This is a genomic window from Herbaspirillum seropedicae (assembly GCF_001040945.1).
Classification (GTDB): domain Bacteria; phylum Pseudomonadota; class Gammaproteobacteria; order Burkholderiales; family Burkholderiaceae_D; genus Herbaspirillum; species Herbaspirillum seropedicae.
On record NZ_CP011930.1, the window covers coordinates 4,963,447 to 5,018,842 of the forward strand.

At 63.1% G+C, this 55,396-nt stretch carries 53 protein-coding genes and 1 tRNA gene (1 of these 54 cut by a window edge); 17 read left to right on the forward strand and 37 right to left on the reverse strand.

Annotated features, from left to right (window positions below; all coding sequences use genetic code 11):
* The 4 genes from ACP92_RS21640 to ACP92_RS21655 all read left to right on the forward strand — a co-directional run.
* Nucleotides 1-385, forward strand: partial view of a PrkA family serine protein kinase gene (locus tag ACP92_RS21640; RefSeq protein ID WP_013236263.1) — the final stretch only. Its footprint begins 1,538 nt before the window's first position; 385 of the gene's 1,923 nt are visible here — the last part of the coding sequence; the start codon falls outside the window, past its left edge; the stop codon is at nucleotides 383-385.
* A 102-nt stretch (nucleotides 386-487) separates the two neighbouring features.
* Complete coding sequence (locus ACP92_RS21645) at nucleotides 488-1,756, forward strand: YeaH/YhbH family protein (protein ID WP_013236264.1); 1,269 nt, start codon at nucleotides 488-490, stop codon at nucleotides 1,754-1,756.
* A complete protein-coding gene (locus ACP92_RS21650) occupies nucleotides 1,753-3,282 on the forward strand; it encodes a SpoVR family protein (protein WP_013236265.1) in 1,530 nt (509 codons plus the stop codon). The genes ACP92_RS21645 and ACP92_RS21650 overlap by 4 nt, the downstream gene beginning before the upstream one ends.
* A gap of 22 nt (nucleotides 3,283-3,304) precedes the next feature.
* Nucleotides 3,305-3,958 carry an LON peptidase substrate-binding domain-containing protein gene (locus tag ACP92_RS21655; RefSeq protein ID WP_013236266.1) on the forward strand — a complete coding sequence of 218 codons (654 nt, stop codon included), beginning with the start codon at nucleotides 3,305-3,307 and terminating at the stop codon, nucleotides 3,956-3,958.
* 227 nt (nucleotides 3,959-4,185) lie between these two features.
* Here the strand turns inward: ACP92_RS21655 and ACP92_RS21660 are convergent, their stop codons facing one another.
* From ACP92_RS21660 to ACP92_RS21670, 3 genes are all read right to left on the reverse strand, one after another.
* Nucleotides 4,186-4,875, reverse strand: coding sequence for a MarC family protein (locus tag ACP92_RS21660; RefSeq protein WP_013236267.1), 690 nt, complete (start codon nucleotides 4,873-4,875; stop codon nucleotides 4,186-4,188).
* Nucleotides 4,876-4,967: 92 nt separating this feature from the next.
* Nucleotides 4,968-6,218 carry an MFS transporter gene (locus tag ACP92_RS21665; protein ID WP_013236268.1) on the reverse strand — a complete coding sequence of 417 codons (1,251 nt, stop codon included), beginning with the start codon at nucleotides 6,216-6,218 and terminating at the stop codon, nucleotides 4,968-4,970.
* A gap of 116 nt (nucleotides 6,219-6,334) precedes the next feature.
* Nucleotides 6,335-7,267 carry a LysR family transcriptional regulator gene (locus ACP92_RS21670; protein ID WP_013236269.1) on the reverse strand — a complete coding sequence of 311 codons (933 nt, stop codon included), beginning with the start codon at nucleotides 7,265-7,267 and terminating at the stop codon, nucleotides 6,335-6,337.
* A 102-nt stretch (nucleotides 7,268-7,369) separates the two neighbouring features.
* Here ACP92_RS21670 and ACP92_RS21675 point away from each other — a divergent pair, with 102 nt between their 5' ends.
* The gene (locus ACP92_RS21675; protein WP_013236270.1) at nucleotides 7,370-7,696 is read left to right on the forward strand and encodes a nuclear transport factor 2 family protein; all 327 of its coding nucleotides are present in this window, start codon (nucleotides 7,370-7,372) and stop codon (nucleotides 7,694-7,696) included.
* Nucleotides 7,693-8,475 (forward strand): SDR family oxidoreductase, encoded by a 783-nt coding sequence (locus ACP92_RS21680; RefSeq protein ID WP_013236271.1) that lies wholly within the window; start codon nucleotides 7,693-7,695, stop codon nucleotides 8,473-8,475. Before ACP92_RS21675 ends, ACP92_RS21680 begins: the two co-directional genes overlap by 4 nt.
* Before the next feature lie 41 nt (nucleotides 8,476-8,516).
* Here ACP92_RS21680 and ACP92_RS21685 read toward each other — a convergent pair whose 3' ends face one another.
* Nucleotides 8,517-8,801 carry a WGR domain-containing protein gene (locus ACP92_RS21685; RefSeq protein WP_041311313.1) on the reverse strand — a complete coding sequence of 95 codons (285 nt, stop codon included), beginning with the start codon at nucleotides 8,799-8,801 and terminating at the stop codon, nucleotides 8,517-8,519.
* Nucleotides 8,802-8,935: 134 nt separating this feature from the next.
* The gene (gene metH / locus ACP92_RS21690; protein ID WP_013236272.1) at nucleotides 8,936-12,679 is read right to left on the reverse strand and encodes a methionine synthase; all 3,744 of its coding nucleotides are present in this window, start codon (nucleotides 12,677-12,679) and stop codon (nucleotides 8,936-8,938) included.
* Nucleotides 12,680-12,879: 200 nt separating this feature from the next.
* Between metH and ACP92_RS21695 the strand changes: the two genes are divergently transcribed.
* On the forward strand, nucleotides 12,880-13,464 hold the full coding sequence (locus tag ACP92_RS21695; RefSeq protein WP_013236273.1) for a phosphorylase family protein: 585 nt from the start codon (nucleotides 12,880-12,882) through the stop codon (nucleotides 13,462-13,464).
* Between the two features lie 20 nt (nucleotides 13,465-13,484).
* Here the strand turns inward: ACP92_RS21695 and fmt are convergent, their stop codons facing one another.
* The 7 genes from fmt to hemE all read right to left on the reverse strand — a co-directional run bounded on the left by fmt (nucleotide 13,485) and on the right by hemE (nucleotide 22,721).
* A complete protein-coding gene (gene fmt / locus ACP92_RS21700; RefSeq protein ID WP_013236274.1) occupies nucleotides 13,485-14,438 on the reverse strand; it encodes a methionyl-tRNA formyltransferase in 954 nt (317 codons plus the stop codon).
* A gap of 33 nt (nucleotides 14,439-14,471) precedes the next feature.
* Nucleotides 14,472-15,278 carry an SDR family oxidoreductase gene (locus ACP92_RS21705; RefSeq protein WP_013236275.1) on the reverse strand — a complete coding sequence of 269 codons (807 nt, stop codon included), beginning with the start codon at nucleotides 15,276-15,278 and terminating at the stop codon, nucleotides 14,472-14,474.
* Nucleotides 15,279-15,375: 97 nt separating this feature from the next.
* Nucleotides 15,376-16,065 (reverse strand): thiol:disulfide interchange protein DsbA/DsbL, encoded by a 690-nt coding sequence (locus ACP92_RS21710; RefSeq protein WP_013236276.1) that lies wholly within the window; start codon nucleotides 16,063-16,065, stop codon nucleotides 15,376-15,378.
* A gap of 107 nt (nucleotides 16,066-16,172) precedes the next feature.
* Complete coding sequence (locus ACP92_RS21715; RefSeq protein ID WP_013236277.1) at nucleotides 16,173-16,832, reverse strand: SPOR domain-containing protein; 660 nt, start codon at nucleotides 16,830-16,832, stop codon at nucleotides 16,173-16,175.
* A gap of 21 nt (nucleotides 16,833-16,853) precedes the next feature.
* Nucleotides 16,854-18,587, reverse strand: a complete 1,734-nt coding sequence (argS, locus tag ACP92_RS21720) for an arginine--tRNA ligase (RefSeq protein WP_013236278.1) — start codon at nucleotides 18,585-18,587, stop codon at nucleotides 16,854-16,856.
* Between the two features lie 211 nt (nucleotides 18,588-18,798).
* Nucleotides 18,799-20,925, reverse strand: coding sequence for a primosomal protein N' (locus ACP92_RS21725; protein WP_013236279.1), 2,127 nt, complete (start codon nucleotides 20,923-20,925; stop codon nucleotides 18,799-18,801).
* Between the two features lie 716 nt (nucleotides 20,926-21,641).
* Nucleotides 21,642-22,721, reverse strand: a complete 1,080-nt coding sequence (hemE, locus tag ACP92_RS21730; RefSeq protein ID WP_041311314.1) for a uroporphyrinogen decarboxylase — start codon at nucleotides 22,719-22,721, stop codon at nucleotides 21,642-21,644.
* 258 nt (nucleotides 22,722-22,979) lie between these two features.
* Between hemE and ACP92_RS21735 the strand changes: the two genes are divergently transcribed.
* Nucleotides 22,980-23,783, forward strand: coding sequence for a transporter substrate-binding domain-containing protein (locus ACP92_RS21735; protein WP_013236281.1), 804 nt, complete (start codon nucleotides 22,980-22,982; stop codon nucleotides 23,781-23,783).
* 28 nt (nucleotides 23,784-23,811) lie between these two features.
* Here the strand turns inward: ACP92_RS21735 and ACP92_RS21740 are convergent, their stop codons facing one another.
* The 12 genes from ACP92_RS21740 to ACP92_RS21795 form a co-directional block, all read right to left on the reverse strand.
* Nucleotides 23,812-24,624 carry a polyphosphate kinase 2 family protein gene (locus ACP92_RS21740; protein ID WP_013236282.1) on the reverse strand — a complete coding sequence of 271 codons (813 nt, stop codon included), beginning with the start codon at nucleotides 24,622-24,624 and terminating at the stop codon, nucleotides 23,812-23,814.
* A gap of 53 nt (nucleotides 24,625-24,677) precedes the next feature.
* Nucleotides 24,678-25,139, reverse strand: coding sequence for a CoA-binding protein (locus ACP92_RS21745; protein ID WP_013236283.1), 462 nt, complete (start codon nucleotides 25,137-25,139; stop codon nucleotides 24,678-24,680).
* A gap of 352 nt (nucleotides 25,140-25,491) precedes the next feature.
* Nucleotides 25,492-25,914, reverse strand: coding sequence for a F0F1 ATP synthase subunit epsilon (locus tag ACP92_RS21750; RefSeq protein WP_013236284.1), 423 nt, complete (start codon nucleotides 25,912-25,914; stop codon nucleotides 25,492-25,494).
* Nucleotides 25,915-26,035: 121 nt separating this feature from the next.
* Nucleotides 26,036-27,436, reverse strand: a complete 1,401-nt coding sequence (atpD, locus tag ACP92_RS21755) for a F0F1 ATP synthase subunit beta (protein ID WP_008332979.1) — start codon at nucleotides 27,434-27,436, stop codon at nucleotides 26,036-26,038.
* 57 nt (nucleotides 27,437-27,493) lie between these two features.
* On the reverse strand, nucleotides 27,494-28,366 hold the full coding sequence (atpG, locus tag ACP92_RS21760) for a F0F1 ATP synthase subunit gamma (RefSeq protein WP_013236285.1): 873 nt from the start codon (nucleotides 28,364-28,366) through the stop codon (nucleotides 27,494-27,496).
* Nucleotides 28,367-28,396: 30 nt separating this feature from the next.
* Complete coding sequence (atpA, locus tag ACP92_RS21765; protein WP_013236286.1) at nucleotides 28,397-29,938, reverse strand: F0F1 ATP synthase subunit alpha; 1,542 nt, start codon at nucleotides 29,936-29,938, stop codon at nucleotides 28,397-28,399.
* A 45-nt stretch (nucleotides 29,939-29,983) separates the two neighbouring features.
* Nucleotides 29,984-30,517 carry a F0F1 ATP synthase subunit delta gene (locus ACP92_RS21770; protein ID WP_013236287.1) on the reverse strand — a complete coding sequence of 178 codons (534 nt, stop codon included), beginning with the start codon at nucleotides 30,515-30,517 and terminating at the stop codon, nucleotides 29,984-29,986.
* A 1-nt stretch (nucleotide 30,518) separates the two neighbouring features.
* Complete coding sequence (locus ACP92_RS21775; RefSeq protein WP_013236288.1) at nucleotides 30,519-30,989, reverse strand: F0F1 ATP synthase subunit B; 471 nt, start codon at nucleotides 30,987-30,989, stop codon at nucleotides 30,519-30,521.
* 74 nt (nucleotides 30,990-31,063) lie between these two features.
* Nucleotides 31,064-31,309, reverse strand: a complete 246-nt coding sequence (atpE, locus tag ACP92_RS21780) for a F0F1 ATP synthase subunit C (RefSeq protein WP_006461334.1) — start codon at nucleotides 31,307-31,309, stop codon at nucleotides 31,064-31,066.
* A gap of 75 nt (nucleotides 31,310-31,384) precedes the next feature.
* Complete coding sequence (gene atpB / locus ACP92_RS21785) at nucleotides 31,385-32,206, reverse strand: F0F1 ATP synthase subunit A (RefSeq protein WP_013236289.1); 822 nt, start codon at nucleotides 32,204-32,206, stop codon at nucleotides 31,385-31,387.
* On the reverse strand, nucleotides 32,203-32,547 hold the full coding sequence (locus ACP92_RS21790) for an ATP synthase subunit I (protein ID WP_013236290.1): 345 nt from the start codon (nucleotides 32,545-32,547) through the stop codon (nucleotides 32,203-32,205). Before ACP92_RS21790 ends, atpB begins: the two co-directional genes overlap by 4 nt.
* 559 nt (nucleotides 32,548-33,106) lie before the next feature.
* Nucleotides 33,107-34,564, reverse strand: a complete 1,458-nt coding sequence (locus ACP92_RS21795) for an HD domain-containing phosphohydrolase (RefSeq protein ID WP_013236291.1) — start codon at nucleotides 34,562-34,564, stop codon at nucleotides 33,107-33,109.
* Nucleotides 34,565-34,782: 218 nt separating this feature from the next.
* Between ACP92_RS21795 and ACP92_RS21800 the strand changes: the two genes are divergently transcribed.
* Nucleotides 34,783-35,568 carry an alpha/beta hydrolase gene (locus tag ACP92_RS21800; RefSeq protein ID WP_013236292.1) on the forward strand — a complete coding sequence of 262 codons (786 nt, stop codon included), beginning with the start codon at nucleotides 34,783-34,785 and terminating at the stop codon, nucleotides 35,566-35,568.
* Nucleotides 35,569-35,612: 44 nt separating this feature from the next.
* Here ACP92_RS21800 and rfbD read toward each other — a convergent pair whose 3' ends face one another.
* Both rfbD and ACP92_RS21810 read right to left on the reverse strand, forming a co-directional pair.
* Nucleotides 35,613-36,551: a dTDP-4-dehydrorhamnose reductase gene (rfbD, locus tag ACP92_RS21805; RefSeq protein ID WP_013236293.1), complete on the reverse strand. Its 939-nt coding sequence runs from the start codon at nucleotides 36,549-36,551 to the stop codon at nucleotides 35,613-35,615.
* 178 nt (nucleotides 36,552-36,729) lie between these two features.
* Nucleotides 36,730-37,650 carry a LysR family transcriptional regulator gene (locus ACP92_RS21810; RefSeq protein WP_041312337.1) on the reverse strand — a complete coding sequence of 307 codons (921 nt, stop codon included), beginning with the start codon at nucleotides 37,648-37,650 and terminating at the stop codon, nucleotides 36,730-36,732.
* A gap of 185 nt (nucleotides 37,651-37,835) precedes the next feature.
* On the opposite strand from ACP92_RS21810, the gene ACP92_RS21815 reads away from it, so the two are divergent.
* From ACP92_RS21815 to ACP92_RS21830, 4 genes are all read left to right on the forward strand, one after another.
* On the forward strand, nucleotides 37,836-39,050 hold the full coding sequence (locus ACP92_RS21815; RefSeq protein WP_013236295.1) for an MFS transporter: 1,215 nt from the start codon (nucleotides 37,836-37,838) through the stop codon (nucleotides 39,048-39,050).
* A 19-nt stretch (nucleotides 39,051-39,069) separates the two neighbouring features.
* Entirely contained in the window at nucleotides 39,070-40,590 is a 1,521-nt protein-coding gene (locus ACP92_RS21820) for an amidase (protein ID WP_013236296.1), read from the forward strand.
* 70 nt (nucleotides 40,591-40,660) lie between these two features.
* Nucleotides 40,661-41,011: a RidA family protein gene (locus ACP92_RS21825; protein ID WP_013236297.1), complete on the forward strand. Its 351-nt coding sequence runs from the start codon at nucleotides 40,661-40,663 to the stop codon at nucleotides 41,009-41,011.
* 21 nt (nucleotides 41,012-41,032) lie between these two features.
* Nucleotides 41,033-42,172, forward strand: coding sequence for an NAD(P)/FAD-dependent oxidoreductase (locus tag ACP92_RS21830; RefSeq protein WP_013236298.1), 1,140 nt, complete (start codon nucleotides 41,033-41,035; stop codon nucleotides 42,170-42,172).
* 174 nt (nucleotides 42,173-42,346) lie between these two features.
* Here ACP92_RS21830 and ACP92_RS21835 read toward each other — a convergent pair whose 3' ends face one another.
* Genes ACP92_RS21835 through ACP92_RS21845 form a run of 3 tightly spaced genes read right to left on the reverse strand, consistent with a single transcriptional unit; the run spans nucleotide 42,347 to nucleotide 46,184 of the window.
* On the reverse strand, nucleotides 42,347-43,030 hold the full coding sequence (locus tag ACP92_RS21835; RefSeq protein ID WP_013236299.1) for a Fe2+-dependent dioxygenase: 684 nt from the start codon (nucleotides 43,028-43,030) through the stop codon (nucleotides 42,347-42,349).
* Nucleotides 43,027-43,779, reverse strand: a complete 753-nt coding sequence (locus tag ACP92_RS21840) for a tetratricopeptide repeat protein (RefSeq protein ID WP_041312338.1) — start codon at nucleotides 43,777-43,779, stop codon at nucleotides 43,027-43,029. The genes ACP92_RS21835 and ACP92_RS21840 overlap by 4 nt, the downstream gene beginning before the upstream one ends.
* 8 nt (nucleotides 43,780-43,787) lie before the next feature.
* A complete protein-coding gene (locus ACP92_RS21845; RefSeq protein ID WP_013236301.1) occupies nucleotides 43,788-46,184 on the reverse strand; it encodes a TonB-dependent receptor in 2,397 nt (798 codons plus the stop codon).
* Nucleotides 46,185-46,432: 248 nt separating this feature from the next.
* Here ACP92_RS21845 and ACP92_RS21850 point away from each other — a divergent pair, with 248 nt between their 5' ends.
* Both ACP92_RS21850 and ACP92_RS21855 read left to right on the forward strand, forming a co-directional pair.
* Nucleotides 46,433-47,155, forward strand: a complete 723-nt coding sequence (locus ACP92_RS21850) for a response regulator (RefSeq protein WP_013236302.1) — start codon at nucleotides 46,433-46,435, stop codon at nucleotides 47,153-47,155.
* Nucleotides 47,152-48,591, forward strand: a complete 1,440-nt coding sequence (locus ACP92_RS21855) for an ATP-binding protein (protein WP_013236303.1) — start codon at nucleotides 47,152-47,154, stop codon at nucleotides 48,589-48,591. The genes ACP92_RS21850 and ACP92_RS21855 overlap by 4 nt, the downstream gene beginning before the upstream one ends.
* Here ACP92_RS21855 and ACP92_RS21860 read toward each other — a convergent pair.
* The 3 genes from ACP92_RS21860 to ACP92_RS21870 all read right to left on the reverse strand — a co-directional run bounded on the left by ACP92_RS21860 (nucleotide 48,578) and on the right by ACP92_RS21870 (nucleotide 51,620).
* Nucleotides 48,578-49,369, reverse strand: coding sequence for an ABC transporter ATP-binding protein (locus ACP92_RS21860; protein ID WP_013236304.1), 792 nt, complete (start codon nucleotides 49,367-49,369; stop codon nucleotides 48,578-48,580). The genes ACP92_RS21855 and ACP92_RS21860 overlap by 14 nt on opposite strands.
* 80 nt (nucleotides 49,370-49,449) lie before the next feature.
* Nucleotides 49,450-50,544, reverse strand: coding sequence for a FecCD family ABC transporter permease (locus ACP92_RS21865; protein ID WP_013236305.1), 1,095 nt, complete (start codon nucleotides 50,542-50,544; stop codon nucleotides 49,450-49,452).
* Nucleotides 50,541-51,620 carry an ABC transporter substrate-binding protein gene (locus ACP92_RS21870; RefSeq protein ID WP_232284879.1) on the reverse strand — a complete coding sequence of 360 codons (1,080 nt, stop codon included), beginning with the start codon at nucleotides 51,618-51,620 and terminating at the stop codon, nucleotides 50,541-50,543. Before ACP92_RS21870 ends, ACP92_RS21865 begins: the two co-directional genes overlap by 4 nt.
* 161 nt (nucleotides 51,621-51,781) lie before the next feature.
* Here ACP92_RS21870 and ACP92_RS24995 point away from each other — a divergent pair, with 161 nt between their 5' ends.
* A complete protein-coding gene (locus tag ACP92_RS24995; RefSeq protein ID WP_156181820.1) occupies nucleotides 51,782-52,060 on the forward strand; it encodes a hypothetical protein in 279 nt (92 codons plus the stop codon).
* A gap of 78 nt (nucleotides 52,061-52,138) precedes the next feature.
* Here the strand turns inward: ACP92_RS24995 and ACP92_RS21880 are convergent.
* A tRNA-Arg gene (locus ACP92_RS21880) sits at nucleotides 52,139-52,214 on the reverse strand.
* Between the two features lie 233 nt (nucleotides 52,215-52,447).
* Here ACP92_RS21880 and ACP92_RS21885 point away from each other — a divergent pair.
* Complete coding sequence (locus tag ACP92_RS21885; RefSeq protein ID WP_013236307.1) at nucleotides 52,448-53,017, forward strand: c-type cytochrome; 570 nt, start codon at nucleotides 52,448-52,450, stop codon at nucleotides 53,015-53,017.
* Nucleotides 53,018-53,120: 103 nt separating this feature from the next.
* Here the strand turns inward: ACP92_RS21885 and ACP92_RS21890 are convergent, their stop codons facing one another.
* The 4 genes from ACP92_RS21890 to ACP92_RS21905 all read right to left on the reverse strand — a co-directional run bounded on the left by ACP92_RS21890 (nucleotide 53,121) and on the right by ACP92_RS21905 (nucleotide 55,186).
* Nucleotides 53,121-53,846 (reverse strand): YiaD family glycine zipper/OmpA-like lipoprotein, encoded by a 726-nt coding sequence (locus ACP92_RS21890; protein ID WP_013236308.1) that lies wholly within the window; start codon nucleotides 53,844-53,846, stop codon nucleotides 53,121-53,123.
* Nucleotides 53,847-54,005: 159 nt separating this feature from the next.
* Nucleotides 54,006-54,437 (reverse strand): hypothetical protein, encoded by a 432-nt coding sequence (locus ACP92_RS21895; protein ID WP_013236309.1) that lies wholly within the window; start codon nucleotides 54,435-54,437, stop codon nucleotides 54,006-54,008.
* A gap of 21 nt (nucleotides 54,438-54,458) precedes the next feature.
* Nucleotides 54,459-54,866 carry a phage holin family protein gene (locus ACP92_RS21900; RefSeq protein ID WP_013236310.1) on the reverse strand — a complete coding sequence of 136 codons (408 nt, stop codon included), beginning with the start codon at nucleotides 54,864-54,866 and terminating at the stop codon, nucleotides 54,459-54,461.
* An 11-nt stretch (nucleotides 54,867-54,877) separates the two neighbouring features.
* Nucleotides 54,878-55,186: an ElaB/YgaM/YqjD family protein gene (locus ACP92_RS21905; protein ID WP_013236311.1), complete on the reverse strand. Its 309-nt coding sequence runs from the start codon at nucleotides 55,184-55,186 to the stop codon at nucleotides 54,878-54,880.
* Nucleotides 55,187-55,396 lie beyond the last annotated feature (210 nt).

Consider the following 55,396-nt stretch of genomic DNA (forward strand, 5'->3'; position numbering starts at 1 on the left):
GGAGTATCGCGATCACGACACCGGCGAGAGCTTCGACCGCGCGGCCCTGAATGCGGAACTGGAAAAGATCGAGAAGCCGGCCGGCATCAGCAATCCCAAGGACTTCCGCAACGAGATCGTCAACTTCGTGCTGCGCGCACGGGTCAACAACGGAGGCAAGAATCCGCTGTGGACCAGCTATGAAAAACTGCGCGTGGTGATCGAGAAGAAGATGTTCTCCAACACCGAAGACCTGTTGCCGGTGATTTCCTTCAACGCCAAGGGCTCCACCGAGGAAATGCAGAAACACGAAGACTTCGTCAATCGCATGGTCAGCAAGGGATACACGCCCAAGCAGGTGCGCCTGCTGTGCGAGTGGTACCTGCGCGTGCGCAAGTCCTCGTAAGCGCCGTTGTTGCGCATCGCCCGCCGCTGGCGCGGCGATGCGTGCAGCGACCCTTCGGCGCCGTGCGCCTGGCGCACCGCCGACCACTAGCAGGAGAACCGAGTGCTGCATCAGATCATCGACCGCAGGCTGGCTGGCAAGAACAAGAGCATCGCCAATCGGGAGCGCTTCCTGCGGCGCTTCAAAGGGCATATCCAACGTTCGGTGGCGGACGCGGTGCGCGACCGCAGCATCACCGACCTGGAAAAATCGAAGAGCATCAGCATCCCGCGCAAGGATGTCTCGGAGCCCTTCTTCCATCACGGCAAGGGCGGCAAGCGCGAAGCCGTGCATCCGGGCAACCAGGACTATCTGCAGGGTGACCGCATCCCGCGCCAGAACGGCGGCAGCGGCGGGGGCGGCGGCAGCAGCGCCAGCAACGATGGTGAAGGCCAGGACGATTTCACCTTCGAACTGACCCGCGAAGAATTCATGCATTACTTCTTCGAGGACCTGGAACTGCCGCGCCTGGTGGAAACCAATCTGCTGCAGGTCCCCAACTGGAAGAACCAGCGCGCCGGTTACTCGGTCGATGGTTCGCCCAACAATATCGACGTGGTGCGCTCGCTGCGTTCCTCCCTGGGTCGCCGCATCGCCCTGGGGGGACCGCTGCAGCGGCAGCTCGATGCCGCCGAGGAAGCGCTGACCGAGATGAAGCGCAAGCCGGATGAACATCGCGCCGACATCAAGTTGCTGGAAGAAGAGATCCGGCAATTGCGCGCCCGCATCCTGCGCATTCCGTTCATCGATCCTTTCGACCTGCGCTATGTGAACCGCGTGCGCCAGCCGCAGCCATCCAGCCGCGCCGTGATGTTCTGCGTCATGGACGTGTCGGGCTCCATGGATGAGCAGCGCAAGGACTTGTCCAAGCGTTTCTTCATCCTGCTCTACCTCTTCCTCACGCGTAACTACGAACACATCGAAGTGGTCTTCATCCGCCACCACACGCGCGCCGACGAGGTCGATGAAAACACCTTCTTCCATTCGCAGGAAAGCGGCGGCACCGTGGTCTCCAGCGCCCTGGAGCTGATGCACGACATCATCACCAAGCGCTACTCGCCCAGCGAGTGGAACATCTATGGCGCGCAAGCCTCGGACGGCGACAACTGGAACGACGATTCGCCCAAGTGCCGCGAACTGCTGGAGTCGGCCATCCTGCCGCTGACGCGCTACTTCGCCTACATCCAGGTAGCCGAGCCGGAACAGAATTTGTGGACCGAATACATGCAGCTCATCGAATCGCACCCGCACTTCGCCATGAAGAAGGTGCAATCGGCCGCCGAGATCTACCCGGTCTTCCGCGAACTCTTTGAAAAGCAGGTGCACGCATGAACAGCCGCTTCAAGCATGACCCGCTGCCTTGCCCCTCGGACTGGAGCTTCGAGCTCATCGAGCGCTACAACGAGGAAATCGCACGCGTGGCCAAGGGTTACGAACTGGACATCTACCCCATCCAGCTGGAGATCATCTCGGCCGAGCAGATGATGGATGCCTATGCCTCGCACGGCATGCCGGTCAATTACCGGCACTGGTCCTATGGCAAGCATTTCATGCTCACCGAGCGTGACTACAAACGCGGCCAGATGGGCCTGGCCTACGAGATCGTGATCAATTCCGATCCCTGCATCGCCTACCTGATGGAAGAGAACACAATGACCATGCAGGCGCTGGTCATCGCGCACGCGGCCTATGGTCACAACTCCTTCTTCAAGGGCAACTACCTGTTCCAGTTGTGGACCGATGCCAGCGCCATCATCGATTACCTGGTGTATGCGCGCAATTACATCGCCGAGTGCGAAGAGCGCCATGGCTTCGAGCGGGTGGAAGAATTGCTCGACTCCTGCCATGCGCTGATGAACTATGGCGTGGACCGCTACAAGCGTCCGCAACGCCTCTCGCTGGCGCAGGAAAAAGCGCGCCAGCGCGAGCGCGAGGCCTACATGCAATCGCAGGTGAACGAACTGTGGCGCACCCTGCCAGCGAAAAAGGAAATGACGGCCGCCGCCGTGGAGGGCCGCTTCCCCTCCGAACCGCAGGAAAACCTGCTCTATTTCGCCGAGAAGAACGCGCCCCTCCTGGAGCCCTGGGAACGCGAGGTCATCCGCATCGTGCGCAAGGTCGGCCAGTATTTCTATCCGCAGCGCCAGACCCAGGTGATGAACGAAGGCTGGGCCACCTTCTGGCATTACACGCTGTTGAACACCCTCTACGATCAAGGCCGCCTGACCGATGGCTTCATGATGGAATTCCTGCATTCGCACAGCAATGTGGTATTCCAGCCGCCCATCACCAAACCCTATTACAACGGCATCAATCCGTATGCGCTGGGCTTCTCGATGATGAGCGACATCCGCCGCATCTGTGAAAATCCTACCGACGAAGACCGCGAGTGGTTCCCCGACATCGCCGGACGCAACTGGCTCGATACCCTGCAATACGTGATGCGCAACTACAAGGACGAGAGCTTCATCGCGCAATACCTCTCGCCCAAGCTCATGCGCGACATGCGCATGTTCGCCGTGCTGGACGACGAGTCGCGCAGCGAGATCGAGGTCTCGGCCATCCACAACGAGCGCGGCTTCCAGTACGTGCGCCAGGCGCTGTCGCGGCAGTACGACATCAACCACCGCGAGCCCAACATCCAGGTCTGGTCGGTCAACACGCGCGGCAATCGCAGTTTGACCCTGCGTCACTTCCGCAGCGATGGCCGCTCGCTGGGCGACAGTACCAATGAAGTGCTGCGCCACATGGCGCGGCTGTGGCAGTTCGACGTCTATCTCGAAAGCGTGGACGACAATGGCTACATCGTGCAGCGCTATGAATGCGTGGCCGAGAACCGGTATGCTCTGCGTTCATGACTGAGCGCTTCCAGGAGTGACCATGCCCGCCGCCCCCGCCACCCCGCGCCCGCCGATCTCGGCCCAGACCATCCCGCTGTTCCCGCTGGCCAGCACGCTCTTTCCCGAAGGGCGGCTGCCGCTGCAGATCTTCGAAGTACGCTATCTGGACATGATAGGCAAGTGTATCGCCGAAGGCAGCAGCTTTGGCGTGGTTGCGCTCACGCAAGGCGCGGAAGTGCGCCGCCCCGGGCAGAGCGAGCGCTTCGTTGGCGTGGGCACGCTGGCGCACATCCAGGAATGGAGCACGCCCTCACCCGGCCTCATGCGCATTGCCTGCCTGGGCGGCGAGCGTTTTCGCATCGTCCAGGCCGAGCAGCAGAAGCATGGGCTATGGACTGCCCAGGTGGACATGATGGAAGGCGACCGTGTGGTGAGCATCCCGGAAGAACTGGGCAACACGGCCCAGGCGCTGGAGAACCTGCTGCAATCGGTGCTGCGCCAGGGTCTGCCGGACAGCGAGGTGCCCATCGCCGCGCCTTACCGGCTCGATGATTGCGGCTGGGTGGCCAACCGCTGGGCCGAGATGATGCCCATCAGCGTGGAACTCAAGCAGAGCCTGCTGGCGCTGGACAATCCGGTGCTCAGGCTGGAGTTGGTGCAGGATGCGCTGGATGAGCTGGGCTGGTTGAAATAGTTAGTGTTTGCTGTGGAAAAACTTAGTTTCCGTTTTTCTATTCTTAATTCTTCGTTCTTAATTCTTAATCATTGAGATAATCGACTGCTGGTTCATCTCCGCCCGTTCGGACTGAGTAGCGGCGCAGCCGCGTATCGAAGGCGCACCGCCTGCAGTGCGCCTTCGATACGGCCCTGGCGGGCCTACTCAGTCCGAACGGGAGTCTGAAATCCCGACCTCTTCAATCTTCACGGCGCCACCCCACTGATCCCCGCCTCGGCCAGCAAGGCCGACATGCCCGACCAGAAGATCTGGATGCCGATACACAGCAGGATGAAGGCCGACAGCCGCAGCACCACCATGGTGCCCAGGCGGCCCATCAGATGGACCAGCTTGTGCGCATAGTTGTAGCAGAGGAAGATCACCAGCGCCGTCAGGGCCGCGCCCAGCGCGGCGCTACCGACCGAAATCACCCAGTCCAGCAGGCGCGTGGGGGTATTGGCGCCCAGCGTGATGGAGGCGGCGATGGTCCCCGGCCCCACCGTCAGCGGAAAACTCATCGGATAGAAGCTGCGCGCCTTGATCTCATCATCGGGCAGGTCTTCGTCATAGGTCTTGGCGACCTGGGTCGGGATGGAACTGTCCTGGCTGTTGTCATTGAGCAGCTTCCACCCCGATACCGCCACCAGCAGCCCGCCGCCTACCCGCACGATGGGCAGCGAGATGCCGAAGAAGGTCAGCACGTGCGAGCCGATGAAGATGGCCGCCACCAGCATGAACCAGCAATTGATGGCGACCTGGCGCGCAATGCGCTTTTCGGTGCTGCGGCTGACATTGCCCAGCAGGTTGGCGAACACCGGTGCGATGCCCAGGGGATTGAGGATGGGCAAGAGCGTGACCGGGATCAGGACGACGGCCTTGAGAAAGAGGATGAACATGGCGGTTGAGCGCGGGTAGCAAGCATTGATCGGTTGAGCCGGCAGCGTAGCCGAAAGCCGCTACGCTGCCAACCACGACCGCACGCGCCAGCTCAGGCAGCGCGCAGATGCAGGCTGCGCACGCGGGTGAGCAAGAACAGGGCAATGGCCAGGTTGAGCAGGTTCCAGGCGATGCCATTGGCAAAGGCTGCGTGGTAGGAGCCGGTCATGTCGAAGATCTTGCCCGACACCCAGCCACCCAGCGCCATGCCGAACATGGTGGCCATGATGACCGCACCCACGCGCTGGCCAGCCTCGGCGGCGGGGAAGTACTCGCGCACGATGATGGCATAGGAAGGCACGATGCCGCCCTGGAACAGGCCGAACAGGGCCGAGATCAGGTACAGCGAGGCCAGGCTGTCGAAGGGGATGAACAGCAGCAGCGACAAGCCTTGCAGCATGGAGCCCAGCAACAGCGTGCGCAGGCCGCCGATACGGTCGCAGATGGCGCCCGAGACCAGGCGGCTGACCACGCCGCAGGCCAGCATCAACGACAGCATCTGCGCGCCGCGCGCCGGGCCGTAGCCGAGGTCGCCGCAATAGGCCACGATATGCACCTGGGGCATGGCCATGGCCACGCAACAGGCCACGCCAGCCACGCACAGCAGCAGCTGCGCGGAGCCCGGTGCCAGTCCGAAGGGACGCGGACCGCCGCCCGGACGGGCGCTGGCAGCGCTGCTGTCCTGGGCCGGCGGACGCGCGCGCATCAGCAGGGCCAGGCTGCACATGATGAGGCTGCAGGCAATGCCCATGCCGATATAGGTCTGCTGCCAGCCCACGCTATCGACGAAGTGCTGGACGATGGGCGGCCAGATTGCACCGCCGAGATAATTGCCACTGGCGCAGACCGCCACGGCGATGCCGCGCCGCTTGCGGAACCACAGCGAGGTATCGGCCACCAGCGGCGAAAAGGTGGCCGAGGTGCCCAAGAGGCCGATGAAGAGGCAATGCACGGCCATGAAGGTCCAGATATCGGGCGCGTAGGAGGCGGCAATGAAGCCGCCGCCCAGGCACAGCCCGCCCAGGAACAGCGGGCGGGTGATGCCGGCGCGGTCGGCCATGCGGCCCATGAGCAGGCCGCCGACGCCTACCCCCAGCATGGTCAGGGTATAGGGCATCGAAGCCAGGCCGCGGTCGACGTAGTAATGTGCCTGCACGTAGGGCAGTACCACGGCGATCACGTACATGCCGCTGGCCCCCACCACCATCAAGACCATGGTGATGCACAGGCGCATTACGGCGTAGGGGGAGTCGATCTGGTGGCGGTCGGCGGGAGGGGACTGCGGGGGTGAGGTAGGGGGCATGGGGGTCTCCGGATTAATTTTATTGGGGCATCACTGTCTTCTCAGTGCTCATCGCGGTGACAACGCAAAAAGTCTAAGACATTCTGCCCTGTCAAACTTCCTTTGCACTCATTTCATCAATGGGCATGAGATGCGTTCTCGGGTTGATCGACCAGCTTTCGGTCTAACAGACAATCGATGAACGCCCCGAGAAGGGCTGGCCGATGCTGCCTGTTAGGATAGTAGAGGAACAAGCCTGGGCGCGAAATCGACCAGTCCGCCAAGACCTGAACCAGTCGTCCCTGGCTCAACAGTTCACTCACGCCATCGCGTTCGAAGTGATAAGCAATGCCAAGCCCACCAAGTGCTGCAGCGATGCCGATGTCAGCATGATTCGTGATGATGGGACCGTCCACCGCAACCTCGAGTTGCTGACCTCGTTTCTTGAACTCCCAGCGATAGTGCCTGCCGTCCATCTGCAGACGCCAGTTGATGCATGTATGGTCATGCAAATCTTTAGGGGACCGCGGTACCCCTCGACGGGCGAGATAGTCTGGCGATGCCACGGCAACCATGTTCAGGTCCGGCGTGAGGCGGATAGCTACCATGTCTTTCTCGACTCTGTTACCCACGCGAATACCCGCATCGAAGCGGCCAGCCACAATATCCGTCAGCGTATCGTCCACCACGATGTCGAGAACCACGTCAGGGTGCGCTTGATGGAAGCGCGCAAGCCGAGGCGCGATGATGGTTCTCGCAGCAATTCCCAGGGTGTTGATGCGTAGCCTGCCGCTCATCTGCCCTGTGGCCTCACTTGCTTGAGCAACAGCCGCAGCCATTTCCCGAAATAGCGGAGCCACACGCCTGTAGAGCAGTTCTCCATTGGCCGATGGCGCGACGCTTCGCGTCGTGCGATTCAGAAGGCGTGCGCCGATACGGTCTTCGAGCTGCCGGATTGTCTGGCTGAGCGCCGAGGGCGACAGACCCAGATGCTCTGCCGCCCGGACAAAGCTCTGGCGCTCCACAACGGCCACGAATGCTTTGAGTTCGTTAAATTCGGATCCACGCATTATGTATTTCCTGCTACATAGACCATGACGATTATATGATATTCACTAAATTCAGCCTGACGCGCATCCTAATGCCTTTACTGATCGCATGGAGCCAACAACGTGAACACCTTGCCTCTACCTGAACCCATCGCCGCGTACTTCGCGGCCGAACATGAGCCTGCAGCCCTGGCACAGTGCTTCACGGCGCACGCTGTCATGAAGGATGACGGTCACACCTATACGGGAGTCGACGCTATCACGACCTTCTTGGCCAAGGCATGGGCCAAGTACCGTGCGACGAGCTTGCCGTTCGCCATCGAGCGGGAGGACAGCGTCCAACTCGTGCGCGCCAACGTCACCGGCAACTTCCCTGGCAGCCCGATTGTCATGTCTTATCGCTTTCGCCTGGAACGTGGCCTGATCGCATCGTTGGAGATCACGACATGAGCTTTGACCTTCACCTCAACGGCCTGCGGGCTGTGGTTACCGGCGGCACGCAGGGCCTTGGCGCAGCAGTCGTGAAAACCCTTGCGCAAGCAGGCGCAAGGGTGGCGACATCGGCTCGTAGCTTGCCTCTGCAGTCTGTCGAGGGCGTCACCTACGTCGCTGCTGACCTGTCCACAGCGGAGGGCACGCGTCACTTTTCCCAGACAGTCTTGAAGGATTGGGGCGGCGTCGACATCCTGATCAACGCGCTCGGCGGATCAAAGACACCCGGCGGTGGCTTCGCTGCAATCAGTGATGAGCACTGGTTCGCCGAATTCAATCTGAACCTGATGCCTGCCGTACGCATGGATCGTGCACTGCTGCCCAACATGCTGGCCCAAGGGTCGGGGGTCATCATTCACGTCAGCTCTATCCAGCGTGTGCTGCCTTTGCCCGAATCAACGACCGCCTACGCCGCTGCAAAAGCCGCCCTCACGACCTACAGCAAGTCACTGGCAAGAGAGGTGACATCCAAGGGTGTTCGCGTCCTCAGCGTTGCACCTGGCTGGATCGAGACCGAGGCTTCGGTCGCATTTACGCAGCGCACGGCTGCACACGCCGGAACAGACTACGAGGGCGGCAAGAAGATCATCATGGATTGGCTGGGAGGAATTCCCGTGGGTCGCCCCGCAAAGCCACAAGAGGTCGCCGATTTGATCGCTTTCCTGGCGTCCCCGCGATCCGCGTCGATCACCGGGACCGAATATCGAATAGACGGCGGTACTGTTCCTACCGTGTAAGCAGGCGCAGCGAGCGGCGTTCTATAGAAAGCCGGGCAGCCTCAGCCCACGTGATAAAGATGCACCGGCCGAAAACCCAATCGCTCCTTGTGACGGGCAATCTTCTGCAGCATCAGCAAACCCTCTTCATGCCCGGCCACCACCACGCGGCGTACCGCGCTGCGGCCTTCGGCGCCGTCCCAGGCCTGGGTCAGCACCCAGTCGCCCAGCAGGTCCTGCACCAGGTCCACGGTGAAGATGGCGCGCGTCTTGCCGTCGGAGAAGTGCAGGCGCGTGGCCACGGTCACGGGCAGTGCATGGGTGACGTGGTCAGCGGAATCGATCATGGCTAAAGCAAGGCTACGGAACGGCGGGCGTGGATGATAGCAGGACGGCGGCGGAATTCAAGAACAAGCGGCAACAGGCACACGATTCAAACTGACCGTCCGGCCCCAGGCCGGACGGTCATTGCGTAAATCATTTACAGATTCGGCGCCAGCCAGCGCTCCAGTTCTTCCTTGGGCACATGGCGGCGCTCTGCCATATCCACGACCTGGTCTTCGCCGATCTTGCCGACCACGAAGTACTTCGACTGCGGATGCGCAAAGTAGAAGCCCGAGACCGAGGCGCCGGGGAACATGGCGTAGGACTCGGTCAGCTGCATGCCGATCTCATCGCACTGCATGGTGCGGAAAACGTCAGCCTTCACGGTGTGCTCGGGGCAGGCCGGATAGCCGGGCGCGGGGCGGATGCCGAGGTATTTTTCCTTGATCAGGTCGGTGCTGCTGAGGTTCTCGTCGGCGGCATAGCCCCACAGGTCCTTGCGCACGCGCTCATGCAGGTATTCGGCGAAGGCTTCGGCCAGGCGGTCGGCCAGGGCCTTGAGCATGATGGACGAGTAATCATCGTGGGCATCCTCGAAGCGCTTCTCGTATTTCTCGATACCGAGCCCAGCGGTCACGGCAAACATGCCGATGTAATCCTGCACGCCCGACTCCTTGGGCGCGATGAAGTCCGACAGACACTGGTTGGGGCGGGCCACACCGTCCACCACCGGCTTCTCGGTCTGCTGGCGCAGGCCGTAGTAGGTGAAGGCGACCTGGCTGCGGCTGTCGTCGGTGTAGATCTCGATGTCGTCATCGTTGACGGTGTTGGCCGGCAACAGCGAGATGACGCCATTGGCGGTGAGCCAGCGGCCATCGATGATCTTCTTCAACATCGCCTGGGCTTCCTGGAAGACCTTGGTGGCGGCTTCGCCCACGACTTCATCGGTGAGGATGGCGGGATAGGGGCCGGCCAGGTCCCAGGTCTGGAAGAACGGACCCCAGTCGATGTAGTTGGCCAGCAAACCCAGGTCCACATTCTTGAACAGGCGGCGGCCGATGAACTTGGGCTTGACCGGGGCGAAGTCCAGCTTGGTCTTGTTGGCGCGGGCGGCGGCCAGCGAGAGCATGGGTGCGGCCTTCTTGCTGGCGTGCTGTTCGCGGATGCGTTCGTAGTCGGCGTTGAGCTCGGCCACGTACTGGGTCTTCTGCTCGTCGGCCAGCAACGATTGCGCCACCGAGACGGCGCGCGAGGCGTCCGGCACATAGACCACCGGGCCTTCGTAGTTGGGGGCAATCTTGACGGCCGTGTGGGCGCGCGAGGTGGTGGCGCCGCCGATCATCAGCGGCATCTTGAGGCCCGCGAAATACGGATCGCGCTGCATTTCCTTGGCCACGTAGGCCATCTCTTCCAGCGACGGGGTGATCAGGCCCGACAGGCCGATGATGTCGGCCTTCTCTTCCTTGGCCTTGGCCAGGATCTCGGCGCAGGGCACCATCACGCCCATGTTGACCACTTCGAAGTTGTTGCACTGGAGGACCACGGTGACGATGTTCTTGCCGATGTCGTGCACGTCACCCTTGACGGTGGCAATGACGATCTTGCCCTTGGGCTTGGCCACTTCACCGGTGGCGATCTCGAGCTGGCGCTTCTCTTCTTCGATGAAGGGAATCAGGTGCGCCACGGCCTGCTTCATCACGCGCGCCGACTTGACCACCTGCGGCAGGAACATCTTGCCCTGGCCGAACAGGTCACCGACCACGTTCATGCCATCCATCAGCGGACCTTCGATGACGTGGATGGGACGGCCTCCATCGGCGGCGATCTGCTGGCGCACCTCTTCGGTGTCTTCCACGATCCATTGCGTGATGCCGTGCACCAGCGCATGCGAGAGGCGCTTGGCGACCGGCAGGTTGCGCCATTCCAGGGTGGCTTCTTCCTTCTTGTCGCCGGCCTTCAAGGTGGCGGCGTATTCGATCATGCGCTCGGTGGCGTCTTCGCGGCGGTTCAGCACCACGTCTTCCACGCGCTCGCGCAGCTCGGCCGGCAGGTCGTCATAGACGCCGATCATGCCGGCATTGACGATGCCCATGGTCATGCCGGCCTTGATGGCGTGATACAGGAAGACGGTGTGGATGGCCTCGCGCGCCGGGTCATTGCCGCGGAAGCTGAAGGAGACGTTGGAGACACCGCCGCTGATCTTGGCGTAGGGCAGGTTCTGGTGGATCCAGCGGGTGGCTTCGATGAAGTCGACCGCGTAGTTGTTGTGTTCCTCGATGCCGGTTGCGACCGCAAAGATGTTGGGGTCGAAGATGATGTCTTCGGGCGGGAAGTCCAGCTTGTCCACCAAGAGGCGATAGGCGCGTTCGCAGATCTCGATCTTGCGGGCGAAGGTATCGGCCTGGCCCACTTCGTCGAAGGCCATCACAATCACGGCGGCGCCATAGCGGCGGCACAGCTTGGCTTCACGCAGGAATTTTTCCTCGCCTTCCTTCATCGAGATGGAGTTGACGATGGACTTGCCCTGCACGCACTTCAAGCCCGCCTCGATCACTTCCCACTTGGAAGAGTCGATCATGATGGGCACGCGCGCGATGTCGGGCTCGGAGGCGATCAGGTTGAGGAAGCGCGTCATGGCGGCGACCGAATCGAGCATCGCTTCATCCATGTTGATGTCGATGATCTGCGCGCCGTTCTCGACCTGCTGACGCGCCACGGCCAGGGCTTCGTCGTACTGTTCGTTGAGGATCAGGCGGGCGAAGGCCTTGGAGCCGGTGACGTTGGTGCGTTCGCCGACGTTCACATACAGCGAATCGTCATTGATGGTGAAGGGCTCCAGGCCCGACAGGCGCATCTCGTGGGTGGGCTCGGGGACCTTGCGGGGAGCGATCTTGGCCACCGTCTCGGCAATGGCCTTGATGTGCGGCGGCGTGGTGCCGCAGCAGCCGCCGGCGACGTTGACGAAACCGCTCTCGGCGAATTCCTTCAGCAAGGCCGAGGTGACATCGGGCGTTTCATCAAAGCCGGTGTCGCTCATCGGATTGGGCAGGCCGGCGTTGGGGTAGATGCAGACGAAGGTATCGGCGATCTTGGACAGCTCTTCCGCATAAGGGCGCATGAGCGCCGCACCCAGCGCGCAGTTCAGGCCCACGGTCAGCGGGCGGGCGTGGCGGATGGAGTTCCAGAAGGCGGTCACGGTCTGGCCCGAGAGGATGCGGCCGGAGGCGTCGGTGACGGTGCCCGAGATCATGATGGGCAGGCGCTGGCCGCTTTCCTCGAAGAAGGTATCGATGGCGAACAGCGCGGCCTTGCAGTTGAGGGTATCGAAGATGGTCTCGACCAGCAGCACGTCGGCGCCGCCTTCGACCAGCGCGCGGGTCTGCTCCAGATAGGCAGCGACCAGTTGATCGAAAGTCACATTCCGGGCGGCAGGGTCGTTGACGTCCGGCGAGATCGATGCGGTCTTGGGCGTAGGGCCGAGGGCGCCGGCCACGAAGCGCGGCTTGTCCGGGGTCGCGTACTTGTCGCAGGCGGCGCGCGCCAGGCGGGCCGACTCCACGTTCATCTCGTAGACCAGGTGCGCCATGTGGTAGTCGTCCTGAGCCACGCTGGTGGCGCCGAAGGTATTGGTCTCGATCAGGTCGGCGCCGGCGGCCAGGTATTGCTCGTGGATTTCCTGGATGATGTGCGGCTGGGTCAGCGAGAGCAGTTCATTGTTGCCCTTGACGAACAGGTCCTTGCCGGGAACGCTGAAATCGGCGAAACGCTGGCCGCGATAATCCTCTTCGGTCAGCTTGTAGCGCTGGATCATGGTGCCCATGGCGCCATCGAGGATGAGGATGCGCTGCGACATCAGGTCGCGCAGCAGCAATTCGGTCTGGCACAGTTCGTTCGGCTTCATCTGGCGTTTTTCTCTGGTTACGGCAACAATGCAGAGCCTGCCACCGCGAGCAACGCAGTTGCGGATAAAAAAACCGGCCAGACATGGACCGGTTTGACAGGCGAAAAGTGAGCCCGATTATACGCCAAAGCACCGCTCTCCCGCCCCCGGGCAGCCTTTGCGGACCGTGCTTCGTTGCAAACCGTTAACTATTTATACAGATGCCAGATCAGCAACCCATTCTCATCCTGACCGCCCTGGAAAGCGAACTCAACGCCGCCGCCGCCCCGGCCGATGTGAAGGTGGTCTATTGCGGCGTCGGCAAGGTCAATGCCGCCCTGCATACCACGGCGGCGATCCTGGCCCATCGGCCGCGCGCGGTCATCAATTTCGGTACGGCCGGCAAGATCGATCCCTCGCATGATGGACTGCTGGAAGTGGCCGCCGTGATCCAGCGCGACATGGCGGCCATGCCGCTGGCGCCGCGCGGGGTGACGCCACTGGTGAACCAGGAACAGCAGCCGGCCCGGCTGGAATCGGGCTATTCCGGCGTGCTCTGCGGCACCGGCGACAGCTTCGTGACGGCTGCCGACGAGTGGCTCCTGGAGCAGAAGGTGGATCTGGTGGATATGGAACTGTTTGCCATCGCCCGCGTGTGCAAGCACTTCGGCGTGCCGTGGCGCGCCTTCAAGTTCATCACCGACGGCGCCAATGATGACGCCGCCGATGATTGGCAGGCGCGCGTGCATCTGGGTGAGGAACTGTTCTGGCGGCATCTGCCGCATGTGCTCAAGCCCTACGCCTGAGGCGAACGGATCAGCGCAGCTCAGGCCAGGCGGCCGCCTTCCATCGGGAAACCCTTGAGGAATTCCGCCGCCGGCAGGCGCTTGCCGCCGGGCTTCTGCAATTCGGTCAGCAGCAGCGCGCCTTCGCCGCAGGCCACCACGATGCCGCCCTGGGCATCGGCCGACAGCACCTGGCCGGGTTCACCCTGCTGCGCCACGGTGACTGCGCGCGCCTTCCAGAGCTTGACCACGGTGTCGCCGAAACGGCCGGTCGCGCCCGGGAAGGGATTGAAGGCGCGGATGCGGCGCGCCAGCTGCTCGGCGCTCTGGCTGAAGTCCAGCGCGGCTTCTTCCTTGGCGATCTTGGCGGCGTAGTTGGCGCCCTGTTCCGGCTGCGGCGTGGCTGGCAGCGTACCCTGCTCCAGCTTCTCCATGGCTTCCACGATCATCTTGGCGCCCAGCGCGGCCAGCTTGTCATGCAGGCTGCCGGTGGTGTCCTCGTCACTGATGGGCAGGCTTTCGATGAGCATCATGGGACCGGTGTCGAGGCCCTCTTCCATCTGCATGATGGTGATGCCGGTCTCGGCATCGCCGGCCTCGATGGCGCGATGGATGGGGGCGGCGCCACGCCAGCGCGGCAACAGCGAGCCGTGGATGTTGATGCAGCCGTAACGCGGAATGTCGAGCACGCTGCGCGGCAGAATCAGGCCATAGGCCGCCACGATCATCACGTCATGCGGCGTCGATCGCAGCAGCGCATGCGCCTCCTGCGCCACCTCGGGATACTTGCCATCCAGGCGCAGCGAGACCGGCTGCGCCACCGGCGTGCCATGCTTGAGCGCGCACTGCTTCACCGGCGACGCCTGCAACTGCATGCCGCGCCCGGCGGGACGGTCGGGCTGGGTCAGCACCAGCGTGATCTCGTGGCCGGCGGCATACAGGGCTTCGAGGGCGACGGCGGCGAACTCCGGGGTACCGGCAAAAATGATCTTCATGAAAAACTCCAGGTGCGGCGCGGGCCGCGACGGTTAGGGCTTGCGTTGCTTGTGCGGGGCGCGGGCGAAGGCCATATCGTAGAGCCAGTTGGGCAGCATGCGCAGCAGCTTGGCCACTACCCCCATCTGCCAGGGAATGACGCGATAGCTCACGCCCTCGTCAATGGTCTGCACGGCGCGCGCGGCAAAGCGCTCCACCGGCATCAGGAAGGGCATGCGATAGGTGTTCACGCGGGTCATCGGGGTATCGATGTAGCCGGGCGCGATGGTCACGACCTTGATGCCGGAGGCGCGCAATTCCACCCGCAGCGATTCGCAGTAGCTGATGACGGCTGACTTGGAGGCACTGTAGGCGCCTGCTCCGGGCAGGCCGCGTATACCGGCCACGCTGCCGATGCCGACCAGGCGACAGCGGCGACGCTGGGCTTCAGGCGAGGCCTTCATGCGCGCCACGAAGGGCGTAAAGGTGGCGAAGGTGGCCGTGACGTTGACCGCCAGGATACGCTCGAAGGCCGCCAGGTCTTCCTGGAATTCGGTCAGCGTGCCCTGCGAGATGCCGGCATTGGCGATGACCACATCAGCGCCGCCAAACTCATCCATGAAGGAGGTGGCCGCCGCGGCCAGCGCGGCGTGATCGGTGACGTCGAGCGCATAGACGCGATGGCGCTCAGCATGCGGCAGGGCCGCGCGCAAGGCCTCGAGCTCGGCAGTGCGCCGCGCCACCAGCCCCAGCACTGCGCCCTGGCTGGCATAGGCGCGCGCCAGGGCCATGCCCAGGCCGCTGGAAGCGCCGGTCAGGAAGACCCGCAGCGAAGCGCCGACGATGGGAAGGGATGTCATGCCAACTCCTTTAGCTTGCCAGCAGAGCACACCGGCGCCGTGCAAATGAAAACGGTCCGCGACCTCGCGGACGCGGACCGTCGACGAAGGGTCCTGCTTACTTCTTCTTGGCCTTCTCGGCGGCGGCCTTGGCCACCAGGTGATCCATCACCTGCAGGGCAGCGGCCTGCTGCATGGACTCAGGCTGGTTGGCCAGCGCCACGCCGACCACGGCCGGCGAGGTCACGTAGCGGCCATCGATGGCGATCATCGGCACGCCGTCGACCTTGTAGGCTTCCTGCAGCTGGGCTGCGCGGCGGGCCTTGGTCTGGATGCCGAAGGAATTGTAGAGGTCGAGGAATTTCTGCTTGTCGATGCCGGCCTTCTCGATATAGGCGAGGATGGTCTTGTCGGTATTGATGCGCTGGTTCTCGACGTGGATGGCGTGGAAGATCTTGGGGGTCAGCTCGTCAGCGCGGCCCATGGCTTCCAGGGTGTAGTAGAGCTTCTGCTGCGGCACGAAGCTGTCGCGGAAAGCGACCGGCACCTTCTTGAAGCTGATCTTGTCGCCCTGCTTCTTGACCCAGGCCGTCAGCGAGGGATCCCAGGCGGCGCAGTGCGGGCAGTCGAACCAGAAGAATTCGGTGACCTCGACCTTGTTGCCGGAATCGGTGGGCTGGGCCTGCTCCAGCACACGGTAGTCGGTGCCTGCCTGCGGATTGGCCGGGGAGGCCGAGGCGCCAACGCTGGCGGTGAAGGCCAGCACGCCGAAACTGACGGCAGCCAGCAGCTTTTGATGGAAACGCATGGTATTACCCTCTCTGATGGATAGTCGGTCGGGCCGGCCTCTGCCGGCCTGCACACCGTCGTGCCGGCCGGCCATCCCCAGCCGCCGGCATCCACGGTGAAATCGGATTACTTGGGAATGCGCACGATGGCGGCATCGACCCCGTTGTCGGACAGCTTGCTGCGCGTACGGTTCATTGCCTCGGCATGGGCGAAGGGACCGATACGGACCCGGTACAGCACGCCGCTGTCAGCGGTGCGTTCGGTGACCTTGGCCTCGAAGCCCAGCAGGGCCAGCTTGGCGCGGGCGCTTTCAGCATCGGCCTGGTCGCGGAAGGCGCCGGTCTGCAGGAAGTAGGTCCACTTGTCGTCGTTGGTGTCGTTCTTGGACGCGGTGGCCGGTGGCGTGCTGGCCGAGGGCTTGGCGTCCGCCGCCTTGCTGTCGGGCTTGGCGGCCGGCGCAGTAGCCTGCGGCGTCGGCGCCACGGGCGGGACCGGCTGGGCGGCGGCGGTATTGGGCGGCACCGGCGTCTGCGACTGCTGCTGGTCGCGCGCGGCCTCGCGGGCGATGTCGCGATTGCCGTAGAGCGGACGGTTGGGATCGGCCGCCTGGGCCGGCGTCGGATCGGCGCGTTCGGGACGCGCCACCTTGTTGACGAAGGGGATGGGCGACTTGGTGATCATCAGCGCCACACCCACGGCGATGCCCAGGCCGACGATCAAACCCAGGATCAGACCGAGCAGCGTGCCGCCGGCCTGCTTGTGATATTTCGCGTTCAACGGTTTCACGTTTCTCTTTAGCTGCTTGTTTTACATTCTGGCCGGAGCCGATACGCCCAACAGCGCCAGGCCGTTGCGCAGCACCTGGCGGGTGGCGGACAACAGCGCCAGACGCGCGGACCTGGTTGGGACATCGTCGACCAGCACGCGTTCCGCATTGTAGTAGCTATGCAGTTCGCCTGCCAGATCGCGCAGGTAGAAGGCGACCTGGTGTGGTCCCAGTTCCTGCAGGGCATGGGCCAGCATGTCCGGGTACTCGGCCAGCTTGGCCAAGAGCGTTGCTTCGCGCGGAGCGGTCAAGAGCGACAGGTCGGCGCTGCTCTTGAGCGCCTCTTCGTCCACGCCCGACTTGCCCAGCACGGTGCAGATGCGGGCATGCGCATACTGCACGTAGTAGACCGGATTTTCATCGGACTGCGCCAGCGCCAAGTCGACATCGAAGACGAACTCGGTATCGGCCTTGCGCGAGATGAGGAAGAAGCGCACCGCATCGCGGCCGCGCGTGAGGTCACGTTCCTGACCCTCGACCGGCTCGCCGGCCGACCATTCGATCAGGTCGCGCAGGGTCACGTAGGAACCGGCGCGCTTGGAGATCTTGACCTCTTCTCCATTGCGCATGACGGTGACCATCTTGTGCAGCACGTAGTCGGGATAGCCCTGCGGAATGCCCACGCCAGCGGCCTGCAGGCCGGCGCGCACGCGCGCGATGGTGCCGTGGTGGTCGCTGCCCTGGATATTGATGACCTTGCCGTAGCCGCGTTGCCACTTGTTGATGTGATAGGCGACGTCGGGCACGAAGTAGGTATAGGTGCCGTCGGTCTTCTTCATGACGCGATCCTTGTCGTCGCCATAGTCGGTGGTGCGCAGCCACAGCGCGCCATCCTGCTCATAGGTCTTGCCGGCGGCAATGAGCGCATCCACGGCGGCGGCGACCTTGCCGTCGGCGTAGAGCGAAGATTCGAGATAGTAATTGTCGAACTTCACGCCGAAGGCCTGCAGGTCGAGGTCTTGCTCGTGGCGCAGGTAGGCCACGGCGAAGCGGCGGATCGATTCGATGTCGTCGACCTCGCCGCTGCCGGTGACGGGTTCGCCATCGCTGGCCGAGACGGTCTTCTTGTCGAGGAAGTCGCGGGCGATGTCGGCGATGTAGTCGCCGTTGTAGGCCGACTCGGGCCATTCAGCGTCACCCGGCTTGAAGCCGCGCGCGCGCGCCTGCACCGAGGTGGCCAGCGTGGCGATCTGTACGCCGGCGTCGTTGTAGTAGAACTCGCGCAGCACGTCATAGCCCTGCGCTTCCAGGAGCGACGACAGCGCATCGCCCAGCGCGCCCTGGCGGCCATGGCCCACATGCAGCGGACCGGTGGGATTGGCCGAGACGAACTCGACCAGCACCTTCTTGCCAGCACCGGCGCTGCCACGGCCGTAAGCCTCGCCCTGTTCATGGATCACCTTGACCACGGCCTGCTTGGCGGCGGCGGCCACGCGCAGGTTGATGAAGCCGGGACCGGCGATCTCGACGGACTCCACCAGGTCTTCGCGGGCCGGGTCGGCCATGACGGCGGCCACGATGGCCTGGGCCAGCTCGCGCGGATTCTTCTTCAGCGGCTTGGCCAGCTGCATGGCGATGTTGCAGGCGACGTCGCCGTGCGAGGCATCGCGCGGACGCTCCAAGGTGATGGTCGGCGTCAGGCCGCTCTCAGCCAGCAGCGGCTGCAAGGCGGACGAGAACAGGTCGGAGATGCGTTGTTTCTGTTGTGCGAGCATGGGAATGAGGGGTAAAGCGGAAGCGGCCGGGGCGCTGGTCTGGCGTGCCGCGCCGCGCGGAGGGATCGCTTGCAATTGGTTGAGCAGCCGAGATTATACCGGCTAGGCGCACCATGTTGGCTGCCCCGGCAAGCAGCTTGCGTCGGAGCAAGCCCGCCCTCAGGATAAAGATGCCGGAATCACAACAAAATCGAGGCCTGGTCCGCACCGGTCAGATATCGACCGGATCGACTTCCAGCGACCAGCGCGCCCGTGTCTTCACCTGCCGCAACAGAGCCAGCCATTGCTTGAGAAACGCCTGCAGCACCGGACGCGAAGCGCATTCGATCAGCAATTGCGCCCGCTCCACATTGGCCACCCGCATCAGCGTCATCGGGATCGGTTCGTTGATGGTGATGGCCGGCGCCTCCAGCAGGGTGGCGGCGTCCTTGAGGAAGGCCATGGCGGTGTCGAGCTCGCGCGCTTCGGCGCGCAGCAGCGCCTGGTACATGAAGGGCGGGAAGTGCGCCTGGCGACGCTCCTCCAGCAGCTCACCGGCGAAACCGTCGTAGTCATGACGGATCACCGCCTGGTACAGCGGATGATGGGGATAACGCGTCTGGATCAGCACCTCGCCCGAACTGCCATCGGCCGACAGGCCAGCCCGGCCGGCGCGCCCGGCCACCTGCATGAGCTGGGCGAAGAGGCGCTCGCTGGCACGGTAGTCATGCGAGAACAGCGCGGTATCGGGATTAAGTACACCCACCAGCGTCAACTTTTTGAAGTCATGGCCCTTGGCCACCATCTGGGTGCCGATCAGGATATCGACCTCGCCCCGATGAACGCTGTCGAATGCGCTCTGGGCCGAGCCCTTCAGGCGGGTCGAATCGGCGTCGATGCGCAGCACGCGGGCCTCGGGGAAGATCGCCTGCAAGCCCTCTTCGACCCGCTGGGTGCCGCGTCCCAAGGGTTGCAGATCGACGTTGCCGCAGGTCGGGCAGGCGCGCGGAATGTGCAGTTCCAGGCTGCAATGGTGGCAACGCAGGCGGCGCTCGGGGCGGTGCACCACCATAAAGGCGTCGCAGCGCATGCAATTGCTGATCCAGCCGCAGGCGTCGCAGGCCAGCACCGGGGCATAGCCGCGCCGGTTCAGGAACAGCAGCGATTGCTCGCCCTGCTCCAGGCGCTTGCGCACGGCGGCAATGAGGGTCGCGGTCAGGCCGTCGACGGGCTTGTCGCGCTCCAGGTCGATCACCTTGACGGTGGGCAGCACCGCCTCGCGGGCAGCGCGCTGGCGCAGTTCCAGCCGGCGGTAGCGCCCGGCCTGGGCGTGCTGCCAGGTCTCCAGCGACGGCGTGGCCGAGCCCAGCACGACCGGGATGCCGAGCTGGTGGGCGCGCCACACGGCCAGGTCGCGAGCGGAGTAGCGCAAGCCTTCCTGCTGCTTGTAGGAAGGATCGTGCTCTTCATCGATGACGATGAGCTTGAGCGCTGGCAGCGAAGCGAGAATGGCCAGCCGCGTCCCCAGCACGATCTGCGCCTGCCCCAGGTGCGCGGCCAGCCAGTTGCGGGCGCGCTCGCCCTCGGCCAGGCCGCTGTGCAGCGCCACCACGTTCAGGTGCGGAAAGCGTGCGCGGATATTGCCTTCGAGCTGCGGCGTGAGATTGATTTCCGGCACCAGCACCAGGATCTGGGCGCGCTCGCCACTCTCGGCAGCGCGGCGCAGGATGGCCGCTGCCGCTTGCAGATAGACCTCGGTCTTGCCGCTGCCGGTGACGCCGTACAACAGCAGCGGCGCAAACGCATGGGCGGCGGCAATGGCGTCGGCCGCCTCCTGCTGGGCGGCGTTGAGGGCGGGCGCCTGGGCGAACTGCATGGGATCAGCCGGGGTGGCGTCGGCCGCCGCAGTCTCTTGCCGCGCCTCGTCTTCAGGATGGGCGCGTGCCTTGGAGCGGGCCTTGGATTTCTTCGGCGCGCTCAGACGGCCCAGGGCATTGAGGGCCTTGTCCAGCGCTACCGTGCTGAGAGCGCGCAGGTTCTTGGGCAGCCCGGGCAACATCACCTCGCCCAGCGGGCGCTGGTAATAATCGGCGGCGAAACCGCACAGGGCCAGCCAATGGGCCGACAGCGGCGGCAATTGGTGACGCACGGCGATGACCTGCTTGATCTTGCCCTGCTCCAGCGCGCTTTGCGACACATGGCCGACCACCACCCCGACCGCCTCGCGGCGGCCAAACGGCACCACCACCAGCTGGCCAATGGCGGGCACAAGCTCCCCCTCGGCCTGGGCTTGCCAGGCATAGTCAAAGACCGTGTGCAGGGGGGTATCGAGAGCGACCTGGAGGATGCGTTGTTCCACGAACTTAATGTAAATCCTGAATAAGCGGGCTAAGCCTCGGTTTAATCGCCATTTTTCGAACTATCCACACCGCCTGTGGATAACTTTGGGGACAAGTGCCTCTTGACATGCCCTCATGCAGTCTGGATGCGGCTTCCAGCAAGATGCCCAAATCCGGGTCAAAAAATTAGCCCTTTAAAATCAATGACTTGCAAGCGCGCCTCGATCATCGGAAAAAAAATTTGCTCATGCGGATTGCGCAGACTTCAAACGCTTTTCATGTGTATAAGTCACGTTCCGATTCCGGTCGGCTATCGATTTGTCAAGAGCTCGCCGACAAAAAATGATCGGCTTTTCTGGCCGGAAATGTCGCCGCTTGTCCTACAAACTTAAAGTAAACCTTCAAACACGCCGGTAAACAACGGTTTTGTAAACGGTTTTACGTCTTATGCACACGCCCTGTGGATAACTTTGTTGACAAGTGGGGCTTGACAAGTCCGAGAGTCACGGCAGCCGCGGCTTTCAGCTCATCCGCCCCCTGCCGGCGGTAAAATTACCCTAATAAAATCAATGACTTAGAACATCATTTCGGCTGCAGTTTTCCAATGCCAATAAATTTTATTCTCAATTGGAAAACTGGCCGGTATGTGCATAAGTCGGGCCAGGTATGCAAGAACGTTCACATTGTTTTGACGTCGCGCACAAATGCGAACAGATAACGACAGATACGCGCAAACTCAGGCGCGCAAGGCGCGGCTGAATTCATGCACAGCCTGGACCAAGGTCGTGACCGCCTCCGGCGGGGTGTGCTGGGAGATGCCGTGCCCGAGGTTGAACACATGGCCGCTGCCCGCGCCCGGACGCCCGAAGGACTCAAGCAGCTTGCGCACCTCGGCGCGGATAGCGTCGTCGCCGGCGAAGAGCACGTTGGGATCGAGGTTGCCCTGCAAGGCCACCTTGTCGCCCACGCGCTGGCGCGCCTGGCCGAGGTTGACGGTCCAGTCCAGCCCCACGGCGTCGGCGCCGATGGCGGCGATCTGTTCCAGCCACAGCCCGCCGCCCTTGGTGAAGACGATCACCGGCACCTGCTGGCCACCCTGCTCGCGCTTGAGCTGGCTGACCACCTGCTGCATATAGGACAGCGAGAATTGCTGGTAGACGCCATCGGCCAGCGCCCCACCCCAGGTATCGAAGATCATCACCGCTTGCGCACCCGCATCGATCTGGGCGTTGAGATAGGCGGCGACGGCGTCGGCATTGGTCCTGAGGATGTGGTGCATCAGGTCGGGGCGGCTGTAGAGCATGCTCTTGACCAGGCGGAAGTCATCCGAACCACCGCCTTCGACCATGTAGCAGGCCAGCGTCCAGGGACTGCCGGAAAAGCCGATCAACGGCACCCGGCCATCGAGCTCGCGGCGGATCTGGGTGACCGCCTTGAAGACATAGTCGAGCTTGCCCAGGTCGGGCGCGCGCAGCGCCTTGACGGCGGCCTCGTCACGCAAGGGACGCTGGAACTTGGGCCCCTCGCCCTCGGCGAAGTACAGGCCCAGGCCCATGGCGTCGGGCACGGTCAGGATGTCGGAGAAGAGGATGGCGGCGTCCAGCGGATAACGTTCCAGCGGCTGCAGCGTCACTTCGGTGGCGTAATCCGGGTTGGTGGCCAGGCCCATGAAGGAACCGGCGCGCGCGCGCGTGGCGCGGTACTCGGGCAGATAGCGGCCGGCCTGGCGCATCAGCCACATCGGGGTGTAGTCGGTGGGCTGGCGCAACAGGGCGCGCAGGAAGGTATCGTTTTTGAGCGGAGCGAAGGTGGACATAGAAGAGGAAGACATGGTCGGCCTGCAATACGATCTGACGGCAATGCGGCATTATCGCATCCTGCGACCTCGGCTTTCCGGCTAATTGTCGCTGTTGGCCTGCGCGGACATTGACGCAAGTCGTGGCAAGGCAAAACGGCGGCGGCCGGCGCGGCTTTTGCTATGATCTGCGCACTGCATGAATGTCCATGCAGCCGGCTTTCCCCATCTTCAGATCAACAAGAAAACCGCCGCCCCACCCATCCACGAGGAGATTGCATGACTCGCTTCATCCGCGCCGCCCTGCTGGCCGGCCTGACCGCCCTTTCATTGTCCCTGTCACTGTCGCCGGCCCTGGCCGATGACGCCGCCGCAGCGCCAGCCTCCCGCCTGGACCAGGTCATCAAGGCGGGCAAGCTGCGCATCTGCATGACGGGCGACTACAAGCCCTTCACCTACTACCGGCCCGACCAGAGCTTCGAGGGCATGGACGTGGAGCTGGGCCAGGCCCTGGCCAAGTCGCTGGGCGTGGAAGCGCAATTCATCAAGACCACCTGGAGCAACCTGATGAATGACTTCATCGCCCAGTGCGACATCGCCATGGGCGGGGTCTCCATCACCCTGGACCGCGCACGCAAGGCGGCCTTTTCCGAACCGACCATGGTCGACGGCAAGGCGCCCATCATCCGCTGCGCCGACAAGGACAAATTCCGCAACTTCGACATGATCGACCAGCCCGGCACGCGCGCCATCGTCAATCCGGGCGGCACCAATGAACGCTTCGCCCGGGCCCGCTACAAGCGCGCCACGCTGACGCTGCATCCGGACAACGTGACCATCTTCCAGCAGATCGTCGATGGCAAGGCCGACGTGATGGTGACCGACGCCAGCGAGACCCTGTGGCAATCCAAGCTGCATCCCGAACTGTGCCCGGTCACGCCGGACCAGCCGCTGCAATTTGCCGAGAAGGCCTATCTGCTGCCGCGCGGCGATGTCGCCTTCAAGGCCTATGTCGATACCTGGCTGCACCTGGCCAAGGCCACTGGCGAGTATCAGCAGATCTTCGACAAGTGGCTCAAGTAAGCTGAGCCTGGCTGGCCCGGTCCCGGCTTCAGTCGAACTTGAGATTCTTGAGTTCGGGCTTGGGATCGGGGAACTTGAGCTTGAGCTTTTGCAGTGTCTCCAGGACCACATTGGCCACCACCAGGTTGCGATGGGTCTTGGAGTCCGCCGGCACCACGTACCAGGGCGCATGCAGCGTGCTGGTGGCGCGCAGGACTTCCTGGTAGCGCGTCTGGTAGGCATCCCAGAACTTGCGCTCGGCCAGGTCCTGGGGATCGAATTTCCAATGCTTGTTGGGGTCGTCGATGCGCGATTGCAGGCGCGACTTCTGCTCGGCCTTGGAAATGTGCAGGAAGAACTTCAACACCACCGTCCCGGTTTCCCACAGCATGCGTTCGAAGTCGTTGATCTGGCGATAGCGGCGCTGGCATTCCTTGTCGTCGATCCAGTCGTGCACGCGGGTGATCAGCACATCCTCGTAATGGCTGCGGTTGAATACGGCGATCTCTCCCGCCACCGGCACCTGTGCATGCACGCGCCAGAGGTAGTCGTGCGCCAGCTCGATGGCCGTGGGTCCCTTGAAGTTGCTGATGCGGATCCCCTGCGGATTGACGGCGGCAAACACGTCATTGACGGTGCCATCCTTGCCGCTGGTATCCATGCCCTGCAGCACCACCAGCACCTTGTGCTTGTGGCCGGCGTAGAGCATCTGCTGCTGCACTCCGATCAAACCGGACAGGCGCTGCACGTTGGCGCGATCCTTTTCCTTGTCGCCGCTGGAGAGCGGCTTGGTGCTGGCTTCGGTTTCCTTGAGAACGAATTTGGGATGGACGATGAATTGCGGGCCGATCTTTTTTGCCATGTTGTCTCGCTTTATCGTTATGGGAAAGGACCGGCCTGCGCCAGTCCCGGAGGTTACAACACGCCGTGGGACTGCCCCATGGCGTGTTCGATCTTGATGCACTTGTCCATGATCACCTTCAGGCCGGCCGCGCGTGCGCGCGCAGCGGCTTCTTCATGGACGATGTCGAGCTGCATCCACACGCAATCAGCACCGATGGCAATGGCCTCCTCGACCACCGGCGGAATGTCGGCCGACTTGCGGAAGCAGTCCACGATGGCAATGCGCAAGCCCTCGCCAGCCAGCGCGGCACTGGCCTGCACCAGCGAGGCGTGGCAATGCTCGCCCAAGATGGTCTGTCCGGCATACATGGGATTGACGGCGACGATGCGATAGCCGGCCGCCTGCATGTACGCCGCCACATCGAAGCTGGCGCGCTCGGGCCGATTGGACAGGCCGACCACGGCAATGATGGGCTTGCCGTGAACGTGCGAAGGAAGGGAGGAAGTGGACGAGGGCGCAACGGCTGAAGACATGTCTGCTCCTGCTGTGATGGGCAAATGCACTAAATGATTTACACCAGCGGATGAACCTCGCACTGGCGTGTCGAAGGATGCACTTTACCCGATCAGCGCGAAGGCGGCAGGCGCGCACGCAGTTCGGTTGATGCAGATTAATGATGAGCTGCGCCGCAGCTTGGCCTTGGTCGTGCGCGGGTCAGCCTTTGTCATCAGATGCGTGGCCAGCCAGTGATGCGCGGACTGCACTGCTGCTCCATCACCGCTTCATCGCTGCCGCTGCGACCCGCACGGACAAGAAAAAAGGCAGCCGAGGCTGCCTTTTGATTTACTGCTATCGTCCCTGCCGAGGCAAGGACACGCCGAGCGATCAGCGCTTCTGACGCAACTTCTGGATCGCTGCCAGCTGTGCCACGGCGGCGGCCAGTTCGGCCTGGGCTGCGGCGTGGTCGATCTTGGAGTCGCGGTTGACCAGCGCTTCCTCGGCCAGACGCTTGGCTTCAGCAGCCTTGGCTTCGTCCAGGTCGGCACCACGGATGGCGGTGTCGGCCAGCACGGTCACGGCGTCGGGCTGCACTTCCAAGAGGCCGCCGGCCACGAACACGAATTCCTCGTGCGCCTGACCCGGGACCTTGATACGGACAGCACCTGGCTTGATGCGCGTGATCAGCGGGGTGTGACGGGGATAGATACCCAGTTCACCCGCTTCGCCCGGCAACGCGACGAATTCAGCCTCGCCGGAGAAGATTTCCTCTTCCGCCGAGACCACGTCCACGTGAATAGTATGTGCCATGTCGTTTCCTAGTCGATTGACCGCCCCTGCGAACAGGGGCGGCGCCAATGAATCAATGATTACTTACCTGCCATGGTCAGCTCCGGTGCTGCACCGGATATCGACCACGGCGTGGTCAGTCTTAGTTGATCTTCTTGGCCTTTTCGATTGCTTCGTCGATGGTACCGACCATGTAGAACGCTTGTTCCGGCAGGTGGTCCAGTTCGCCGCTGGCGATCATCTTGAAGCCCTTGATCGTGTCCTTCAGCGAAACGTACTTGCCCGGGGAACCGGTGAACACTTCGGCGACGTGGAAGGGCTGCGACAGGAAACGCTGCATCTTACGAGCACGTGCGACGATCAGCTTGTCTTCCGGAGCCAGTTCGTCCATGCCCAGAATGGCGATGATGTCACGCAGTTCCTTGTAGCGCTGCAGGGTGCCCTGGACAGCGCGTGCGGTCTCGTAGTGTTCCTGGCCGACCACTTGCGGGTCCAGCTGGCGCGAGGTCGAGTCCAGCGGATCGACGGCGGGGTAGATACCCAGCGAGGCGATGTCACGCGACAGAACGACGGTCGAGTCCAAGTGGGCGAAGGTGGTTGCCGGCGACGGGTCGGTCAAGTCATCCGCAGGGACGTACACGGCCTGGATCGAGGTGATCGAGCCAGTCTTGGTCGAGGTGATACGCTCTTGCAGGCGGCCCATTTCTTCGGCCAGCGTCGGCTGGTAGCCCACGGCCGAAGGCATACGACCCAGCAGCGCGGACACTTCGGTACCGGCCAGGGTGTAACGGTAGATGTTGTCGACGAAGAACAGCACGTCCTTGCCTTCATCACGGAAGCCTTCCGCGATGGTCAGGCCGGTCAGCGCCACGCGCAGACGGTTGCCCGGCGGTTCGTTCATCTGGCCGTAGACCATGGCGACCTTGGAATTGGTCGGGTTTTCCAGGTCCACCACCTTGGCTTCTGCCATTTCGTGGTAGAAGTCGTTACCTTCACGGGTACGCTCACCCACACCGGCGAACACGGACAGACCGCTGTGCGCCTTGGCGATGTTGTTGATCAGCTCCATCATGTTCACGGTCTTGCCCACACCGGCGCCACCGAACAGACCGACCTTACCACCCTTGGCGAACGGGCAGACCAGGTCAATCACCTTGATGCCGGTTTCCAGCAGCTCCTGCGAGGGCGACAGTTCGTCGTAGGCGGGAGCCTTGCGGTGGATCGACGCGGTTTGCTCGTGCGAGACCGGACCGCATTCGTCGATCGGGTTGCCCAGCACGTCCATGATGCGACCCAGGGTCGCGGTACCGACAGGCACCGTGATGGGCTTGCCGGTGTTCGAGATGGTCAGGCCGCGGCGCAGACCGTCCGACGAACCGAGCGCAATGGTACGGACCACGCCGTCGCCCAGCTGCTGCTGGACTTCCAGGGTCAGATCCGAACCTTCCAATTTCAAGGCATCGTAAACCTTGGGCATCGCATCGCGCGGAAACTCCACGTCCACCACAGCGCCGATACACTGAACGATTTTGCCATCAGCCATTTTCGTTCCTTCAATAGATAAAATTTAAATTCTGTTTCGCTGCGCTACGCCAGCTGATCAGCCGACCGCAGCCGCACCGGCGACGATTTCCGACAGCTCTTTGGTAATCGCGGCCTGACGAGTCTTGTTGTAGACCAACTTCAACTCGCCGATCACGCTACCTGCGTTGTCGCTGGCGGCCTTCATCGCGACCATGCGCGCCGATTGCTCGGAGGCCATGTTCTCGGCGACGGCTTGATAGATCAGCGCTTCGACGTAACGCACCAGCAGTTCGTCCACCACGGATTGCACATCGGGCTCATAGATGTAGTCCCAGGAGTGCGCACCCTCGTCAGCCTTGAGCTTGTCGCTGGTCAGCGGCAGCAGCTGCTGCAGGGTGGCTTCCTGCTTCATCGTGTTGATGAACTTGGTGTACACCAGGTACACCGCGTCCAGCTTGCCTTCCTGGTAAGCGTCGAGCAGCACCTTGACGGGGCCGATCAGCTTTTCCAGGTGCGGCGTATCACCCAGTTGCGTCACGTTGGCGGCCACACGGGCGCCGATGCGATTCAGAAAACCCAGACCCTTGTTGCCAATGGCGACGGTCTCGATAGCCTTGCCCTCGCCTTCCAGTTCACGGAACTTGTTGGTCAACAGGCGCAGCGAGTTGGTGTTCATGCCGCCGCACAGACCCTTGTCGGTCGTGACGACGATGAAACCAACGCGCTTGGCCGTATCCTGCTGGACCATGAACGGGTGCACGTACTCCGGATTGGCCTGCGACAGGTTGGCCGCAATGTTGCGGATCTTGTCGCTGTACGGGCGGGCTGCGTGCATCCGGTCCTGCGCCTTGCGCATTTTGGATGCCGCGACCATTTCCATCGCCTTGGTGATCTTCTTCGTATTTTCTACGCTCTTGATCTTGCCACGTATCTCTTTACCTGTAGCCATGAGTAAGACTCCTTATAGCTTCAGTAAGAATTAGTACGCGCCGGATTTCTTGAAGTCAGCGATGGCGGCTGCCAGGGCTGCCTCAGCATCCTTATCCAGTTGCTTGGTGTCTTCGATCTTCTTGAGCAGCTCAGCGTGGCTGGTCTTCATGAAGTTGTGCAGAGCCGACTCGAAGGCCAGGATCTTCTTCACTTCGACGTCGTCCATGTAGCCCTTGTTGACGGCGAACAGGGTCACGGCCATGATCGAGATCGATTGCGGGGTGTACTGAGCCTGCTTCAGCAGTTCGGTCACGCGCGCACCGCGGTCCAGCTGCTTGCGGGTGGCTTCGTCCAGGTCGGAAGCGAACTGCGCGAAGGCAGCCAGTTCACGGTACTGCGCCAGGTCGGTACGGATACCGCCGGACAGGCCCTTGATGACCTTGGTCTGGGCAGCGCCACCGACGCGCGACACCGAGATACCGGCGTTGATCGCAGGACGGATACCGGCGTTGAACAGCGAAGTTTCCAGGAAGATCTGACCGTCGGTGATCGAGATCACGTTGGTCGGAACGAAGGCCGACACGTCACCCGCCTGGGTTTCGATGATCGGCAGTGCGGTCAGGGAACCGGTCTGGCCCTTGACTTCGCCGTTGGTGAACTTCTCGACGTAGTCGGCGTTCACGCGGGCAGCACGTTCCAGCAGACGGCTGTGCAGGTAGAACACGTCGCCAGGATAGGCTTCACGGCCCGGCGGACGGCGCAGCAGCAGCGAGACCTGACGGTAGGCCACGGCTTGCTTGGACAGGTCGTCATAGACGATCAGGGCGTCTTGACCGCGATCGCGGAAGTATTCACCCATGGCGCAACCCGAGTAGGCCGACACGTATTGCATCGCGGCCGATTCGGAGGCGGTCGCGGCCACGACGATGGTGTATTCCATCGCGCCGTGCGCTTCCAGTGCGCGCACCACGTTCTTGACCGACGACGCCTTCTGGCCGATCGCAACGTAGATGCAGGTCATGTTCTGACCCTTTTGATTGATGATGGCGTCGATCGCAACAGCGGTCTTGCCGGTCTGGCGGTCACCGATGATCAGCTCGCGCTGGCCACGGCCGACGGGCACCATGGAGTCGATCGACTTCAGGCCAGTCTGCATCGGTTGCGACACGGACTGACGGGCGATCACGCCCGGGGCGATCTTTTCGATCGGGGCGGTCAGCTTGGCGTTGATCGGACCCTTGCCGTCGATCGGCTGGCCCAGTGCGTTGACGACACGACCCTTCAGTTCAGGACCGATCGGCACTTCCAGGATACGGCCGGTGCACTTGACGACGTCGCCTTCGGAAATGTGTTCGTATTCGCCCAGGATAACGGCGCCCACCGAGTCACGCTCCAGGTTCAGCGCCAGGCCGAAGGTGTTGCCCGGGAATTCCAGCATCTCACCTTGCATCACGTCGGACAGACCATGGATACGGCAGATACCGTCGGACACGGAAATGACCGTGCCCTGATTGCGAATCTCAGCGGTATCGCCAAGGCCTTGGATCCGGCTCTTGATCAGCTCGCTGATTTCAGATGCGTTGAGTTGCATACTAACTCCTAAAAATTGTTCTTTCGCTTAGCCAGCCAGAGGCACTTACGCGGCCAGAGCAGCTTGCAGCTGCTGCAGCTTCGCGCGCACGGAGGTATCGAACACTTCGTCGCCGACCACGACGCGCACACCGCCAATCAAGCTGCTGTCGACCGTCACGGAGGGGTTCAGCTTGCGGCCGAACTTCTTCTCCAGTGCCGAGACCACATCCTTGACCTGGGCGTCGCTGAGCTCGAAGGCGCTGACGATGTTGGCATCGGCCGAACCTTCCGACGTGTTCTTGAGCACGTGGAATTGTTGGGCGATTTCCGGCAGCAGCACCAGACGGCCATTGTCGACCAGCGTCTTGACGAAATTGGTCGCCTCGATGGACAGCGGGGTCTTCACGGCGGCGGCAAACACTTCTGCCAGCTTGTCATGCGATACGGAAGGATTCTGCGCCAGCGCCTGCACCTCGGGATGCGCCGCCACCTGGGCCATCTCGTCGACGAGATCGGACCAGGCTGCCAGGCTGCCTGCCTTGGCCACACGGAACAAGGCTTCGGCGTAAGGACGAGCGATCGTTGCGAGTTCGGCCATATTACAGCTCTGTCTTCAGTTGATTCAGCAAGTCGGCGTGGGCAGCCGCATTCACTTCGCGCTTGAGGATCTGTTCCGCGCCCTTGACGGCGAGCGTTGCGACCTGGCCGCGCAGTTCTTCACGCGCCTGGTTCACTTGCTGTTGGGCGTCAGCACGGGCGTTGGCGACGATGCGGGCCGCTTCTTCAGCAGCCGTCTTCTTCGCTTCTTCGATGATCAGCTGAGCGCGCTTCTCGGCTTCGCCGATGCGCTTCTGGCCTTCATCACGCGCCGATGCCAGTTCGCCCTGGATGCGCTTTTCGGCGGCGGCCAGATCGGCCTTGCCACGGTCGGCCGCTGCCAGCCCGTCCGCAATCTTCTTGGCGCGTTCGTCGAGCGCCTTGATCAACGGCGGCCACACGAATTTCATCGTGAAGCCGGCGAGGATGAAGAAGACCACGAACTGTGCAATCAATGTTGCATTTAAGTTCACGGTAATTTCCTTCTCAGAATAACGAGTGCCGGAACCAATCGTCCGGCAGATGAGAATCGGCTATGAAGCGCGAATTACTTGGCGATGAACGGATTTGCGAATGCGAACAGCATGGCGATACCAACGCCGATCAGGAAGGCCGCGTCGATCAGGCCAGCCAGCAGGAACATCTTGGTTTGCAGGGTGTTCATCAGTTCAGGCTGACGTGCGGATGCTTCGAGGTACTTACCGCCCATGATCGCGATACCGATACAAGCGCCGATAGCACCCAGGCCAATGATCAAACCGCAAGCCAGAGCAACGAAAGAGACATCAGTCATGACAATTCCTTAAGAAAAGTTAATTAAATACAAAACCAAAAAACAAACTGAAAAACAGGTACTGCAAGCCTTGTGTTAGTGCGCTTCGTGCGCCTGGCCCAGGTAAACCAGTGTCAACATCATGAAGATGAATGCTTGGAGCAACACGATCAGGATGTGGAAAATTGCCCAGATAGAACCGGCGATCACATGGCCGATGAAGCCGAATGCGGTCGCGGTCGATCCCAGCAATGCGATCAGCAGGAACAACAGTTCGCCTGCATACATGTTGCCGAACAGTCGCATGCCCAGGGACACGGTCTTGGCGGCGAATTCGATGATGTTCAGCAGCAGGTTGAACGGAGCCAGCCAGATGCCGAAGGGTGCTGCAAACAGTTCATGGATGAAGCCGCCGGCGCCCTTGATCTTGACGCTGTAGTAAAGCATCAGGGCCAGCACGCCCAGGGCGATGCCCAGGGTGCCGTTGAGGTCGGCGGTGGGGACGATGCGGTGGTGCATTTCACCCAGGCCGAACAGGCCCAGGATGCCGGAGGCCAGGTCCACCGGCAGGAAGTCCAGCGAGTTCATCAGGGCCACCCAGACGAACACGGTCAGCGCCACCGGGGCGATGAAGGTACGGTCGCCGTGGACGATGGCCTTGGACTGGTCTTCCACCATTTCGACGACCATCTCGACGAAGGCCTGGAAACGGCCCGGCACGCCCGAGGTCGCCTTGCGGGCGGCCAGGAACATGAAGAGGCAGGCGATGACGCCACAGAACACGGACCAGAAGATGGTATCCACGTTCAGGATCGAGAAATCGACGATCTTGGTCTGGTGCTGGGTAGAGAGGTGTCCGAGGTGGTGGACAATATATTCAGAGGCTGTGGGCGCGTGCTCTGCGGCTTCTACGGTCATGGTCGGTGTCTAAACAGTAAAATGAAATAACTCTTAAGCACCACGATGAAGCTCAGCACAAATGCGAGCCAGTGAACACCGTGGTACAACCAAACGATCGCGCCCATGAGCGCAAAAGTCGTAGCAATCTTGATAAATTCCCCGAAGAAAAACGTCATCGGGTTGGTACCACCGGGTTTCTGCGCACTGACATGAAGTCGCAGTGCAAACAGGGCATTGGGAACGACACAGCAGACGCCTCCCAACAATGCGGACCAAAGCGCCGGAAGTCCGCCCAGCATGCCCGCCACCAGGGTGACGACGACCGTGGTTACGAGCTGCAAGAGAATGATGCGCAGCATATCTATCCAATATCGTGCATGCGCCGCACTCTTTACGAGCAGACGGCAGCTTAAAAGCCCGGCGATTATAAAGGTTCGTTTTCTGGTAAGTCAAACCTTTTGCAGCCAGATCAAGGCCTTATCTCAGGCACTTGCGGGGCATTTGTGGCAAATAAGCCGCCAGTTTGATTTTTTGCAGTGCAGCAGAAAATGGGGCTGCTACGCGCCTGACCTGCACCGCTTTCATCCGCTCATCCGATGAGACAGGCGCAGGCCAACCCGGGACGGAGATGAAAAAATACTCAGTTGGAGTAAACGTTTTCTGAACAGGCGCCAATTTAATCAAAAAGAGTCGCAAGCGCCAGAAAAATATCCCGCAAATTCAAGGATTTACGCCCGCCGCTGCGGCGCTCGCAATCCAACCGAGGACGAACTGACATTTTGTCAGGAAAGCGCCTGTCGTCTGACAACTAGACTCGCTTTTGGAAAGAATTGCTGCAGCACAGCGAAACCGGATCAAAAATGAGCCGCCCATCTGGGCAGGTCCTGCGCAGGCTCGCCCTGCCGTAGAACTACGGCGTCAGATCAGCCCCAGGCTCAAGCCCTTCAGGGTGGCCGCTGCGCGGGTGGAACACTGGAGCTTGCGGAAGATGCTCTCGACATGGGTGCGCACGGTGGACGGGCTGATCTGCATGGCGCGGGCAGCTTCCTTGTTGCTCTCGCCCAGGCTGATGCGGCGCAATACCTCGGCCTCGCGTTCGGAGAGCAAGCGCCTGGGCAGCGACGGCATCGCCCCACCCTGTCCGGCCGCAGCCGCCACGACCCACTGGACCGCCTGGGGGTCGAACAGCCCGGCCTGGGCGTCGGCCTGCAATTGCTGGCATGCATCGGGCTCGCTCATGGCGCCGCGCCAGGGCCGCGGCGCGCACAAGGCGGCCAGGGCCGCCGCTGCTGCGAGCAGGCGCGCGGGCATCGCCAGGCTGTCACGGTCGAGATTGCGGAAATAACCACTGCCGTCGAGACGCTCATAGAGGCGGGAGGCGAGCTCGGCCTCATCGCGCAGGGCCGGAATCAGTGCGCCGGCGCGGGCGGTCCAATAGGGCGCCAGGCGGATACGTTCCCAGTCGGCGGCACTGGGCCGTCCCGGCCGCTCCCAGATGGTGTTGGAGACCGAGGCGCGACCAATGCCGTGCAACAGCGCGGCCCGTTCCAGCCGCTGCCCTTGTTCTGGGTCCAGGCCGGCCAGGGCGGCTGCGCGCACTGCCAGCTCGGCGACACGGCGCGAGTAGCCGGTCAACCAGGGCAGCTTCAATTCAATCAGTTCGGCCACGATGCTCAGCGCCACCGGATGCGCCGGCAGGTCTGCATCGATATCGCCGCCCTGCTCCAGCGCGGCCAGCAGCGCTGGCGCATGCGCCACGGCCAGCTGGGCCATGGCGTTGGGATACTTGACCCCGCCCAGTTGCAAGATCATCTGACAAGCCGCCGCAACGGGATGGGTGCGCGAGAGGATTTCCAGGTCGCCGGCCAGGCTGGTGAGATAGACCACCGGCGGAATCGCTTCGTGCGTGAGCTGGCGCGGCGCACCACTGCCGTCGTAGTGTTCCCAGACATGGCGCAGGCCGATCTCCACCGGGCCGGGCAGCCCCAGCAGGGCGGCCACCTCGCCGGCCACTTCGCAATGGATATGCGCCAGCGGCGCGATATTGGCGAAGTTCAACGGATGCCCCTCCGGCAAACCCTGGCGCAACATGGCCTCGCGCCCACCGACATCGTCTCCCAGGAGCGTGGCGAAACCGGCGGCGTTGGCCGTGCATCCCGACCAGCGCAGCAAGGACACCAGCGCCGCATGCCTGGCGGTGGATTCGTCGGCGCCCTGCAGTTGCGCCAGCCGCACCGCCAGACGCGCCGCTCGCACGGACTGGTCGGGCGGCTGCCCCATGCTCAGGTCGCCAGCCAGCGCCAGCGCGCGCACGGCCACCTGGGCGGGAACAGTGGGCGAGGAAACAGGGGCGGCAGGGTGAATGGCGTCGGGCATCCCGACACTTTAGCGGTAAGCGGCACGCACGGGCAATCAACCATTCGTGTAACTGGGCGGGCCCGGTGCGCTCGACCACAATGCGCGCACATCCAGCCCGCCACAAGCGGGTCGGTCAATTGACCGATACCGGGGCCGGATGCCCATTCCTATACTGGCCTGGCTGACATCAACAAGGTCACAGGACACCCCCTCATCACTTCCAACAGGAGCACATCATGCAAGCATCGTCCCGCCTCTTCAACCTCAAGACCGCCCTGGGCGCACTGGCCGTCGCGGCCGCCTTCAGCGCCGCCGGCCCCGCCAGCGCAGCACCGGCCGAGCAAGCCTCGGTGGTGATCGTGCACGGCGCCTTCGCCGATGGCTCCGACTGGGCCAAGGTGATCCCCCTGCTGCAAGCCAAGGGCGTCAAGGTCACCGCCGTCCAGAATCCGCTGACCTCGCTGGCCGATGATGTGGCCGCCGCGCGTCGCGCCATCGACAACCAGCCCGGCAAGGTCGTGCTGGTCGGCCACTCCTGGGGCGGCACGGTAATTACCGAAGCTGGCAACCATGACAAGGTCGCCAGCCTGGTCTACGTGGCCGCCTTCGCTCCGGATGCGGGCCAGGCCACTGGCGACCTGGGCAAGGATCTGCCGGTGCCGCCGGGCATCGCCAAGCTGTCGGTGGACAAGGCCGGTTTCGCCAGCCTGCCGCCGGCTGCGCTGGCCGCCGATTTCGCCCAGGACGTGCCGGCCAAGCAGGCCGCCGTGATGGCGGCCACGCAAGGTCCGATCGCCATGAAGGCCTTTGGCGACAAGGTGGAAACGGCGGCCTGGAAGACCCGTCCGAGCTGGTACATCGTCAGCACCAAGGACCGCATGATCCAGCCCGCGCTGGAGCGCGCCTTCGCCAAGCAGATCAACGCCAAGACCACCGAACTGCCGGCCAGCCACGTGCCGCAGCAATCGCGTCCGGCTGACGTGGCCAAGGTGATCCTGGAAGCCGTGGCGGCGAGCAAGTAAGCCTGCTCGCAGGCTCTGCGGACGCTACCGCGTCCCTGTCCTGTCTAGAGGCCAGGCGTCGGCGTGCCCGACGCCTGGCCCGGCCCATCCCGCAGCGATGGCGCGTGCAGGCAGCGCTCCAAGGCTTCTTCCCAGGTCGGCAGTGAAAGGGAAAACGTCCGCCTCAGCAGCCCGGTATCGAGGCGCGAATTGCGCGGCCGCTGCGCGATGGCGGGATAGGCATCGCTGGCGATGGGCCGCACCAGGGCCGGGTCCAGCAGCGCGGTCTCGCCCTGCGCGCGCAGCAATTGCAGGATGCGTTGCGCGAATCCGTGCCAGGAGGTGGCGCCGCCGGCGCTCAGATGATAAAGACCGGTGGTATCACGCACGCTCTGCTGTGCATCCGCGCCATGCGCCAGCATGCGCGCCAGGGTATCGGCAATGGTATGCGTCCAGGTAGGCGCGCCGATCTGGTCGTCCACCACGGTCAGATATTCCCGCTCACCGGCGAGACGCCACATCGTCTTGAGGAAGTTGCTACCGTAGCATCCATACACCCAACTGGTACGCAAGATCCAGTAGGCATCACAATGCGCGGCGATGCCCTGTTCGCCCGCCAGCTTCGTGCGGCCATAGACGTTGAGCGGGCCGGTGGGATCGGTCTCGACGTAGGGCCGCGCCGACTTTCCGTCGAAGACATAATCCGTTGAAAAATGCACCAGCGGCGCGCCCAGCATCTGCGCTTGCTGCGCCAGGATCATGGGGGCAAGGGCGTTGACCGCCTCCGCCCGCGCCACATCGGACTCGGCCTTGTCCACCGCAGTATAGGCGGCGGCATTGACGATCAACCCCGGACGCGCCTGCTGGAGAAAAGACTGCAGCGCCTGCCGGTCGGCAAGATCGAGTTCACGACTGGAAGGGGCCAGCAGCTCGCCATGACGCGCCAGCATGGGCTGCAATACCTGCCCCAGCTGTCCCGACGCCCCCGTAAGTAGAATCCTCATGCGAAACCCTCTGCCGCACAGCGCAGCCGTTCTTTGAATGAATGGTCGACAGGGATGGATCCGTCCTTGCACGGACCAGGGATCACCCGAGCCATGACGCTATCACAAGCGCCCATGCCGACACCCCAGGCTGGCTCGATAGTGCGCCACAAAGTAACGCGCCGACGTGTCCGTCCCATCAATGCCGTCCGGCTGCCCGCGCAATGAGGGCGTTGAGAAAGGCCCTTGCTGCATCGGGCAAGGTGCGTCCCGCCAGGGACTGGATTTCCAGTTGCAGCGTATTCATGTCCTTGTCGCGGATGGGCAGCGCCGCCAGCTTCCCCTCGCGCACCAGCTTGCGGATCGGCAAGGCTGCAGAAAAACCGATGCCCTGGCCGGCCATCACGAAACATAGCAATGCGCTGATGGAGTCGGCCGCCAGCGTGGGTTCCAGCAAGACATTGCGGCGGCTGCAGCACGCATCGATGAGGCGGCGCATGGTGATGGTCTTCTTGGGCATCGCCAGAGGATAGGGCGCCAGTTCGGACAGGCTGACCTGCTTGCGATGGGCCAGTTCATGCGCTGGATGCATGACGGCCAGGATGGGTGCGCGCTGGGCAAACTCGACCTTGATGTCGGCGTCAGGCGCCATCGTGAAGGTCAGTCCCAGATCGACCGCGCCTTCGCGTATCTGCTGGGCCACGTGCATCGCATTGCCCACCGAGAGCTGAAAGCGGATGCCTTTGTGCTGACGGCAGAACTGCTCAATGGTGGCTGGCACGAATTCCAGCGCGAAGCCCTCGGTGCAGGCCAGCTTGACCTCGCCGCGCCGCAATCCCTTGAGCGCCGCCAGTTCATTGCCGATGCGCTCGGCCTCGAGCTGCATGCGCAAGGCATGCGCGGCCAGCAGCTCGCCAGCGGCATTGGGCCGCATGCCGCGCGCCACGCGTTCGAACAGGGGCGTGTCCAGTTCCGCTTCGAGCCGCGCGATCTGGCGACTGATGGCCGACGAGGCCACATTGAGCGTATTGGCCGCCTCGGTGATGGAACCGCGCCGCACCACCTCGAGGAAGTAACGCACCGCAGTCTCCTGCAGCACGCGGGTGTGAATGGTAGACATGGCGGCATTGTAGAACTCATCGCCGCTCTCGGCATAGCTGCGCAGCGGGATGAGGCGCGGAACGGTTTGCCGATTCGGCAATGACTTATTCGAAAACTTCTACTTGCTGCAAACCTCATGCAGGCTTAGGATCGGTCAACGAATCGGCGGGGCAGGCCCGTCGTCGCACCGGAAGGAATCGCTTCATGGATGCTGCGGTAAGGAAGGGCAAGTACAAATACCTGGTGCTGGTCTTGCTGTATCTGGGCTGGTGTGTCTCCTACATCGATCGCGCCGCGATCACCTTCGCGGCCACGCAGATCGCCAGCGAATTCCATCTGAAGCCCTCAGATCTGGGCATCCTGCTGTCGAGCTTCTTCCTCGGCTATTCGCTGCTGCAACTGCCCGGCGGCTGGCTGGCCGACCGCTACGGATCGCGGCCGGTGATCGTCATCTCCATCCTGCTCTGGTCGCTCTTCACCGGCGTCACCGGCATGGCCTGGTCGGTCACCAGCCTGGTGATGATCCGCTTCATCTTCGGCGTGGGCGAAGGCGCGTTTCCGGCGGCCAGTGTCAAGGGCGTGGCCGAGAACTTCAGCCGTGACGAGCGCCCCAAGATGTCCTCGCTGCTCATGTCGTCCAACTATATCGGCAGCATGCTGGCGCCGCTGTTGATCGCCCCGCTGATCCTGCATTACGGCTGGCGCGCGGTATTCCACTACATCGGCATTGCCGGCGTCGTGTTCGCCCTGGTCTACTGGTTCTGCGTGCGACCGGTGCGCCCCGGCGTGGGTGGTGCAGGCGCCATCAACAAGCAGGCCTTCATGGCGCTGATGAAGATGCCGCTGATGTGGCAGATCGTGGCGGTGTGGTTCGGCCTGTCCATCATCAACAAGGGACTCGATACCTGGATGCCGACCTACCTGATGACGGTGCGCGGACTGAACCTGAAGGCGGTCGGCCTGCTGCTGCCGCTGCCCTACATCATGGCCGGACTGTCCACCGCCATCGGCGGCTGGGTGATGGTGCGCTTCTTCGATGGCCGCGAGAAACTGCTGCTCATCGGCAGCTCCCTGCTGACGGCTGTGTTCGTCTACTGCATGTACAGCGCGGCCAGCGTCGAAGGCGTCATCGCCTGGCAATGCCTGGCCTATTTCTTCAAGTCCTTCGTGCTGGCCACCTGCATTGCCCTGCCCACCAAGATGCTGCAAGCGCAGCTGGTGGGTAGCGGCGTGGGCATGGTCAACCTGGGCGGCCAACTGGCGGGCTTCATCTCGCCGCTGGTGATCGGTTTCCTGGTCAGCGCCTTCGCCAACTATGACTACGCGTTCAGCTTCCTCATCGGCGCGGCCTTCTTCTCGGTGCTGGTGAGCCTGTTCATCCGCACCCACAAGAGCGACAGCCAGATGCAGCCCGCCTGATCCACCACAAGGACCATCCATGCAAGACAAGCTCGTTGAAAAAAGCGCAGTCGAACTGCGGCAGCTGATCGGCAGCAAACAACTGTCACCGGTCGAACTGCTGGAGGCCTGCATCGCCCGCATCGAAGACATCAACCCCCACATCAACGCCGTGACCGCCACCTGCTTCGAGCGCGCGCGCGGCGAGGCGCGCGCAGCCGAGCAGGCCGTCATCGATGGCAAGCCGCTGGGCCTGCTGCACGGCCTGCCCATCGGCATCAAGGACCTGGAAGAAACCGAAGGCCTGCTCACCACCTATGGCTCGCCGCTCTATCGCGGCAATATCCCGGCCCGGGATAACGCCCTGGTGGCGCGGCTGCGCGCCGCCGGCGCCATCGTCGCCGGCAAGACCAATGTGCCGGAGATGGGCGCCGGGGCCAACAGCCGCAACGCCGTCTGGGGCGCGACCGGCAATCCCTTCAATCCGCTGCTCAATGCCGGCGGCTCCTCGGGCGGCTCGGCGGCGGCCCTGGCGACCGATCTGTTGCCGCTGTGTTCGGGTTCCGATACCGGCGGCTCCTTACGCATCCCCGCCGCCAAGTGCGGCGTGGTGGGTTTCCGCCCTTCCCCGGGGCTGGTGCCCAGCGAGCGCAAGCTGCTGGGCTGGACACCGATTTCAGTGGTCGGCCCGATGGGACGCGACGTGGCCGACACCGTGCTGCAATTGCGCGCCACCCTGGGTCTGCATGCCAGCGACCCGCTGGGCTATGCGGTCAGTGACAGCGAGTTCGCCAGCCTGCCGCAGGTGGATCTGTCGCAGTTACGTATCGGTTACACGGAGGATTTCGGTGTCTGCGACGTCGATAACGGCATCCGCCAGGTGTTCCGCGACAAGATGGCCGCCATCGCCCCTTACGTGAAGCTGTGCGAGCCGGTCGACGTCGACATGGGCGAAGCCCACCGCGCCTTCGATGTCATCCGCGCCGAAGCCTTCGTGGCCGGCTTCGATGCCGCCTACCGCCGCGATCCCGCTTCGCTGGGACCGAACACGCGCGCCAACTATGAGATGGGCGCGGCCATGAGCCTGCTCGACTGCGCCTGGGCGCAGAGTGAACAGACCCGCATCTTCCGCCGCTTCCAGCAACTCTACGAACGCTACGACCTGATCCTCTCGCCCACCACACCGGTGTCGCCCTTCCCCTGGAGCGAGCTGTACCTGAAGGAAGTCAATGGCGTGGCGCTGGAGAACTACTATCGCTGGCTGGCCCTGACCTACGTGGTCACGCTGGCGACCAATCCGGCCATTTCGCTGCCCTGCGGACGCGATCATCGCGGCATGCCGTTCGGTCTGCAAGTCACCGGACCATTCCGTGGCGACGCCCGCGTGCTGGCCTGCGCCGCCGCGCTGGAACAGGCCTTTGCCGGCAACGAGACGCTGCGCCGGCCAAGACCCGACCTGACCAAACTCAAGACGGTACATGCCCCGCTCACTTCCATCGTCACCGATCCGCCGCTATTGCAGGGCCAGGGGACGGAGCAGTCGGGCGGACCAGCCGTCTGACCGCACTGCGTCGCTTTATATTATCCATATTATTTATATTGTTTAACCTCAAGAATCCTTGCCGCTCACGATGAACAAGATCGAACGTTTCAACACCAATGCCCGCATGAGCCAGCTGGTCATCGCCAATGGTTTTGCCTTTGTTTCCGGCCAGGTGCCGGACCATGCCGGCGCGCCCATTGCCCAGCAGGCCGCCGAGGTGCTGGCCAAGATCGACGCACAGCTGCAGGCCCAGGGCATCGGGCGTGAGCGGATCGTGTCGGCCAATGTCTGGCTCTCGAGTCCCGAGCACTTCGCTGCCTTCAATGCAGTGTGGGAAGCCTGGCTGCCCGCCGGCCATGCACCCACCCGCGCCTGCGTCCAGGCGCTGCTGATGCTGCCGGGGCTGGATGTGGAAGTGGCCGTCGTGGCGGCCGTCTAAGTCAACATCGGGAGCTAGCACATGAGTGACCAGGCGCGCGTCGACTACCTCATCATCGGCGCTGGCATTGCCGGCGCCTCCATCGCCTACTGGCTGGCCCGGCATGGCAGCGTGCTGCTGGTGGAGCGCGAATCGCAGCCGGGCTATCACAGCACCGGCCGCTCGGCCGCGCTCTACATGGAGAGCTATGGTCCGCCGCAGGTGCGGGCGCTGACCTGCGCCAGCCGCGCCTTCTTCGATCATCCCCCCGAGGGTTTCGCCGAACATCCGCTGCTCACCCCGCGCGGGGCGCTGTTCTTTGCCAACTCGGCGCAGCGCGCGCAACTGGATGAGCATGAAGCCCTGGTGCGCTCGGTCTCGGACAAGGTGCAGCGCCTGGATGCACAGCAGACCCGCGCGATGGTGCCAGTGCTGCGCGATGAAGACCTGATCGGCGCGGTCTACGAAGAGGATGCCAGCGATATCGACGTGCATGCCCTGCATCAGGGTTTCCTGCGCGGCGCACGTGCGGCTGGCGCACGCGTGCTGTGCCATGCAGAAGTGCAAGCCATCACACGCGACGAGGACAGCCAGACCTGGCGGGTACACACCAGCCAGGGCGAATTGCTGGGCGGCGTGATCGTCAACGCCGCCGGTGCGTGGGCCGACGAGATCGGCCGCTTGGCGGGCGCGGCACCGATCGGGCTGCAACCCAAGCGCCGCTCGGCGTTCACGTTTGCAGCACCGGCTGGCAGCGAGCACTGGCCGATGTTCATGCCGGTCGATGAGTCCTTCTACATCAAGCCCGACGCCGGGTTGCTGCTGGGGTCGCCGGCCAACGCCGATCCGGTGCCGCCGCAGGATGTGCAGGCGGAGGAACTGGACATCGCCATTGCCATCGACCACATCCAGAACGCCACCACACTGGAGATCCGCCGCCCGGCGCATGTCTGGGCGGGCTTGCGTTCCTTCGTGGCCGACGGGAGTTTCGTGGGCGGGTATGACCGCGAATTGCCGGGATTCTTCTGGGCCGCCGGCCAGGGTGGTTATGGCATCCAGTCTGCGCCTGCCGCTGGTGAGACGTATGCGGCGCTGGTGCGCGGCGAACCGGTGCCGGCGCATATTGCGCGGTTTGGGGTGGAGGCTGGGGCGTTGAGCCCGGGACGCACAGACGTCAGTTGACCTGCTCGACGCGGTCGGCGACAAATTGACTCTTGAGCACGTGGCCTCAATCGCACCGGCCGCCTCGGGGAGCGACTGGCGCCCGAACCCGTTGAGGAAAGGATCGGCGCGCAGATCTGCACACGGACCTCTCCACGTAGCGGCCGACGCATGGAAAAACCAGCGGGGCGATACTCATCCACACGTCCACATCCGCAGCAGATTATGATAGGTGGCGGACAGGCCCACCACGGCGGCATCATCAGCCGCCAGGCGGCTGCGCAAGGACATGAGCTGGCAGTCCATATCAAACAGCAGTTGTCGGCGCTCCCCTTCCCTGACCATGCTTTCGGTCCAGAAGAAGCTGGCATAGCGTATCCCGGTACGCACCGGTTCGACGCGGTGGATGGTGGTGGCCGGGTAGAGCAGCATGTCGCCAGCCGGCAGCTTGATGTGGCGATCTTCCCAGTGGTCAGCGACCACCAACTCCCCGCCCTCGTATTCTTCCGGCTCGCTCAAGAACAAGGTGCAGGACACGTCGGTTCTCACCCGGCGCCCGTCGGGCATGAAGCGCATGGCCACGTCCACATGGTCGCCCAGGTGATCGCCGCCCGCACCATAGCGATTGAACATGGGCGTGACGATCTGGCGCGGCAAGGCCGCCGAGAAAAACAAGGTATTGCGCCGCAGGGCCGCCAGCACCATCTGCTGCAAGGGGACAGCGCTGGCCGACTGCTCGGGCAACTGGCGGTTCTGCTTGAGTGTATCTGGCAGGCTGCCCGAGGTGACGCGTCCGTCTATCCATTGCGCCTGTTCCAGCAACGCCCGCGCGCGGGTCACTTCATCGGTGCTCAATACCTGTTTCAGATGCAGCATCATTGGCCAGCCTCCTGCCAGACAGTCTCATCGGCCAACGCACGCAAGGTGACGTCACTGGAGCGTTGCAGCCAAGCTCGTACGTTGTGGCGGAACGCCGGCGTCGCGGTATCGGGAATGCGCCGCAACCACTCCAGTGCAAGCGCCCGCTGACCCCGCGCCAATAGCAGCCGGGAGTAATTGAACTGGCCGCGAAAATCGCCGCCCAGCGCTGCCTGGCGGTAGAGAGCGAAGGCTCGTTCGAGATCCGTCGCGACTTCCCAGCCTTCCTCGAAGAAGCGGCCCAGCACATTGATGGACTTGGCGTGACCCATGTCCGCTGCGCGCCGGTACCAGGACAGCGCAGTAGCACGATCCACGTCGACGCCAGCGCCGCTCATCATCAAGTTGGCCAGGTTGTACATGCCCCAGTCCAGCCCCCGCGAGGCTGCCAACCGATACCAATACACCGCCATCGTCGTGTCGCGCTGCCGGCCCCATCCATGCTCGCAACAGCGCCCCATGAGATTGATGGCATGCAGGTCGTCGGCCTGGGCGGCCAGTTCCAGCCAGTGCACGGCCTCGCCGGCATCGGCCGCGCAGCCCTCGCCGAAGAGCAGACGTTGGCCCAGGATAGCCTGGGCGCGCGGCACGCTTTGCGAGGCCGCCGCCCGCAACCAGGCGATCGCCTCGGGTGAGTGCGCGGCCACGATGGCGGCCAGCCGAGCGGGCTCCACCTGCGCCAGCTGGCGCACGCTGACGGTGTGCGACATGGCCAGCATCAGAAGCTGATGTCAGCGCTGAGGGTATAGGTGCGCCCCGCCCCCGGCACGCCGTAGAGCTGGAAGCCGTCCAGCGAAGAGCCGATACGCGACCAGTAGAACTTGTTGAACAGGTTATCGACATTGAAATTGAGCGCCAGACGGCGGTCCACACGCCAGCGTGCGGCCAGGCTATGCAGCCAGTAGGCGGGGGCCTTCTCCTGGTCGAGCACATACACCGGACGGGTTCCGGAGGGGCCGGACACGGTACTGCTGGAGTTGTTCAGGCCGCCGACATACTTGTTGTCGCTGTAGCGGCGCTTGCCGACGTACTGCGCACCGTAGCTGAAGAACAGGCCTGGCTTGGCTTCGTAGGAAGTCCACAGGTTGAGCGTCCAGTCAGGCACGTTCTTGGCTTCGCTGCCGGCATTGGCGCCCTTGGTCTGCTTGCTCTTCAGGCGCGTGAGGCCGCCAAAGACCGACCATGCATCGGTCAGGTTACCCTGCACTCCCAGCTCGACGCCATCGACCCGCTTGGCCGGCAAGGCGCGCACGGGGGAGGTCTCGTCATCGCCGTATTCCCACGAGTCGGTCACCTCGGTGCGGAACACCGCGCCGGTCAACGCCAGGCGCTTGTTCAGGACATCCCACTTGCCGCCCAGCTCACGCGTCTTGGCCACGGCCGGTGAATAGGCCGAAGCACTGGCGCTGCCGTAGATGGCGTTATTGGTCGTCGCCCCCAGAGCGGAGGGCTGTGCCGCGCGCGCATAGGTGAGGTACAGGCTGGCGTTCTCCAGGGGCTTGTACACCAGTCCCAGCCGCCCGCTCAACGCGCCGGCGCTGCTGCTGGCGGTGGTCGCGCCCCGGGTCGAGGTGACCGCCTTCCAACGGTCATACCGCAGCGCCGTGAGGAATTGCCACTGCGGGGAAAACTTCATGGTGTCGGCCACGTACAGTCCCGCATTGGTCACGCGCGACTCCAGGCCTGCACCACCTTTCAAGGTGGCCACCGATGCGGAGGAAACGGTCGGATTGCTCATGTCGAACCCTAACGCGCCACTGGGTGTTGCCACCGTGCGCGGCAGGTCGCCATAAGTTTCCCGATACAGATCCACACCGGTGGACAGCTCGTGCCGGATCGCGCCGGTATCGAACTTCAAGGAGAGGTCGCTCTGGTTGTCGAGGATGGTGTAGCGCTTGGATGTACCAAAGTCATTGCCGCGCAAGACGCCGTAGCGGTTGGCGGTATTGGTGAAGTCGCTGTAGGACAGGATGCCGCTGGCCGCGGTGAGCGAACCGCTGCCCGCATAGCCGAGCGAAGTGCCCAACGATGCGCCGGCGGAATTGGCTGCATTGAAGCGCGCCGGCGACAGGACCGATAGATTGTCCGCGCGTTCCCAGCGCGTCTGGTTGCGGATCTTCACGGCATCGCTGAAGTCATGCTCCACTCGCGCCGTCAGCGCATCGGTCGTGGTCTGCTGTGTGTAGGTAGTAGAACCGTACCAGGCATTGCGGCTGACGTAAGGCATCACGCTGCCGCCAGTGCCGCGCTGTATCGGCAAACCGGTGTCGGGGATGTTGTCGTCATCCTGATGAAAGACGTCGAAGAATATCCGCGTGCGCGTCCCCAATCCGAGTCCCAGCGAGGCGGCGATGCCCTGGCGGTCGTACTTCACCACGTCGCGCTCGGCAACGTGGTTCTGCTGCTTCATCAGATTGAGGCGCAGCGCGCTGGTGGCGTCGAGCTGGTGGTTAAGATCAGCTGTGAAGCGCGTGTAGCCGGCGCTGCCCACGCCAAAGGAAGTGTTATAGAAGTCATCCAGGCGCGCTTCCTTGCTGACCAGGTTGACCGAGCCGCCAATGGCCGAGACACCGGACTCGATCGAACCGGTTCCCTTGAACACTTCCACCTGCTCCAGATTGAAGGTGTCATTGCGACTGGACATGCCGGCATCGCGCACACCGTCTACCGTCAGGCTCTGCTCCGAGGAAAAACCCCGGATGGTGAACATGTCGCCCCAACCCAGGTTGCCCTCGCCGGAGGTGAAGGTGATGCCCGGTACATTCTTCAGGATGTCCTGGAGATTCTGCGCGTTCTGCTGAGTCAGCACTTCCTTGGGCACTACCGTGATGCTTTGCGGCAGGTCCAGCAGCGGTTGGGTGAACTTGGGCGAGGATACTGCCTGCGCCTTGTATTCGGGCGCTTCGCGCGGTGCGGTCACGACCACTTCCTTGAGTCCCGATTTGTCTTCAGGCGGCGCTACTGCCATGTCTTCGGCCTGCGCCGGCGCGGCCGAAGCCAATGCGCCAAAGCTCAGGCCGACCGCGGCGGAGAGCTTGCCGTAAATGGAAAACAGCGTTTCGATATCCAGCGCACCGTGACGCGCGCGCGTTTCATGCTGACTGCCTTGCTTCATGTTTCAGTATTCCCCGATAGGAAAAGCCGCCGCACGCAGTGACGATCACGGCGCGAAGGCAGCTCAAGTTATAATGATTCTCATTTGTATAAAGAATATATATCGGGCAACGCAGCGCCAATGTGTTGAAAGCCGAAGCAAATGTAATGCAATGTAATGGCGCGCACTTACGTTGCCTGGCATTACAAATACGTGCCGGTTGCCGGGAGACGGACCGGGAAAATGGCAACATGCAAGAACTCATGCTCATGGGAAAACAAGATCACGTGTTGATCGTCGACGACGATCCCGACATCCGCCATCTGCTGGCCGATTACCTTGAGGCCGCCAGCTACCGCCCCTTCACCGCCGCCGGCGGACAGGAGATGTGGCGCATCCTGGGCAGCGAACGCATTGACATCATCATCCTCGATCTCATGATGCCCGGCGAAGACGGCCTGGAGCTGTGCCGCGAGCTGCGCAAGAAGCGCAATACGCCGCTGGTCATGCTCACTGCGCGCGGCACCCTGATCGACCGCATCGTCGGTCTGGAAGTGGGCGCGGATGACTACCTGCCCAAGCCCTTCGACCCGCGCGAACTGCTGGCGCGTATCAAGGTGATCCTGCGCCGCGCGCGCAGCTTCCCCGAAAAGCTGGAGGCCGATCGGGTGTCCCACATCCACTTTGCCGGATGGAAACTGGATACCCAGGCGCGCCAGGCCATTTCGCCGTCCGGCGTGACCATCACCCTGGGCGGCTCCGATTACCAGGTCCTGCGCGCCCTGCTGGAACATCCCCGGCGGGCGCTGTCGCGCGACTTCCTGCTCAACACGGTGTACGGCAAGGAAGCCATGCCCTTTGATCGCTCCATCGATGTGTGCATCAGCCGGCTGCGCCAGCAGCTCGGGGACAATCCGCGCGAGCCTGCGCTGATCCGCACGGTACGCAACACCGGCTATATGCTGATGGCCGACGTGCTCTACGACACATGAACCATGCCACACGCCGCCCCCGCGCCTGGCGGCCCTGGCCGCAAACCCTGTCAGGCCGGCTGGCCCTGATCCTGGTGGCGGGAATGCTGGCAGCGCAGATGCTGACCGGCACCATCTGGTACGACATGCGCTATGGCACCGCCATGGAAATGCCGACCCGACTGGCAGCGGCGCACCTGGCCGATGCCGTGCTGATTCTCGATGATGCTCCGGCGACCCAGCGCCAGGCACTGGCGCACTCATTGACGCGGGCGCAGTTCGTGCTATCCCTGCCGGACGTGGTCGACCGCGCCGACCTGGCTGTGCCTGGGCTGGCTCCAGCGTCATCGCCAACAACCCACGCCGACCAGGGTGTAGTCGATCTGTTTGGCACAGTGCTGCAACAGCATGCCGGGCCGCGCCCGTGGAAGATGCTTCAGTTGGGGCTGGACGACCAGCATGCCAACGCTGAGAGTTCCTGGTGGACGCTGCTGCGAGATGAATTCCCCCATGGCCGTTTTCGCGTACTGGTGACGCTCAAGGACGGGAGCTGGCTGCAAGCCGACATCGAGGAAGGCCAGGCTGGCATGAGCACCGCCCCGCATAGCGCCGCGTTCGATTACTTCATGCGCATCTATGCCCTGCGCATCTTTGCCGTGGTGTTGATCGCGTGGATGGCCGTGCGGCTTGCCATGAAACCCTTGCAGGTGATGGCCGAGGCGGCCGAGAAGCTGGGCGGCAACATCCGCAGCGCGCCGCTGGCCACTGACGGCCCGCTGGAAGTAAGCACCGCCGCCCAAGCCTTCAATGCCATGCAACGCCGCATCATCGACAATATTGCCGAACGCACGCGCTTTCTCGCAGCGGTATCGCACGACCTGCGCTCACCGATCACGCGCATGAAACTGCGAACGGAAATGCTGCCCGACGAACGGGGCAAGGAAAAATTCCGCAAGGACCTGGACGAAATGGATGCCCTGATCTCGGCCACCCTGAACGTGGTGCAAGACATCGATGTCCAGGAGCGCCCGCAATTGATTGACCTGGACAGCCTGCTCGAAAGCCTGCGCACCGACCAGGCCGAGGTCGGCGGGGAGGTCACGCTCAGCGGTCACGCCGCTCCGTTGCAAGGCTATCCACGTAGTCTGAGACGCTGTCTGCAGAACCTGGTCGAAAACGCCGTGCGCTATGGGCAGCGCGCCCGTGTACAACTACAGGATGATGCCGATCAGGTGTGCATCCGTGTCGACGACGACGGCCCCGGCATCCCGGAAGCCTTGCTGGAAAGGGTGCAGGAACCCTTCTATCGCCTGGAGCGTTCACGCAATGCGGGCACGGGTGGATTCGGCCTGGGCCTGTCGATCGCCGCCACGGTAGTGCAAGCCCACCGTGGCGTGATGAAACTGGTCAATCGACCAGGTGGAGGCCTGCGCGTGGAGATTCTTATTCCACGCTGAGCAAGCCATCGATCTGCACCTGCCCATACCCCTGTGAACAGAACTCGATTCGTCCGTCGACCCCATAGGCCTGCGCCAGGGTGGCTGGAGTGATCACCTCCCGCGCTGCTCCGGCGCACAATAAACGGCCCTGGTGCAACAGCAAGGCGCGGTCCACGTGGCGGAAGGCGGTATTGAGATCATGCAGCACCACCAGCGTCACCAGGCCGTGCAGGCGGGTTTCCTGCCGCAGCAGATCCATCACCAGATACTGGTAGTTCAGGTCCAGGGCAGAGAGCGGTTCATCCAGCAACAGCACACGGGGACGCCGCACCAGCGCCTGGGCCAGCGCCGCCAGCTGACGCTGGCCACCGGATAGTTCATCCAGGTGACGTTGTGCCAGATGGCCAATACCAAGATGCTGCAGCAGCGCTTGCACACGCTCCAGCTCCTGCGTATCCGGGCGCGTACGCTGCAGCGCCTGGGCCGCTACCAGCACCGATTCAAACACGGAAAGATGCACCGGCCGCGGCAGCGACTGCGGCATATAGACCACGTGCTGCGCCCGCGCAGCGGCATCCGCCTGCGCCAGTTCGGTCGGACCTAGGCGTACGCTACCCGCCTGCGCCCGCGTGAGCCCGCCGAGCGTACGCAGCAGCGTGGACTTGCCGCTGCCATTGGGGCCCAGCAAGGCGGTCACCGAGCCAGCCGTCAACTCCGGCAGATCCAGTCCCTGGATAACGCTGTGGCGGCCGTAGGCAACCTTCAGGCCAGCCACGCACAGTGATGCGGTATTCATGGCTGTGGCTGGCCGCTCTTGGACGGCGCATTCGGGGGAAACAACAGATTCTTCATGAAGCCCATCGCTCAGGGTGATATTCATTCGCGCCGCAGGCGGCGCAGCACGATGATGAGAAACAGCGGGATACCGACCAGCGACGTAACGATGCCCACCGGAATGAGCACGCCCGGCAGCAGCGTCTTGGAGGCCACCGACGCCAACGAGATGATCAGCCCGCCGGCCATGGCGCTGCCCGGCAGGTAGTAGCGATGGTCCTCACCCAGCAGCAGGCGCGCGATGTGCGGCGCGACCAGGCCGACGAAACCGATGGTGCCGACAAAGGACACCGACAGCGCTGCCAGCACGCTGATGCGCAAGAGGCTGAGCATGCGCAGGCGCGGCATGTCGATGCCGAAGCTGGCGGCACGTTCTTCACCTAAGCGCAGCGCCGTGAGCTTCCAGGCGTCGCGCAGCGAGAAGGGCGCCACCAGCGCAAACGCCAGCCCCAGGATCGCCACCGTGGTCCAGCTGGCGCGCGCCAAGCTCCCCATCGTCCAGAAAACGATCCCCTGCAGGGCCTCTTCGCTGGCTACGAATTGCAGCAGCATGATCAGCGCCTGAAAGGAATAGACCAAGGCGATGCCGAACAGGATCACACCCAATGTGGAGCCGCCACGCCAGCGCGCCACCCGCTCCAGCACCAGCACCGAAGCGAGTGCGGCGGCGCAGGCGCATGCCGAGACGGTCATGCCGGCAGGCAGCGCCGGGAAACGCCAGTTGAAAGTGATCGCCAGCGCGGCTCCGAAAGCTGCTGCGGCTGAAATGCCGAGGGTATAGGGGCTGGCCAGCGGATTGTCCAGCACCGTCTGCATCTCCCCGCCGCCCAAGCCTAGGCACATGCCGACCAGCAACGCCATCACCGCAGTGGGCAGGCGGAATTCCCAGACCACCACCCGCAGTCCGGCCGGCGCAGCATCGGCGTGCAACAGCGTGGCCAACAGGTCCTGCACGGCAATACCGGCCGGACCTGTCGCGATATCCAGCACCACCGCCCCGATGATCAGCACCAGCAACGCGACCGTGAAGAGCAGGCGGCGGCGCATGCTACGCCGGTAGGCGCGCACCGGATCGACCTGGGTGGCGTCAGCCTGTGCCCGCCCGGCCTTGGCTATCTCGAGACTGGCGAGGCTCATTTGGCAGGCGCCGTCCAGTAGGTCCCCTGGCCATCCACGCTCAGGAAGCGCCGATACAGCTCGGCCTGCGTCGCTTCCGGATGGAGGGCCGCAGCGCGCTGGGGATAGAACCATTTAGCCAGGGCCTCCACCGCCAACACGTTATAGGGCGAATTGTAGAAGGCATGCCAGATGCCGAAGGCGCGCTGCGATTTCACGGCCTCCAGTTCGCGGATGCCGGGGCGCGCCAGCAATGCCGACAAGCTCGATGCCGACAGCGCCGCAGTCGCGCCCGGCCCGATGAGCAGCCCGTCGCGGCCCGGCTCGGAGCGGCTGCCGGTGGCGATATAGATGTCCGGCTGATGCGATAGCAGATACTCCATGCTGACATCGCCCAGCGCGCCCGGCACCAGGCCCGCTACGATGTTCACGCCCCCTGCCGCCTGCACCATGTCGCCATAGCTGCCGTTGCCCGTGGTATGGCAGCAGGCCGGCCAGACGCCTGCCAGCATCTCGACGAAGACGCGCGGACGCTCAGCCTGCGGGACCGGCGCTACGATCTGTCGCACCTGTTCCAGATGCGACTGGTAGAACTCGATGTATTGCTCGGCTTCCTTTTCGCGGCCTAGTGCCTGGCCCAGCAGCTTCATGCTCGGCACCGTATGCAGCAGAGGCTTGTCGCGGAAGTCGATGAAGATGACCGGAATGCCCGCCTCATGCAACGCCCGCAACATGGGGGTGTTGCGGGTAGGACCATGGCCGGTCAGGCCGAAGATGGCCAGATCGGGCCGCAGCGAGACAATCTTCTCGGGACTGACGCTGGCCTCGGAACTCTTGCCGATCAGCGGCACCTGGCCAGCTTGCGGAAAACGCTTGAGCAACTGGCCCCAGGCATACGGATCCTGGGCCTTCAGTTCGCCTTGCCAACCGATGATGCGCTGGATGGGGTTCTCCCGATCTAGCAAGGCCATGGCGAAGACGAAGCGCCCTTCACCCAGCAACACACGTTGCGGATGATCGGGCAGCTCGACCTGGCGGCCAGCCAGGTCGGTCACCACGCGGGCCGAGGCATGCGCACACAACAACAGGGCTGACACTATCGCCAGCCCGGAAACAAAACGCCTGAAAGTCACAATGCTCCCTCGCAGATTCTTCGAAGCGACTCATTTCCTCAATAGAAATGAGTCGCATTTGGAGCAGCAACTATAGGCCGGTCATGCCGTCTCAATATTTCACTGGCGCTCTAAAAAGTAATGAAATGTACGGTAACAACGATTACTCAACTTTCTATTACATTTCAGCGCAGCGGAAGTTACGGCCGGGCATCCAGAGAACAGGCAAGACCCATGGTGAGGAATTGATATCGCGCAAGGTATCTATCGTCCAACACCTGCATACTGTTTCCCAGCAGAATACGTTGCTGTTTTTGCAATTTTGTATCGAGCCTGGCACTTGGTTGATAGAGAAGACCGGCTCGCGCCTTGCACCTGCATTGAAGGTGGACGCCCATTTATGCCACAGTGAATTGGAAGCATAAGGCTGCCAAACGGCGGACTTATCCTTCCGTTTTGACGTTGAGTCGGACGACGACGTGATGGAGTGGGACGGGATGAAATGGCGCGGCTGGCGGGGATCGAACCCACGACCCTTGGCTTCGGAGGCCAATACTCTATCCACTGAGCTACAGCCGCGCTGATGGGGCGAACCCCGAGAAGGCCTGAAGGATACCGTCTTTCCATCGGCACGTCCATGGCACTGGCGGTTTTTCCGTGTCAAACGGAAAGCATTGTGACTATAATCAAGAGTTCGGCGAGAGAGCGCAATGAAAGCCCTGCCTGATCCTAGTTCCACGCAATGCCAGGCGATACAAAGGGAAGCGACGTTTTCCGCCCCAATTTCGAGGAACCATTACGGAGGGACGCCAATGAGGTCAGCTCAGCATGAACACGAGTCAGCAATCAAGACTCCCAAACAATTGATCGCAGCCGTGGTCGCAGGTTTTATGGTCCCCATCGTGTGCATCGTGCTGCTGGTGCAGTACGTGACCAATGGCCCCAAGACCGGCGCCGGTTCCGACAGCCAGACCCCTGACATGATCGCCGCGCGCATCAAGCCGGTCTCCGACGACGGCTTCACCTTCCGCGACGCCAACGGTCCCAAGCAACTGCTCTCCGGCGAAGAAGTCTACAAGACCACCTGCGCCGCCTGCCATAGCGCCGGCGTGGCCGGTGCGCCCAAGGTGGGCGATGCCGCTTCCTGGCAAGCCCGCATCGCCCAGGGCTACGACACCCTGGTCTCGCATGCCATCAACGGCCTGCGCGCCATGCCGGCCAAGGGCGGCAACCCCGACCTGGATGACGTGGAAATCCAGCGTACCGTCGTCTACATGGCCAACCAGTCCGGCGCCAAGTTCAAGGAACCCGAGGTGAAAGCACCGGCTGCCGCACCCGCCGAGGGCGCAGCCCCCGCCGCTGACGCCGCCGCAGCCAAGTAATTCGTACCCGGCCAATCCGGCCGGCCCATGAAAAAGCCCCGATGGCGTCGCCTCGGGGCTTTTTCATTGCTCGTTGCTAGCGCTCCCGCGCCGTATCACTGCCTCAGTAACGTTGGGGCGGAGGCGGCGGTGGGTAGTTGCCGGGGGCGTAGCCAGCCGGAGCCTGCTGCGGTGCTGCAGCCTGCTGCTCGGCCACGAAGATTTCCACGCGGCGGTTGCGGGCGCGGTTGGCGTCCGAGGTATTGGCCACCAGCGGCTCATGCGATCCGCGTCCCTGGATGCTGAAGCGATTGGCCGCCACGCCGCGCGAGCTCAGGTAGTCGCGGGTACGGCTGGCGCGTTGCAGCGAGAGCGGGTCGTTGATGGCGTCGCTGCCGGTGTTGTCGGTGTGGCCCACGATGGTGACCGTGGTGGCCGGGTTCTCGACCAGCGTGGCGGCAAAGCGGTCCAGCACCGGGCGCATCTCGGGCTTGATGTCGGCACGACCGGTGTCGAAGGAGATGTCGCTGGGGATTTCCAGCTTCAGGCGATTGTCTGCGGTCTGCGAGACCTGCACGCCAGTGCCTTGGGTGGCCTCTTCCATGGCGCGCTTCTGGTTTTCCATGCGATTGGACCAGATGTTGCCCGCCACCGCGCCGATCGCGCCGCCGATGGCCGCACCGCCCAGGGCGCGTCCGCCGCCCCCGCCGCCAGTGGCGGCGCCAATGATGCCGCCCAGGCCTGCACCAATGCCCGCGCCGGTCGCGGTGCCGCGCTGGGTGGGGCTCATATCGGCGCAGCCCGACAGGGCCAGTACGCCGGCAATGGCTGCAATGGAAAGTTTCTTCATGTCACGTCCTTTCTGCCTTCTCATGTTGTTGTCCAGGCCCTGGGCCGGTGTTCTTCAGAGCGACTTGCGGCGAATATGTTCCTGATGGGCTTGTCCAAATGACAAAGGCATCCGGAAAACGGATGCCTTTGTGTCTATCCTGCCCGCCACGCCATGGCCTTACGGTTCAGGCGGTCCTTCCAGCGGCAGCTGCTCTTGCTCCGCCGCTGCGCCGCGCTGGCTGAAGTAATAGGCCAGCCCGCCCACCATGGCCACTACGCCGCCCAGCATCAGGGGCTTGCGCAGCCAGCGTCGCGACAGCAGGGAAGCGCCCGTCATCAGCAAGGGCGTCACTGTCTGCAGGTTCAGGTTGCCCAGACCGCCCGCGGTGAGGGACTTGATGGATTGCACCGTCCTGCCGCCGCCGAAGAGGGAAACGGCAAAATGGCCCACGCGGCTCAGCGCACCCTTGGCCAGCGATTCGGCGCTGAGGTTCTCGCGCACGACTTCACGCGCCTCCATCACGCCCAGCCGGTACAGCGCGCCCTGCGCCAATACCTTGCGCTTGCGCTCCTCGTGGGTCATGCCGTGATCCTGGTCTGTTGTCTGCATGGCTATCCTCGAAAAATACGCTTACAGCAAGGCATCACGGTCCTTGCGCAGCTCGGCCATGGTCTGCGGCAGCGACAGCTTGCCCTGCAACAGCACCGAACGCGCATACCAGACTAGGCCGACCGTGGCCACGGTAAACACCATGCCCAGGAGAGCCAGGATCTTCCAGCCCCAGGTATCCCAGGCGAGCATGACGATCAATACCGACCAGAAGGCGATGGCGAACCACAGCCCCACTGCCGCCAAGACGAAGATGACGGCGAAACGCACCAGGTTGGCGCCGATCTCCGACATCTCCAGAGAGGCCAGCTCAATACGGCTGATGATCAGGCCGAGCAGGTTCTTGGCCAGGCCCAGCAGGCCTGCCGTCAGCCCGGGATGGGCGGCCGGGGCGGGTGCGCCCTGGCCTTCCTTGTGGGGATTGGGCATCGCTGCAGCGCTTACTTGCTACGACCGATGACCAGGCCCACCAGCAGGCCCAGGCCGGCCGAGATGGCCACCGCGCGCCACGGATTCTCGTGCACGTAGTCATCGGTCTTGGCGGCGACTTCCTTGCCCTTCTCGATGGCGGCGGCCTGGGCGCTCTGGGCGGCTTCGGCAGCGGCTTCCAGCAGGGTCAGGCCGCGTGCGCGCAGCTCGTCGGCCTTTTCACCGGTCGCGGCAGCCGCCTCGGCGAACAGGGCCTGGGCGTCCTTGACCAGCGTCTTCATGTCGTTGCGGACGGTCTTCAGTGCGGGGGATTGAGGCATTCAAATTCTCCTTTTTAGCCGGTTCAGGGAAAAGACAGGCAGTGCTGTCAGTGCAGGCTGTCCACAGATGCTGCAATGCGGACATGAATGATTCTACCTAGGCTGCAGCACTGCGGATAGCTGCCTGCAGCTGGCTTGCGCCAGCGCAAACCAGTTCGATGGCGCATGCAGGCATTAGTTTCAGGCAATTTTCCGCGCGATGGCCGGCGG

What these genes read in the sequence shown, in the direction of transcription:
- ACP92_RS21650 (WP_013236265.1), top strand. Translation starts at nt 1,753, where the DNA reads ATGAACAGCCGCTTCAAGCATGACCCGCTGCCTTGCCCCTCGGACTGG.
- ACP92_RS21655 (WP_013236266.1), top strand. Translation starts at nt 3,305, where the DNA reads ATGCCCGCCGCCCCCGCCACCCCGCGCCCGCCGATCTCGGCCCAGACC.
- ACP92_RS21660 (WP_013236267.1), bottom strand. Translation starts at nt 4,875, where the DNA reads ATGTTCATCCTCTTTCTCAAGGCCGTCGTCCTGATCCCGGTCACGCTC.
- ACP92_RS21665 (WP_013236268.1), bottom strand. Translation starts at nt 6,218, where the DNA reads ATGCCCCCTACCTCACCCCCGCAGTCCCCTCCCGCCGACCGCCACCAG.
- ACP92_RS21670 (WP_013236269.1), bottom strand. Translation starts at nt 7,267, where the DNA reads ATGCGTGGATCCGAATTTAACGAACTCAAAGCATTCGTGGCCGTTGTG.
- ACP92_RS21680 (WP_013236271.1), top strand. Translation starts at nt 7,693, where the DNA reads ATGAGCTTTGACCTTCACCTCAACGGCCTGCGGGCTGTGGTTACCGGC.
- ACP92_RS21685 (WP_041311313.1), bottom strand. Translation starts at nt 8,801, where the DNA reads ATGATCGATTCCGCTGACCACGTCACCCATGCACTGCCCGTGACCGTG.
- metH (WP_013236272.1), bottom strand. Translation starts at nt 12,679, where the DNA reads ATGAAGCCGAACGAACTGTGCCAGACCGAATTGCTGCTGCGCGACCTG.
- ACP92_RS21695 (WP_013236273.1), top strand. Translation starts at nt 12,880, where the DNA reads ATGCCAGATCAGCAACCCATTCTCATCCTGACCGCCCTGGAAAGCGAA.
- fmt (WP_013236274.1), bottom strand. Translation starts at nt 14,438, where the DNA reads ATGAAGATCATTTTTGCCGGTACCCCGGAGTTCGCCGCCGTCGCCCTC.
- ACP92_RS21705 (WP_013236275.1), bottom strand. Translation starts at nt 15,278, where the DNA reads ATGACATCCCTTCCCATCGTCGGCGCTTCGCTGCGGGTCTTCCTGACC.
- ACP92_RS21710 (WP_013236276.1), bottom strand. Translation starts at nt 16,065, where the DNA reads ATGCGTTTCCATCAAAAGCTGCTGGCTGCCGTCAGTTTCGGCGTGCTG.
- argS (WP_013236278.1), bottom strand. Translation starts at nt 18,587, where the DNA reads ATGCTCGCACAACAGAAACAACGCATCTCCGACCTGTTCTCGTCCGCC.
- hemE (WP_041311314.1), bottom strand. Translation starts at nt 22,721, where the DNA reads ATGTCCACCTTCGCTCCGCTCAAAAACGATACCTTCCTGCGCGCCCTG.
- ACP92_RS21735 (WP_013236281.1), top strand. Translation starts at nt 22,980, where the DNA reads ATGACTCGCTTCATCCGCGCCGCCCTGCTGGCCGGCCTGACCGCCCTT.
- ACP92_RS21740 (WP_013236282.1), bottom strand. Translation starts at nt 24,624, where the DNA reads ATGGCAAAAAAGATCGGCCCGCAATTCATCGTCCATCCCAAATTCGTT.
- ACP92_RS21745 (WP_013236283.1), bottom strand. Translation starts at nt 25,139, where the DNA reads ATGTCTTCAGCCGTTGCGCCCTCGTCCACTTCCTCCCTTCCTTCGCAC.
- ACP92_RS21750 (WP_013236284.1), bottom strand. Translation starts at nt 25,914, where the DNA reads ATGGCACATACTATTCACGTGGACGTGGTCTCGGCGGAAGAGGAAATC.
- atpD (WP_008332979.1), bottom strand. Translation starts at nt 27,436, where the DNA reads ATGGCTGATGGCAAAATCGTTCAGTGTATCGGCGCTGTGGTGGACGTG.
- atpG (WP_013236285.1), bottom strand. Translation starts at nt 28,366, where the DNA reads ATGGCTACAGGTAAAGAGATACGTGGCAAGATCAAGAGCGTAGAAAAT.
- atpA (WP_013236286.1), bottom strand. Translation starts at nt 29,938, where the DNA reads ATGCAACTCAACGCATCTGAAATCAGCGAGCTGATCAAGAGCCGGATC.
- ACP92_RS21770 (WP_013236287.1), bottom strand. Translation starts at nt 30,517, where the DNA reads ATGGCCGAACTCGCAACGATCGCTCGTCCTTACGCCGAAGCCTTGTTC.
- atpE (WP_006461334.1), bottom strand. Translation starts at nt 31,309, where the DNA reads ATGACTGATGTCTCTTTCGTTGCTCTGGCTTGCGGTTTGATCATTGGC.
- atpB (WP_013236289.1), bottom strand. Translation starts at nt 32,206, where the DNA reads ATGACCGTAGAAGCCGCAGAGCACGCGCCCACAGCCTCTGAATATATT.
- ACP92_RS21790 (WP_013236290.1), bottom strand. Translation starts at nt 32,547, where the DNA reads ATGCTGCGCATCATTCTCTTGCAGCTCGTAACCACGGTCGTCGTCACC.
- ACP92_RS21795 (WP_013236291.1), bottom strand. Translation starts at nt 34,564, where the DNA reads ATGCCCGACGCCATTCACCCTGCCGCCCCTGTTTCCTCGCCCACTGTT.
- ACP92_RS21800 (WP_013236292.1), top strand. Translation starts at nt 34,783, where the DNA reads ATGCAAGCATCGTCCCGCCTCTTCAACCTCAAGACCGCCCTGGGCGCA.
- rfbD (WP_013236293.1), bottom strand. Translation starts at nt 36,551, where the DNA reads ATGAGGATTCTACTTACGGGGGCGTCGGGACAGCTGGGGCAGGTATTG.
- ACP92_RS21810 (WP_041312337.1), bottom strand. Translation starts at nt 37,650, where the DNA reads ATGTCTACCATTCACACCCGCGTGCTGCAGGAGACTGCGGTGCGTTAC.
- ACP92_RS21815 (WP_013236295.1), top strand. Translation starts at nt 37,836, where the DNA reads ATGGATGCTGCGGTAAGGAAGGGCAAGTACAAATACCTGGTGCTGGTC.
- ACP92_RS21820 (WP_013236296.1), top strand. Translation starts at nt 39,070, where the DNA reads ATGCAAGACAAGCTCGTTGAAAAAAGCGCAGTCGAACTGCGGCAGCTG.
- ACP92_RS21825 (WP_013236297.1), top strand. Translation starts at nt 40,661, where the DNA reads ATGAACAAGATCGAACGTTTCAACACCAATGCCCGCATGAGCCAGCTG.
- ACP92_RS21830 (WP_013236298.1), top strand. Translation starts at nt 41,033, where the DNA reads ATGAGTGACCAGGCGCGCGTCGACTACCTCATCATCGGCGCTGGCATT.
- ACP92_RS21835 (WP_013236299.1), bottom strand. Translation starts at nt 43,030, where the DNA reads ATGATGCTGCATCTGAAACAGGTATTGAGCACCGATGAAGTGACCCGC.
- ACP92_RS21840 (WP_041312338.1), bottom strand. Translation starts at nt 43,779, where the DNA reads ATGTCGCACACCGTCAGCGTGCGCCAGCTGGCGCAGGTGGAGCCCGCT.
- ACP92_RS21845 (WP_013236301.1), bottom strand. Translation starts at nt 46,184, where the DNA reads ATGAAGCAAGGCAGTCAGCATGAAACGCGCGCGCGTCACGGTGCGCTG.
- ACP92_RS21850 (WP_013236302.1), top strand. Translation starts at nt 46,433, where the DNA reads ATGGGAAAACAAGATCACGTGTTGATCGTCGACGACGATCCCGACATC.
- ACP92_RS21855 (WP_013236303.1), top strand. Translation starts at nt 47,152, where the DNA reads ATGAACCATGCCACACGCCGCCCCCGCGCCTGGCGGCCCTGGCCGCAA.
- ACP92_RS21860 (WP_013236304.1), bottom strand. Translation starts at nt 49,369, where the DNA reads ATGAATACCGCATCACTGTGCGTGGCTGGCCTGAAGGTTGCCTACGGC.
- ACP92_RS21865 (WP_013236305.1), bottom strand. Translation starts at nt 50,544, where the DNA reads ATGAGCCTCGCCAGTCTCGAGATAGCCAAGGCCGGGCGGGCACAGGCT.
- ACP92_RS24995 (WP_156181820.1), top strand. Translation starts at nt 51,782, where the DNA reads ATGTACGGTAACAACGATTACTCAACTTTCTATTACATTTCAGCGCAG.
- ACP92_RS21885 (WP_013236307.1), top strand. Translation starts at nt 52,448, where the DNA reads ATGAGGTCAGCTCAGCATGAACACGAGTCAGCAATCAAGACTCCCAAA.
- ACP92_RS21890 (WP_013236308.1), bottom strand. Translation starts at nt 53,846, where the DNA reads ATGAAGAAACTTTCCATTGCAGCCATTGCCGGCGTACTGGCCCTGTCG.
- ACP92_RS21895 (WP_013236309.1), bottom strand. Translation starts at nt 54,437, where the DNA reads ATGCAGACAACAGACCAGGATCACGGCATGACCCACGAGGAGCGCAAG.
- ACP92_RS21900 (WP_013236310.1), bottom strand. Translation starts at nt 54,866, where the DNA reads ATGCCCAATCCCCACAAGGAAGGCCAGGGCGCACCCGCCCCGGCCGCC.
- ACP92_RS21905 (WP_013236311.1), bottom strand. Translation starts at nt 55,186, where the DNA reads ATGCCTCAATCCCCCGCACTGAAGACCGTCCGCAACGACATGAAGACG.